48 protein-coding genes (1 of these 48 running past the window's edge) are annotated in these 57,671 nt (G+C 59.0%); 32 read left to right on the top strand and 16 right to left on the bottom strand.

Annotation, left to right across the window (positions count from 1 at the left end; genetic code table 11):
• From der to ACWKWM_RS12515, 5 genes are all read left to right on the top strand, one after another.
• Positions 1-931, top strand: partial view of a ribosome biogenesis GTPase Der gene (der, locus tag ACWKWM_RS12535; RefSeq protein ID WP_483846444.1) — the 3' portion only. It extends 536 nt beyond the left edge of the window; the window shows 931 of its 1,467 coding nt (coding positions 537-1,467); its start codon lies off the left edge, out of view; it ends in the stop codon at positions 929-931.
• A 119-nt stretch (positions 932-1,050) separates the two neighbouring features.
• Positions 1,051-2,199: a pyridoxal phosphate-dependent aminotransferase gene (locus tag ACWKWM_RS12530; protein ID WP_483846443.1), complete on the top strand. Its 1,149-nt coding sequence runs from the start codon at positions 1,051-1,053 to the stop codon at positions 2,197-2,199.
• The gene (locus tag ACWKWM_RS12525) at positions 2,187-2,978 is read left to right on the top strand and encodes an amidohydrolase (protein ID WP_483846442.1); all 792 of its coding nucleotides are present in this window, start codon (positions 2,187-2,189) and stop codon (positions 2,976-2,978) included. The genes ACWKWM_RS12530 and ACWKWM_RS12525 overlap by 13 nt, the downstream gene beginning before the upstream one ends.
• Before the next feature lie 59 nt (positions 2,979-3,037).
• Positions 3,038-3,475: a hypothetical protein gene (locus ACWKWM_RS12520; RefSeq protein WP_483846441.1), complete on the top strand. Its 438-nt coding sequence runs from the start codon at positions 3,038-3,040 to the stop codon at positions 3,473-3,475.
• A 128-nt stretch (positions 3,476-3,603) separates the two neighbouring features.
• A complete protein-coding gene (locus ACWKWM_RS12515; protein ID WP_483846440.1) occupies positions 3,604-4,011 on the top strand; it encodes a hypothetical protein in 408 nt (135 codons plus the stop codon).
• Between the two features lie 181 nt (positions 4,012-4,192).
• Here the strand turns inward: ACWKWM_RS12515 and leuA are convergent, their stop codons facing one another.
• The 3 genes from leuA to xseA form a co-directional block, all read right to left on the bottom strand.
• Positions 4,193-5,872, bottom strand: a complete 1,680-nt coding sequence (gene leuA / locus ACWKWM_RS12510) for a 2-isopropylmalate synthase (protein WP_483846439.1) — start codon at positions 5,870-5,872, stop codon at positions 4,193-4,195.
• 413 nt (positions 5,873-6,285) lie between these two features.
• Positions 6,286-7,137, bottom strand: coding sequence for a peptidoglycan DD-metalloendopeptidase family protein (locus ACWKWM_RS12505; protein WP_483846438.1), 852 nt, complete (start codon positions 7,135-7,137; stop codon positions 6,286-6,288).
• A gap of 15 nt (positions 7,138-7,152) precedes the next feature.
• Positions 7,153-8,532 carry an exodeoxyribonuclease VII large subunit gene (gene xseA / locus ACWKWM_RS12500; protein ID WP_483846499.1) on the bottom strand — a complete coding sequence of 460 codons (1,380 nt, stop codon included), beginning with the start codon at positions 8,530-8,532 and terminating at the stop codon, positions 7,153-7,155.
• Between the two features lie 301 nt (positions 8,533-8,833).
• On the opposite strand from xseA, the gene ACWKWM_RS12495 reads away from it, so the two are divergent.
• From ACWKWM_RS12495 to tadA, 6 genes are all read left to right on the top strand, one after another.
• The gene (locus tag ACWKWM_RS12495) at positions 8,834-9,562 is read left to right on the top strand and encodes a sulfite exporter TauE/SafE family protein (RefSeq protein ID WP_483846498.1); all 729 of its coding nucleotides are present in this window, start codon (positions 8,834-8,836) and stop codon (positions 9,560-9,562) included.
• 72 nt (positions 9,563-9,634) lie between these two features.
• On the top strand, positions 9,635-10,183 hold the full coding sequence (locus tag ACWKWM_RS12490; RefSeq protein WP_483846437.1) for a sugar ABC transporter ATPase: 549 nt from the start codon (positions 9,635-9,637) through the stop codon (positions 10,181-10,183).
• 138 nt (positions 10,184-10,321) lie between these two features.
• Entirely contained in the window at positions 10,322-11,791 is a 1,470-nt protein-coding gene (gene guaB / locus ACWKWM_RS12485) for an IMP dehydrogenase (RefSeq protein ID WP_483846436.1), read from the top strand.
• 104 nt (positions 11,792-11,895) lie between these two features.
• Positions 11,896-13,473 (top strand): glutamine-hydrolyzing GMP synthase, encoded by a 1,578-nt coding sequence (gene guaA / locus ACWKWM_RS12480; RefSeq protein ID WP_483846435.1) that lies wholly within the window; start codon positions 11,896-11,898, stop codon positions 13,471-13,473.
• A gap of 165 nt (positions 13,474-13,638) precedes the next feature.
• Positions 13,639-15,012, top strand: coding sequence for a multicopper oxidase family protein (locus ACWKWM_RS12475; RefSeq protein ID WP_483846434.1), 1,374 nt, complete (start codon positions 13,639-13,641; stop codon positions 15,010-15,012).
• A complete protein-coding gene (gene tadA, locus ACWKWM_RS12470) occupies positions 15,012-15,494 on the top strand; it encodes a tRNA adenosine(34) deaminase TadA (RefSeq protein ID WP_483846433.1) in 483 nt (160 codons plus the stop codon). The genes ACWKWM_RS12475 and tadA overlap by 1 nt, the downstream gene beginning before the upstream one ends.
• Positions 15,495-15,496: 2 nt before the next feature.
• Here the strand turns inward: tadA and mltF are convergent, their stop codons facing one another.
• The gene (gene mltF, locus ACWKWM_RS12465) at positions 15,497-16,957 is read right to left on the bottom strand and encodes a membrane-bound lytic murein transglycosylase MltF (protein ID WP_483846432.1); all 1,461 of its coding nucleotides are present in this window, start codon (positions 16,955-16,957) and stop codon (positions 15,497-15,499) included.
• A gap of 213 nt (positions 16,958-17,170) precedes the next feature.
• Here mltF and purL point away from each other — a divergent pair, with 213 nt between their 5' ends.
• Positions 17,171-21,070, top strand: a complete 3,900-nt coding sequence (purL, locus tag ACWKWM_RS12460; protein ID WP_483846497.1) for a phosphoribosylformylglycinamidine synthase — start codon at positions 17,171-17,173, stop codon at positions 21,068-21,070.
• Between the two features lie 6 nt (positions 21,071-21,076).
• A complete protein-coding gene (locus ACWKWM_RS12455; protein WP_483846431.1) occupies positions 21,077-21,388 on the top strand; it encodes an NGG1p interacting factor NIF3 in 312 nt (103 codons plus the stop codon).
• Between the two features lie 109 nt (positions 21,389-21,497).
• Here ACWKWM_RS12455 and nagE read toward each other — a convergent pair whose 3' ends face one another.
• From nagE to ACWKWM_RS12420, 7 genes are all read right to left on the bottom strand, one after another.
• Positions 21,498-23,183, bottom strand: a complete 1,686-nt coding sequence (gene nagE, locus ACWKWM_RS12450) for an N-acetylglucosamine-specific PTS transporter subunit IIBC (RefSeq protein WP_483846430.1) — start codon at positions 23,181-23,183, stop codon at positions 21,498-21,500.
• 15 nt (positions 23,184-23,198) lie between these two features.
• Complete coding sequence (gene ptsP / locus ACWKWM_RS12445; RefSeq protein WP_483846429.1) at positions 23,199-25,766, bottom strand: phosphoenolpyruvate--protein phosphotransferase; 2,568 nt, start codon at positions 25,764-25,766, stop codon at positions 23,199-23,201.
• A gap of 27 nt (positions 25,767-25,793) precedes the next feature.
• Positions 25,794-26,804, bottom strand: a complete 1,011-nt coding sequence (locus tag ACWKWM_RS12440; protein WP_483846496.1) for an SIS domain-containing protein — start codon at positions 26,802-26,804, stop codon at positions 25,794-25,796.
• Positions 26,797-27,903 carry an N-acetylglucosamine-6-phosphate deacetylase gene (gene nagA / locus ACWKWM_RS12435; RefSeq protein ID WP_483846428.1) on the bottom strand — a complete coding sequence of 369 codons (1,107 nt, stop codon included), beginning with the start codon at positions 27,901-27,903 and terminating at the stop codon, positions 26,797-26,799. Before nagA ends, ACWKWM_RS12440 begins: the two co-directional genes overlap by 8 nt.
• A 27-nt stretch (positions 27,904-27,930) precedes the next feature.
• Positions 27,931-28,662 (bottom strand): GntR family transcriptional regulator, encoded by a 732-nt coding sequence (locus tag ACWKWM_RS12430; RefSeq protein WP_483846427.1) that lies wholly within the window; start codon positions 28,660-28,662, stop codon positions 27,931-27,933.
• 158 nt (positions 28,663-28,820) lie between these two features.
• Complete coding sequence (locus tag ACWKWM_RS12425; protein WP_483846426.1) at positions 28,821-29,384, bottom strand: L,D-transpeptidase family protein; 564 nt, start codon at positions 29,382-29,384, stop codon at positions 28,821-28,823.
• Positions 29,385-29,433: 49 nt separating this feature from the next.
• On the bottom strand, positions 29,434-29,985 hold the full coding sequence (locus tag ACWKWM_RS12420) for an NUDIX hydrolase (protein WP_483846425.1): 552 nt from the start codon (positions 29,983-29,985) through the stop codon (positions 29,434-29,436).
• Between the two features lie 158 nt (positions 29,986-30,143).
• On the opposite strand from ACWKWM_RS12420, the gene ACWKWM_RS12415 reads away from it, so the two are divergent.
• From ACWKWM_RS12415 to purT, 4 genes are all read left to right on the top strand, one after another.
• A complete protein-coding gene (locus ACWKWM_RS12415) occupies positions 30,144-30,755 on the top strand; it encodes a CoA pyrophosphatase (protein WP_483846424.1) in 612 nt (203 codons plus the stop codon).
• A 66-nt stretch (positions 30,756-30,821) separates the two neighbouring features.
• Positions 30,822-31,349, top strand: coding sequence for a gamma carbonic anhydrase family protein (locus tag ACWKWM_RS12410; protein ID WP_483846423.1), 528 nt, complete (start codon positions 30,822-30,824; stop codon positions 31,347-31,349).
• Positions 31,346-31,555 carry a DUF1289 domain-containing protein gene (locus tag ACWKWM_RS12405; protein ID WP_483846422.1) on the top strand — a complete coding sequence of 70 codons (210 nt, stop codon included), beginning with the start codon at positions 31,346-31,348 and terminating at the stop codon, positions 31,553-31,555. Before ACWKWM_RS12410 ends, ACWKWM_RS12405 begins: the two co-directional genes overlap by 4 nt.
• 273 nt (positions 31,556-31,828) lie before the next feature.
• Positions 31,829-33,010, top strand: coding sequence for a formate-dependent phosphoribosylglycinamide formyltransferase (gene purT, locus ACWKWM_RS12400; RefSeq protein ID WP_483846421.1), 1,182 nt, complete (start codon positions 31,829-31,831; stop codon positions 33,008-33,010).
• Between the two features lie 169 nt (positions 33,011-33,179).
• On the opposite strand, the gene ACWKWM_RS12395 is transcribed toward purT, so the two are convergent.
• The 3 genes from ACWKWM_RS12395 to ACWKWM_RS12385 all read right to left on the bottom strand — a co-directional run bounded on the left by ACWKWM_RS12395 (position 33,180) and on the right by ACWKWM_RS12385 (position 36,971).
• On the bottom strand, positions 33,180-34,502 hold the full coding sequence (locus ACWKWM_RS12395; RefSeq protein WP_483846420.1) for an MFS transporter: 1,323 nt from the start codon (positions 34,500-34,502) through the stop codon (positions 33,180-33,182).
• Between the two features lie 399 nt (positions 34,503-34,901).
• The gene (locus ACWKWM_RS12390) at positions 34,902-36,146 is read right to left on the bottom strand and encodes a transporter associated domain-containing protein (protein WP_483846419.1); all 1,245 of its coding nucleotides are present in this window, start codon (positions 36,144-36,146) and stop codon (positions 34,902-34,904) included.
• A 12-nt stretch (positions 36,147-36,158) separates the two neighbouring features.
• Positions 36,159-36,971, bottom strand: a complete 813-nt coding sequence (locus tag ACWKWM_RS12385) for a cytochrome C assembly family protein (RefSeq protein WP_483846418.1) — start codon at positions 36,969-36,971, stop codon at positions 36,159-36,161.
• Between the two features lie 262 nt (positions 36,972-37,233).
• Here ACWKWM_RS12385 and ffh point away from each other — a divergent pair, with 262 nt between their 5' ends.
• The 11 genes from ffh (at position 37,234) to ACWKWM_RS12330 (ending at position 50,870) form a co-directional block, all read left to right on the top strand.
• Positions 37,234-38,610, top strand: a complete 1,377-nt coding sequence (gene ffh / locus ACWKWM_RS12380; protein WP_483838829.1) for a signal recognition particle protein — start codon at positions 37,234-37,236, stop codon at positions 38,608-38,610.
• Between the two features lie 247 nt (positions 38,611-38,857).
• Positions 38,858-39,109 carry a 30S ribosomal protein S16 gene (gene rpsP / locus ACWKWM_RS12375; protein ID WP_081565778.1) on the top strand — a complete coding sequence of 84 codons (252 nt, stop codon included), beginning with the start codon at positions 38,858-38,860 and terminating at the stop codon, positions 39,107-39,109.
• Positions 39,110-39,114: 5 nt separating this feature from the next.
• Positions 39,115-39,651 carry a ribosome maturation factor RimM gene (gene rimM, locus ACWKWM_RS12370; RefSeq protein ID WP_483846417.1) on the top strand — a complete coding sequence of 179 codons (537 nt, stop codon included), beginning with the start codon at positions 39,115-39,117 and terminating at the stop codon, positions 39,649-39,651.
• Between the two features lie 3 nt (positions 39,652-39,654).
• Positions 39,655-40,407 (top strand): tRNA (guanosine(37)-N1)-methyltransferase TrmD, encoded by a 753-nt coding sequence (gene trmD, locus ACWKWM_RS12365; RefSeq protein ID WP_483846416.1) that lies wholly within the window; start codon positions 39,655-39,657, stop codon positions 40,405-40,407.
• Positions 40,408-40,450: 43 nt separating this feature from the next.
• Complete coding sequence (gene rplS, locus ACWKWM_RS12360; RefSeq protein ID WP_003175895.1) at positions 40,451-40,801, top strand: 50S ribosomal protein L19; 351 nt, start codon at positions 40,451-40,453, stop codon at positions 40,799-40,801.
• A 229-nt stretch (positions 40,802-41,030) separates the two neighbouring features.
• On the top strand, positions 41,031-41,927 hold the full coding sequence (gene xerD, locus ACWKWM_RS12355; RefSeq protein WP_483846415.1) for a site-specific tyrosine recombinase XerD: 897 nt from the start codon (positions 41,031-41,033) through the stop codon (positions 41,925-41,927).
• Positions 41,928-42,094: 167 nt separating this feature from the next.
• Entirely contained in the window at positions 42,095-42,835 is a 741-nt protein-coding gene (locus ACWKWM_RS12350; RefSeq protein ID WP_483838825.1) for a thioredoxin fold domain-containing protein, read from the top strand.
• A gap of 134 nt (positions 42,836-42,969) precedes the next feature.
• Positions 42,970-44,274 carry a homoserine dehydrogenase gene (locus ACWKWM_RS12345; protein WP_483846414.1) on the top strand — a complete coding sequence of 435 codons (1,305 nt, stop codon included), beginning with the start codon at positions 42,970-42,972 and terminating at the stop codon, positions 44,272-44,274.
• 105 nt (positions 44,275-44,379) lie between these two features.
• Positions 44,380-45,789, top strand: a complete 1,410-nt coding sequence (gene thrC, locus ACWKWM_RS12340; RefSeq protein WP_483846413.1) for a threonine synthase — start codon at positions 44,380-44,382, stop codon at positions 45,787-45,789.
• Positions 45,790-46,004: 215 nt separating this feature from the next.
• On the top strand, positions 46,005-49,532 hold the full coding sequence (locus ACWKWM_RS12335; RefSeq protein WP_483846495.1) for a transporter substrate-binding domain-containing protein: 3,528 nt from the start codon (positions 46,005-46,007) through the stop codon (positions 49,530-49,532).
• An 84-nt stretch (positions 49,533-49,616) separates the two neighbouring features.
• Entirely contained in the window at positions 49,617-50,870 is a 1,254-nt protein-coding gene (locus tag ACWKWM_RS12330; RefSeq protein WP_483846412.1) for an EAL domain-containing response regulator, read from the top strand.
• On the opposite strand, the gene ACWKWM_RS12325 is transcribed toward ACWKWM_RS12330, so the two are convergent.
• Positions 50,863-51,522 (bottom strand): response regulator, encoded by a 660-nt coding sequence (locus ACWKWM_RS12325; RefSeq protein WP_483846411.1) that lies wholly within the window; start codon positions 51,520-51,522, stop codon positions 50,863-50,865. The genes ACWKWM_RS12330 and ACWKWM_RS12325 overlap by 8 nt on opposite strands.
• A 448-nt stretch (positions 51,523-51,970) precedes the next feature.
• Between ACWKWM_RS12325 and ACWKWM_RS12320 the strand changes: the two genes are divergently transcribed.
• On the top strand, positions 51,971-52,267 hold the full coding sequence (locus ACWKWM_RS12320) for a DUF3509 domain-containing protein (protein WP_483846410.1): 297 nt from the start codon (positions 51,971-51,973) through the stop codon (positions 52,265-52,267).
• Positions 52,268-52,542: 275 nt separating this feature from the next.
• On the opposite strand, the gene ACWKWM_RS12315 is transcribed toward ACWKWM_RS12320, so the two are convergent.
• On the bottom strand, positions 52,543-53,379 hold the full coding sequence (locus tag ACWKWM_RS12315) for a TIGR02285 family protein (RefSeq protein WP_483846494.1): 837 nt from the start codon (positions 53,377-53,379) through the stop codon (positions 52,543-52,545).
• Between the two features lie 360 nt (positions 53,380-53,739).
• On the opposite strand from ACWKWM_RS12315, the gene ACWKWM_RS12310 reads away from it, so the two are divergent.
• The 3 genes from ACWKWM_RS12310 (at position 53,740) to ACWKWM_RS12300 (ending at position 57,279) form a co-directional block, all read left to right on the top strand.
• Positions 53,740-54,282 carry a YaeQ family protein gene (locus ACWKWM_RS12310; RefSeq protein WP_483837743.1) on the top strand — a complete coding sequence of 181 codons (543 nt, stop codon included), beginning with the start codon at positions 53,740-53,742 and terminating at the stop codon, positions 54,280-54,282.
• 60 nt (positions 54,283-54,342) lie between these two features.
• The gene (gene recJ, locus ACWKWM_RS12305; RefSeq protein ID WP_483846409.1) at positions 54,343-56,058 is read left to right on the top strand and encodes a single-stranded-DNA-specific exonuclease RecJ; all 1,716 of its coding nucleotides are present in this window, start codon (positions 54,343-54,345) and stop codon (positions 56,056-56,058) included.
• Positions 56,059-56,172: 114 nt separating this feature from the next.
• Positions 56,173-57,279 carry an NADH:flavin oxidoreductase/NADH oxidase gene (locus ACWKWM_RS12300; RefSeq protein WP_483846408.1) on the top strand — a complete coding sequence of 369 codons (1,107 nt, stop codon included), beginning with the start codon at positions 56,173-56,175 and terminating at the stop codon, positions 57,277-57,279.
• Positions 57,280-57,671 lie beyond the last annotated feature (392 nt).

Genomic DNA, 57,671 nt, shown 5'->3' with positions numbered 1-57,671 from the left:
CGAAGAAGCCAAGCGCATTCCTGGCCCGAGCGAAAAAGACGGCATCAAGATCGCCATCATCGGTCGTCCAAACGTGGGTAAATCGACGTTGGTCAACCGCATGCTGGGTGAAGACCGGGTCATCGTCTATGACGAGCCGGGCACTACGCGCGACAGTATCTACATCCCGTTTACGCGCAACGACGAGAAGTACACGCTGATCGACACGGCCGGTGTGCGCAAGCGCGGCAAGATCCACGAGGAAGTCGAAAAGTTCTCGGTGGTCAAAACCCTGCAGGCGATCAAAGACGCCAACGTGGTGATCTTCGTGATGGACGCCCGCGAAGGCGTCGTCGACCACGATTTGAACCTGCTGGGCTTTGCGCTGGAAGCGGGCCGTGCACTTGTTATCGCACTGAACAAGTGGGATGGCATGGTGCCGAGCGAGCGCGACTACGTGAAGACCGAGCTTGAACGCCGGTTGTTCTTCGTCGACTTCGCTGACATTCACTTCATCTCAGCGCTGCACGGCACGGGCGTGGGTAACCTGTACCAATCGGTGCAGAACTCGTTCAAGTCCGCGGTCACCCGCTGGCCAACCAGCCGCCTGACTCAGATCCTTGAAGATGCGGTCGGCGAGCACGCGCCACCGATGGTCGGTAGCCGACGCATTAAGCTGCGTTACGCTCACTTGGGTGGCGCCAATCCGCCACTGATCGTGATCCACGGCAACCAGGTCGACAAGGTTCCCAAGTCCTATGTCCGCTACTTGGAAAACACCTATCGCCGCGTCTTGAAGCTGGTCGGTACGCCGATCCGCATCGAATTCAAAGGCGGCGAGAACCCGTACGAAGGCAACAAGAACACGCTGACTGACCGTCAGGTCAACAAGAAGCGTCGGATGATGTCGCACCACAAGAAAGCCGACAAGAAGCGCCGCGACAAGCGCTGATCGTGTAACAGGCTTTCTCCGAAAAGGCGCCAATGGCGCCTTTTTTTGTGCGCGCACAATGGGCTATCCTGCGGGTCCCCGTGCCGTCCAGGAGCCGGGTGTGGAGCAGGAATCCCCTCATGATCACCAGCAAATTGCCGAACGTTGGCACCACCATTTTTACCGTGATGTCCCAGCTTGCAGCCGAAACCGGCGCGATCAACCTTTCTCAAGGATTCCCCGACTTCGACGGCCCGGACGCGCTGCGCGAAGCACTCTGTCGCCACACCATGGACGGCCACAACCAATACGCCCCAATGACCGGTTTACCCGCGCTGCGTGAGCAGGTCGCTGCCAAGATCGCTCGTTCCTACGGCCGTCAGGTCAATGTCGACACCGAAGTGACCATTACACCCGGCGCGACTCACGGGATTTTTTGCGCAATCCAGACCGTGGTTCAGGCCGGAGACGAAGTTATCGTCTTCGATCCAAGCTACGACAGTTATGAACCCTCGGTTGAGCTGGCGGGCGGGCGCTGCGTGCATGTGCAGCTCAAGGGAGATGATTTTTCGATTGACTGGGAACAACTCAGCGCCGCCCTGAGCCCACGCACGCGCATGATCATCATCAACTCGCCGCACAACCCCAGCGGTGCACTGATCACCCGCAGCGAACTGGACCAGTTGGCGGCGTTGATTCGGGATCGCGATATCTATCTGGTCAGCGACGAAGTCTATGAACACCTAGTGTTCGACGGCGTGAAACACGCCAGCGTTCTGGCCCATGAAGAGCTGTATCAGCGGGCGTTTGTGGTCAGCTCGTTCGGCAAGACTTATCACGTGACTGGCTGGAAGACTGGCTATGTCGTGGCCCCGCCGGCGTTGACCGCAGAGATGCGCAAGATCCACCAGTTTGTCGGTTTCTGTGGCGTCACCCCATTGCAGTGGGCATTGGCTGACTTCATGGCGCAGCACCCCGAGCACGTCGAGGAGCTGCCGGCGTTCTATCAAGCCAAACGCGATTTCTTCTGCAATCAACTAGAGTCATCGCGCTTTGTCTTCACGCGGGCTCAAGGCACCTATTTCCAACTTGTCGATTATTCGAACATTCGACCGGACCTGAACGACGTCGACATGTCGTTGTGGATGACCCGTGAACATGGCGTCGCCAGCATCCCCATTTCCGTGTTCTACCAAAAGCCGCCTGAGGGCCAACGCTTGATCCGTTTGTGTTTTCCCAAGCGTGAAGAGACGTTGCGCCAGGCTGCGGAGAAGTTATGCGCGATCTGACTTTGCTGCCTGATCTCAATCTGGCGTTGGTGCAAACCACGCTTGTCTGGCATGACTGCCCGGCTAATCACGCGCACTTCGATGAGTTGTTGAGTGAAGTGCGTGACGTCGATCTGGTGATCCTGCCGGAGATGTTCACTACCGGTTTTTCGATGGAGTCCGAGCTGCTGTCCGAACCTGCTCAGGGTGTCACGTCGGCCTGGATGCTCGCGCACGCCAAGCGCTTGAACGCCGTCGTGACCGGCAGCGTGATTGTGCGTGCCGAAGACGGCAGCCATCGCAACCGCCTGCTGTGGGCGCGCCCCGACGGCGAGTTGCTGCATTACGACAAGCGTCACTTGTTCCGTATGGCGGGCGAACATGAGCATTACAGCCCTGGCGAGCGTCAGGTGCAATTCGAGCTCAAAGGCTGGCGGATTCGACCGCTGATTTGCTACGACCTGCGTTTTCCGGTCTGGAGTCGCGACGCTCACAATACGGACCTGTTGCTCTACACCGCCAATTGGCCAGGCGCTAGAAGACTGCACTGGAACCGTTTGCTGCCAGCTCGGGCGATTGAAAACCTGTGCTACGTGGCGGCGGTCAACCGTGTTGGTACCGATGGCAAAGGGTTTGCGTATACCGGCGACAGTCAGGTGCTGGACTTTCAGGGTGAGAGCCTGCTCAACGTCGGGGCTGCGGACGGGGTGTTTCTGGTCAGCCTTTCGGCCGAAAGCCTGAGCGCCTATCGGAGCAAATTCCCGGCATGTCTCGACGCTGATACATTCGAGATACAGTAATGCTATGAAGTTGGAGCGTTGACGGTCGATAGCGGTAGTACCAAAACCGGAGTTCAGTCATGACCACGATCAACGCCTCTTCCCTCACTACCGCCAGCTCCTTCAACGTCACTGTGAAGAAAGACGTTGCCACCACTGCGGACGCCGATGCCGCTACCACCACTTCAGCAACAGCAAGCGACTCTACCGGTGCTACCGGGAAAACTGGTGCACCCAGCGGGGCAGCAGGGGCGGGTGGCAGTTCCAGTTCCTCGAGCAGCACCAGCGAAGCGGCGATCGAGAAGCTGGAACAGCAGATCAAAGAAACCGAAAAGCGCCTGCAGGAACAGCAGGAGCAACTGGCCGCTGTTCAAGCGAGCAAAGGTCCTGAGGAGGAAAAGTCCCAGCGGTTGATGGCTATTCAGGCTCAGGTTGCGAGCACCAGTGCATCGCTCGCCACTCAGCAAGGGGCACTTCTGCAACTGCAGCAGTCAGGCAGTATCAATACCACTGCTTGATCCGTAGATACGGTCGCCTTTCTGGGTAGAAAGGCCGTCGATCGGCAACAGGAAAAAACACCCCGTCGGCGCACTTCAGATTGACGTGGGATGGCCGATATCGCCTGTAATAAAACAGGAGTTCAGCCATGACCATCATTAACACGAGTTCTTTGGGGTCGTATTCCAGCGTGTTCGCTGCCGGTGTTAAAACGGATAAATCTGAACCCAGCGATGCCACCACTGTGAGCGTCGATTTGCGTGGCACCGTGATGAAACCTTCCGGGTCCGCCGGCAAGGCAGAGTCCTCCGAAAGTCTCACGCCGTCCCAGCAGGCGATCAAGCAGTTGCAGGAGCAGATCAAGGAGACTCAGAAACGTTTGCTGGAGCAGCAACAACAGTTGGCGGTTGCACAGAACAGTAAGTTGCCTGAGCCGGAAAGAGGCCAGCAGGTGATGGCAATCCAGCAACAGGTTTCGGGCACCATGGCCCAACTGGCGGCGCAGCAGGCTGCTTTGCTGGAATTGATGAAGGGCAGCGTCAGCACGACCGCTTGATTGCCATGCTTAACGAAAAGGCCCCGAAGTCTGCACTTCGGGGCCTTTTTATTTAATAGGGTAAACCCCGTATGCGTTGACCATAAAAGCGTCTGTAGGAGCAAACTTGTTCGCGAGAGATCTTGGCCGACAGACCGCGTCGGATACCTCGCCAACAAGTTGGCTCCTACAGATTTAGGGCTTATGCGGCTTTGGCTTCAGCCTGAACCAGCGAACGATTCAAAGCACTGAACAGCGCGCGGAAGCTGGCGGTGGTGATGTTCTCGTCGATACCCACACCATGGACCGCACGATCACCGTTCACCCGCAGTTCGATATACGCCGCGGCTTTGGCCGTCGTACCCGCACCGATGGCGTGTTCGTTGTAATCCATGATTTCAACGCCCACCGGCAGACTTGACACCAACGCCTCCAGCGCACCATTGCCTTTGCCTTTCCAGTGCAGATTGGTCTCGCCGTCACCTTTGGCGGAAACCTCGACTTCTACGGCGCTGTGGCCGTTCTCTTCCTGAAGGCGGTGGCTGACCAGCGCGTAAGGTTTGTTGGCTTGCAGGTATTCCTGCTTGAACAGCGCGTAAATCTGTTGCGCACTCATCTCCAGACCCAAACGATCGGTCTCGCCCTGAACCACCTGGCTGAACTCGATCTGCATGCGGCGGGGCAGGGAGATGCCGTATTCCTGCTCCAGCAGATAGGCGATACCGCCCTTGCCCGACTGGCTGTTGACGCGGATCACTGCTTCGTAGCTGCGGCCGATATCAGCCGGGTCAATCGGCAGGTAAGGCACTTCCCAAACAGCGTCGGGTTTCTGTTGCGAGAAGCCCTTACGGATGGCGTCCTGGTGAGAGCCGGAGAACGCAGTGTGTACCAGGTCGCCGACGTACGGGTGACGAGGGTGAACCGGGATCTGGTTGCATTCTTCGACGACTTTGCGCACGCCGTCGATATCCGAGAAGTCCAATTGCGGGTTCAGACCTTGGGTGTACATGTTCAGTGCCACAGTCACCAGATCAACGTTGCCGGTGCGCTCGCCGTTGCCGAACAGACAACCCTCGACACGGTCTGCGCCTGCCATCAGGCCCAGTTCGGTTGCCGCAACGCCAGTGCCACGGTCGTTGTGGGTGTGCAGGCTAATGATCACACTGTCGCGACGGGTGATGTTGCGGCTGAACCACTCGATCTGGTCGGCGTAGATGTTTGGCGTGGCTACTTCAACAGTCGCGGGCAGGTTGAGGATGACCTTGTTCTGCGGCGTTGCGTTCCAGACTTCGATCACGGCGTCGCAGACTTCCTTGGCGAACTCCAGCTCAGTGGCGCTGAAAGTCTCAGGGGAGTACTCGAACTGCCATTGTGTTTCTGGCTGTTGAGCGGCGTATCTGACGAACAGCTTGGCGGCGCTGACCGCGATCTCCTTCACGCCCGCCTTGTCTTGATTGAAGACAATGCGACGGAAAGAAGGGGAGGTGGCGTTGTACAGGTGAACGATAGCTTTCTTGGCCCCCTTGAGGGATTCAAAGGTCCGCGCGATCAAGTCTTCACGGCCTTGAGTGAGCACCTGAATCGTGGTGTCGTCCGGGATATGTCCGTCTTCGATCAGGGTACGCACGAAGTCGAAGTCGGTTTGGGAGGCTGCCGGAAACGATGCTTCGATTTCCTTTACGCCAACCTGAACCAGGGTTTTCCAGAAGCGCAGCTTCTTGACCGCATCCATTGGCTCGATCAGCGACTGGTTGCCGTCACGCAAGTCAGAACTGCACCAGATCGGCACCTCGGTAATGGTCTTGGAAGGCCAGGTGCGGTCGGGCAGATCAATGACCGGGAACGCGCGGTACTTGGTTGAGGGGTCTTTGAGCATCGTCATGTAAGCAGTCCTTTAAATACTGAGGGCCGAGAAAAGGCGGCCAGCCGGTTCAAACGTAGACAGGGATCGAGGCACCGCAACTAGCTTTGCAGTCGTGCACTGACCAGGCTGAGGCAGCGATGCTGACGCAGCAAAATGAGGGTGTGAGAGGTTTTCATAACGGCCACCGTAACCAATGGGGTGAAAGCTGGCAAGCTCTTGGGGAAAATTGGTAGAAGTCGTCAGTTAAAACAACTAGCCGAGATAAACGTGCACTGATTCCCTGCTCTCCGGGATTTTATTGCTGCGTATCTCTGGCCGGCGCCATCCAGCCGTTGTAGGAGCGGGCTTGCTCGAGATGCGTTCTTTTCGGCCGCCCAAGATGTGAACGACAAATCCCAATCGCAAGCAAGCTCACTCCTACAGGTTGGGTGCTATGGCTGGAAGGCTCCGATAAATATAGCCGGGTCCACCCGCGCATCATTCAAGCTGATGTTCCAGTGCATGTGCGGCCCGGTCGCCCGACCTGTTGACCCGACACGGCCAACAACTCCGCCGCGCGGCACGGCATCACCGACCTTCACGTCGATCTTCGACATATGGCAGAACATGCTGATAAAACCTTGACCGTGATCCACAAAAACAGTGTTGCCGTTGAAGAAGTAATTACCGATCAGAATCACCTTGCCCGCCGCTGGGGATTTGATCGGCGTACCAGCCGGCACCGCGAAGTCCAGCCCCGCGTGAGGGTTGCGCTCTTCGCCGTTAAAAAATCTACGTACACCAAACTTGCTCGACAGCGGCCCATCCACCGGTTTGTCCAGGATCAGGTTGCTTGGCGTGCCTGGGCTGAAACTGCGATAAGCCTGAACCTGCACCGCCAACTCACCTTCGATCCGTTTCAGGTCATCTGGGTTGGGATTGACCTGTCGCTGGTTCTTCAAAGTGATGCGCTGCTCGGGGTAGTTTTTGTTACCCACAACGAATGACAGGTTGCGGCTGCCGCTCCCGTCTTTGGCTACCAATTGCTGAGTACCGGGTTTGACCGTCAAGGGGACGCCGATGATCGCCAGCCAGCGGTTGCCTTGCTCCTTGACCACCATGACGGGTTTGCCCTGATAAGAGGCTTTTGGCGCTTCTATTCCCGTCCCCAGGTCTACCACTGCGACGCCGCCGGGTACCGGCTTGTGCAAGGCGCGGGTGATGAAGCTGTCAGCAGGTGCTGCAGCAAACGCGGGTACGATCAGGCAAGTAGTCAGCGCGACAGTTGTCAAAAAACGAGTCATACCGAGCATCGATAATCAATCCAGTAAAGAGAGGGTAACGGGCGTCAGGTGGTTGTCCTCAACGCGCACAAGCAACTCGCCTTCGCCCAGTTTCGCCGTCAGGCGCTGACCGGTTTTGGTCTGCTCGGCATTGCGAATGGCGTGCCCCTTATCGTCCAGCAGAATGCTGTAACCGCGACCCAGGGTTGCGAGGGGGCTGACAACGTTGAGCGTCTGCACCTGATTTTGCAGCTGCAGACGGCGGGTTTTCAGATTATCCCTGATGGCTTTAGGCAGACGCTCGGCCAATACGTCCAGGCGTTGGCGCAGGAAGGCCAGCGTACGGCCGGGATGTTGCGCCGCGAGCCTGCTTTGCAAATGACTCATGCGCACCTGACGCTTGTGCATCTGTTGCTCGAAGGCGCGGCGCATGCGCATGTCCAGATCATCCAGACGTTGGGCCCGTTGGCGCAGACGCTCACCAGGATGTCGCAAGCGGCGGGAAATACCGTCCAGTCGCAATTGCTCGCGCATCAAGCGGTCTTGCATACGGCTGATCAAACGACGTTGCAGGCTATCCACCCTGCGATGCAAGTCGCTGGAGTCAGGTGCCAGCAGTTCGGCGGCAGCGGAAGGGGTAGGGGCGCGGACGTCTGCGACGAAATCGCTGATCGACACATCCGTTTCATGCCCGACAGCGCTGACAATCGGCGTCACGCAGGCGTCGATGGCCCGTGCCACTGCTTCTTCGTTGAAACACCACAAGTCTTCAAGGGAGCCGCCGCCGCGCGCGAGGATTAGCGCATCAAATCCACGACCGTCCGCCAGTTTCAGCGCACGCACGATTTGCCCAATAGCTTCGCGGCCCTGCACGGCGGTGGGGATGAGGGTCAGTTCAACCTGCGGCGCGCGACGACGAAAGACGCTGATGATGTCGCGAATCACCGCCCCGGTTGGCGAGCTGATGATCCCGATGCGCCGCGGATGCAAAGGCAGCGCAACCTTGCGTTCAGCGCTGAACAACCCTTCGGCGCTGAGTTTCTCTTTCAGCGCATCGAACGCCAGGCGCAGTGCACCATCGCCTGCGGGCTCAACGGTATCGAGAATCAGCTGATAATCGCCGCGCCCTTCAAACAGCGAGACCTTGCCCCGCACCTTCACGGCCAGGCCATCTTTCAACGCCTGGCGCACCCGCGCAGCGTTCTGCCGGAACAGCGCGCAACGCACTTGAGCGCCGGTGTCCTTGAGCGTGAAATACACGTGGCCGGAAGCGGGCCGGGAGAGATTGGAGATTTCGCCCTCCACCCAGATGTTGGAGAACACATCCTCCAGCAGCACGCGAGCGCGGCCGTTGAGCTGGCTGACGGTGAGGACTTCCCGGTCGAGGCCGAGTCTTGCGAAGGGGTCTTTGATCATGGCGGGCATGATAAAGGCAATAGGGCGATCGTCACCACAGGAGATCAACGCCGCGCGCTGCCAGACTCACGCTGAATTTCTGTAGGCGCCAACTCGTTGGCGAGAAGGCGGCTCGGTCACTCAGATAAATCGTCTCGCGAACAAGTTCGCTCCTACAGAACGTGTTCGGCAGTTCTTCTATATATGTTGCGATGGACTGGTTAAAGTCTGCGCCCATCATTTCCGTCAATCTGTTCAGAAAGGAGGCGCTGTGACCGTTGCCGGGTTGTTGGCCGAGTTCAGTCAGCTGGGGTTTACTCCAATGGATTGGCTGATCATCGAGTTGGGCGTCATCGCCGCCTATCTGGTATTTGCCATTGCAGGCTTCGGCACTGCACTTGTGGCAGGTCCTGTTTTGATTCACTTCATGCCCCTTTCGCGAATCATCCCGCTGCTGGTGATGCTCGACTTTCTCGCCGCCTTCAGCCACTTGCTGCCCTCGCGGCAACAGGTGGTCAAGTCCGAGCTATTGAGGATGGTGCCGTGCATGGCCGTAGGCTGCACGCTGGGTGTAATGTTCCTGCTCAATCTCAAGTCCGACCTGCTGCTGTTGCTTATGGGTATATTCCTGATTGCCTACTCGGTTTACAGCCTGGCGATCAAGGTTCGTCCGACCCAGCTGTCTGCAGGATGGGCGATCCCGATGGGCACGGTCGGCGGATTGTTTGGTGCGTTGTTCGGCAGTGGCGGCTTTCTCTATGCGATCTACTTGAATGGCCGACTGACCGATAAAACTCAGGCGCGCGCCACGCAGAATGCACTGATCAGTTGCAGCACCATCGTGCGCTTGAGCCTGTTCGTGATCACCGGGGTGTACGCGCAGATTTCCCTGCTGTTGCTGGCTGTGTGCATTCTTCCGGCAATGATCATTGGCTCCTGGATCGGGCGCCATCTGGTTACGAAGCTATCGCGGGAAATGTTCGTGCGACTGGTCACCTGGCTGGTGCTGCTCAGCGGGGTCACGCTCATTGGCCGCTATCTGACTGGCTGATGGCTGACTTGACCTCAGCGACGACCGCATTAAGCTGCCGCACTCAGTTGATCGTCAGTGACAGGCCAGTCCATGAACACCCAAAGCATCATCGCCCCGCAAATTTCCAGCTTTCCGGCCCGCGAAGCCAAGGCCCGCGCGATCTTGCGCTGGCTGGTCAAACTGGATGTGGTCGAAGAAGCCCTGAGCACCTGCGGCCGTAGCTATAACAAGATGGCCTACGCAATTGCGCCCGGCGCCAGGCGCTTCGTCGAAAATCCCGACGCGCTGCCTTACGGCAAAGAGGTCAATGGGTTGGAGATTGTGCTCAAGCGCTGCATCTATACGCCGCAGCAGGGGTTCGTCGAAGAGGCGGGCTGTCCCGAATGTCGCCGGGAGATCGGCGAAGCGCTGTTCGACAGTCTTGAGGAATGGATGCCGGGGCATACCGATAATTTTATCTGCCCGGAATGCCGGCACGAAGATGACATCAACGGTTTTATGTTTCTTGATCCCTGCGGCTTCTCCAATTTGGGGTTCATCTTCAATGACTGGCTCGACGCCGGCTTCAAACAGAGTTTTCTAGATGATTTTGCAGAGCGGCTGGACCGTCCGGTGTCTTTTGTTAAAGTTCGGCTCTAAGGCATGCGGTAAGGGGGAAATTGATGATAGAGCGCGTCGATCACGGTGATTCTTAAATAGACTGATCTTTACATTGAGCACAGGTACCTCTCTGGGTATAATGGCGCGCTTCCAATTTCCCGCTCGGGAGCCCCCGCGATGCTGCGTATCAGCCAAGAAGCTCTTACATTCGACGACATTCTCCTAGTGCCCGGTTATTCCGAGGTGCTTCCCAACGAAGTCAGTCTGAAAACCCGTTTGACCCGTGGCATCGAACTGAATATCCCCCTCGTTTCTGCTGCAATGGATACCGTCACTGAAGCCCGTCTGGCAATTGCCATGGCTCAGGAAGGCGGCATCGGGATCATTCACAAGAACATGACCATCGAGCAGCAAGCTGCCGAAGTCCGCAAGGTCAAGAAGTTCGAAGCCGGCGTAGTCAAGGACCCGATCACCATCGAGGCCGACGCTACGGTTCGTGACCTCTTCGAACTCACCCGCCAACACAACATTTCCGGTGTACCGGTCCTGCATGACGGCGAACTCGTCGGCATCGTGACCTCGCGCGATGTGCGCTTTGAGACCCGTCTGGAAGCCACCGTTCGTGAAGTGATGACGCCCAAAGAGCGTCTCGTCACAGTCCGTGAAGGCGCCGACAAGTACGAAGTGCGCGATCTGCTGCACAAGCACCGTCTGGAAAAAGTCCTGATCGTCGACGCCAAGTTCGCGCTCAAGGGCATGATGACCGTCAAGGACATCGAAAAATCCAAAGCCTATCCACTCGCCAGCAAGGACGACCAAGGTCGTTTGCGTGTTGGCGCAGCAGTCGGTACCGGTAAAGACACGGGCGAGCGCGTCAGCGCACTGGTGTCCGCCGGTGTAGACGTCATTGTCGTCGACACTGCGCACGGCCATTCCAAAGGTGTGATCGACCGCGTTCGCTGGGTCAAGCAAAACTTCCCTGACGTGCAGGTGATTGGCGGCAACATCGCCACCGCCGCCGCAGCCATCGCACTGGTCGAGGCGGGCGCTGATGGCGTCAAGGTCGGCATCGGTCCTGGCTCCATTTGCACCACGCGCATCGTTGCCGGTGTCGGCGTTCCGCAGATCAGTGCAATCGCCAACGTGGCGGAAGCGCTGAAAGGCACTGACGTTACTCTGATCGCTGACGGCGGCATCCGCTTCTCCGGCGACCTGTCCAAAGCCATCGTTGCCGGTGCGAACTGCGTGATGATGGGTTCGATGTTCGCCGGTACTGAAGAAGCGCCAGGCGAAATCGAACTGTTCCAGGGTCGTTCGTACAAAGCTTATCGCGGCATGGGTTCGCTGGGTGCGATGTCTCAGACCCAAGGCTCTTCGGACCGCTACTTCCAGGACTCGTCCGATGGCGCCGAGAAGCTGGTGCCTGAAGGTATCGAAGGCCGTGTGGCCTACAAGGGTTCGCTGACCGCCATCGTTCATCAGTTGATGGGCGGCCTGCGCTCTTCCATGGGCTATACCGGCAGCGCCAACATCGATGAGATGCGCACCAAGCCTGAATTTGTGCGCATTACGGGTGCCGGCATGGCGGAGTCTCACGTCCACGACGTGCAGATCACCAAGGAAGCGCCGAACTATCGCGTAGGTTGACCCGAAATGCATTCGGTCACACCGGATGCGTTTCCATATTGTGTAGCGGGGCTGTTCATTGCAGCCCCGTGTCGTTTCTGAATTTAGCTCATCGAGAATGACTCATGGCCCTCGACATTCACGCCCACCGTATCCTTATCCTCGACTTCGGTTCCCAGTACACCCAACTGATCGCCCGCCGCGTGCGTGAGATCGGTGTGTACTGCGAACTGCATCCGTTCGACATGGACGATGAAGCTATTCGCGAATTCGCACCGCGCGGGATCATCCTCGCTGGCGGTCCGGAGTCTGTGCATATCGCTGACAGCCCGCGCGCACCACAGGCAGTGTTCGACCTCGGTGTTCCGGTCTTTGGCATTTGCTACGGCATGCAGACCATGGCCGAGCAGTTGGGCGGTCGCGTTGAAGGCTCTGAGATGCGCGAGTTCGGCTACGCCCGTGTCGACGTCGTCGGCAAGAGTCGCGTACTCGATGGCATCGAAGATCATGTCGATGCCGACGGTGTTTTCGGCCTCGATGTGTGGATGAGCCACGGCGACAAAGTCACTCAGATCCCCGAAGGCTTCCACCTGTTGGCCAGCACTCCTAGCTGCCCAATCGCCGGTATGGCCGATGACACTCGCGGCTACTACGGCGTGCAATTCCACCCTGAAGTGACCCACACCAAGCAGGGCGGTCGCATCCTCTCGCGCTTCATCCTCGACATCTGCGGCTGTGAAGCACTGTGGACCCCGTCGAAGATTGCCGAAGACGCCATCGCTCAAGTCCGCGCTCAGGTTGGTACTGACAATGTGCTGTTGGGCCTGTCTGGCGGCGTCGATTCTTCAGTGGTTGCCGCGCTGCTGCACAAGGCGATCGGCGATCAACTGACGTGCGTCTTCGTCGATAATGGTCTGCTGCGCTTGCACGAAGGCGAGCAAGTGATGGCCATGTTCGCCGAGAACATGGGCGTCAAAGTGATCCGTGCCAATGCTCAGGACCAGTTTCTCAACAACCTGGCAGGCGAAAGCGATCCGGAGAAGAAGCGCAAGATCATCGGTCGCACCTTCATCGACGTCTTCGATGCCGAGTCCTGCAAACTGGACAACATCAAGTTCCTGGCCCAAGGCACGATCTATCCGGACGTGATCGAGTCGGCTGGCGCCAAGAGCGGCAAGGCGCACGTGATCAAGTCCCACCACAACGTGGGCGGTCTGCCGGAAGAGATGAACCTGAAACTGGTCGAGCCCCTGCGCGAACTGTTCAAGGACGAAGTGCGTCGTCTGGGGCTGGAACTCGGTCTGCCGTACGACATGGTCTATCGCCATCCATTCCCGGGCCCGGGTCTGGGCGTTCGTATCCTGGGTGAAGTGAAAAAGGAATACGCCGACCTGCTGCGTCGCGCTGACCACATCTTCATTGAAGAGCTGCGCAAGGCCGACTGGTACCACAAGGTCAGTCAGGCGTTCGTAGTGTTCCAGCCAGTGAAGTCCGTTGGCGTTGTAGGCGATGGCCGTCGTTACGCGTGGGTTGTTGCACTTCGCGCCGTTGAAACCATCGACTTCATGACCGCGCGTTGGGCTCACCTGCCTTACGAGCTGCTGGAAACCGTCAGCGGTCGCATCATCAATGAAATCGAAGGCATCTCCCGCGTGACTTACGACGTGTCGAGCAAGCCGCCGGCGACGATTGAGTGGGAATAACCACCCACCGCCGAACCCATTTCGGCGCTGAAACGTTTTGACCCATAAGGGCAGCCCAGGCTGCCCTTATGTTATTCCAAATGCGGGTGTATCGTATTTGCCCCTCGGGCGGTTGCCCGCCAGCGCTTCACCCCCCCCCTGTATTTCTCAAGGTGCCCCTCATCCATGTCTTTTACCCGTCGACAAATACTCGGAGGTCTGGCCGGTCTTGCCGTCGTTGGGTTGGGCGCGGGAGGGGCTTCGCGGTATTGGTTGGGGCGGGCCGGTCCGGGCGAGGGGCACGATTACGAACTGATCGCCGCGCCCTTGGACGTCGAATTGGTCGCGGGCCATCAGACTCCGGCCTGGGCCTTTGGCGGTTCGGTGCCGGGTACTGAGTTGCGGGTCAGGCAGGGCGAGTGGCTTCGGGTGCGTTTCATCAACCAGCTGGAAGTCGAGACCACAATTCACTGGCACGGTATTCGTCTGCCGCTGGAAATGGACGGCGTACCTTACGTGTCGCAGCTTCCGGTCAAGCCGGGTGAGTATTTCGATTACAAGTTCCGTGTGCCGGATGCCGGCAGCTATTGGTATCACCCCCACGTCAGCAGCAGCGAAGAGCTCGGGCGCGGGCTTGTCGGGCCGCTGATCGTCGAGGAGCGAGAGCCCACCGGTTTTGCCCATGAGCGCACGGTCAGCCTCAAGAGCTGGCATGTGGACGAAGAGGGCGCCTTCACGCCCTTCAGCATCATCCGCGAGGCCGCGCGGGAAGGCACGGCGGGGCGGCTTTCGAGCATCAACGGCATTCCTCAGGGCGTCATCGATTTGCCAGCCGGGCAGATCGTACGGGTGCGCATCCTCAATCTCGACAACACCGTGACCTACCGTTTGAATCTGCCGGGCGCCGACGCGCAGATTTACGCGCTCGATGGCAATCCCGTAGCGCCGCGCCCGCTGGGCAAGGATTACTGGCTGGGGCCGGGCATGCGCATCTGTCTGGCGATCAAAGCGCCGGCCGCAGGTGAAGAAATTCCTTTGCGCAACGGCCCAGTGCGATTGGGGACGTTTCGTTCAGTCGCCAGCAGCGACAAGCCCGGCGAATGGCCTGCGCAGCTGCCAGCCAATCCCGTTGCCGAGCCGGATCTGGAAACAGCAGAAAAGCTTAACTTCAATATCGAGTGGGCCGGGGCGGTGTCGGTCAATGTCGATAACGGCAAGCCGCCGAGCCTTTGGCAAATCAACGGTCAGGCGTGGGACATTACCGACAAGACCTGTGCGGATCGTCCGATTGCCAAGCTGGAAAAGGGCAAGAGCTACATTTTCGAATTGAAGAACATGACCCAGTATCAGCATCCGATTCACCTGCACGGCATGAGCTTCAAAGTCATCGCCTCGGATCGCAGGAAGATCATTCCGTATTTCACCGACACCTTTCTGCTGGGCAGAAACGAGCGCGCACGTGTTGCGCTGGTGGCGGATAATCCCGGCGTGTGGATGTTCCACTGCCATGTGATCGATCACATGGAAACAGGTCTGATGGCAGCTATCGAGGTTTCGTAATGCGCCAGCCGCAAATCATCGATCGCAGCCGCGATCAACATTTCATGCGTGAAGCGCTGGCTCTCGCATCGCAGGGCGCTCTGCTGGGCGAAGTCCCGGTGGGCGCCGTTGTGGTCCAGGACGGAGAGATCGTCGGTCGCGGTTTCAACTGCCCTATCAGTGGCAGCGACCCCAGCGCTCATGCCGAGATGGTCGCTATCCGCAACGCCGCCCAAGCCTTCAGCAATTACCGGTTACCCGGCAGCACGCTGTACGTGACCCTCGAGCCGTGCAGCATGTGCGCAGGTTTGATCGTCCATTCGAGAATCAATCGTGTGGTTTTTGGTGCGTTGGAGCCAAAGGCAGGGATCGTCCAGAGCCAGGGCCAGTTTTTCACCCAGTCCTTTCTCAATCATCGGGTGCTGTTCGAGGGCGGCGTGCTGGGCGAGGAGTGCGGGACGATGTTGAGCGAGTTTTTCAGGATGAGAAGAGCGAAGGGTTGAGCCTACAGCGGCGCTTTCTCTTCCGGCGGTTTGGTCTTGTCGACGCCGGGCACATGCAGATTGCTCTCGGCGACCTGGCTGCCTTCCAGCTGCGGCTGAGTCACCCAAGTGAGGATGTCGTAATAGCGACGGATGTTGGCAACGAAGCTGACCGGCTCTCCGCCTCGGGCGTACCCGTAACGGGTTTTGCTATACCACTGTTTCTGCGCCAGACGCGGCAACATTTTTTTCACGTCGAGCCATTTATTTGGATTCAGTCCCTCGTTTTCCGCCAATTTGCGCGCATCGTCGAGATGACCGCCACCAATGTTGTAGGAAGCGAGAGCGAGCCACGTACGATCAGGCTCTTGAATTTTGTCATCTAGCTGATCCTTTACATAGGCAAGATACTTTGCCCCGCCTTTGATGCTTTGTTTGGCGTCCAGCCGGTTGGAAACGCCCATCGCCTGAGCAGTACTTTGAGTCAGCATCATCAGCCCCCGAACACCGGTTTTCGAGGTCACGCCGGGTTGCCATAAGGATTCCTGATAGCCGATGGCTGCCAGCAGTCGCCAATCCACCTGTTCTTCCTTGGCGGAGGACTGGAAGCTCTTTTCGTACTTGGGCAGGCGCTCTTGCAGATGCTGGGCGAAGGTGTAGGCGCCAACGTAACCCAAGACGTCCACATGGCCGTAATAGCGGTCTTTTAACCGCTGCAGCATGCCGTTCTTCTGCGCCTTGTCGAGGAACGCGTTGATCTCGTTAAGCAGACTGTTGTCGTCGCCCAGCGCAACGGCCCAGCGTTGATTGCGCCCATCGCCCAAGTCAAAAGCTACCCGCACGTTTGGGAAATACACCTGATTCATCGCCAGTTCGTTGGAGTCGACCAGCGTCAGGTCAATCTGGCCCTCATCGACCATGCGCAACAGATCGACGACTTCAACCTGATCGGATTCTTCGTACTGTAATTGCGGGTATTGGACTTTCAGCGCCGCCAGTTGCTCGGCGTGGCTGCTGCCTTTGAGCACCAGGATGCGTTTGCCCACCAGATCGCCGGGATCAGTGGGGCGATTTTGCCCGTTGCGATAGATAACTTGAGGGGTGACTTCGAGGTACTGATGGGAGAAACGCACCTGCTTGGCGCGTTGCTCGGTGCTGACCAGCCCTGCGGCAGCGAGGACTGGCCCACCGGGTTTATTCATCTTGTCGAACAGGTCGTCAATGTTGTCAGCCGTCTCGATCTTCAGCTCCACGCCGAGATCGTCGGCGAAACGCTTGACCAGTTCGTATTCGAATCCGGTCTCACCGCTGCGATCCTGGAAATAGGTCGCCGGACTGTTACGGGTGACGACGCGCAGCACGCCATCCTCCTTGACTCGTTCAAGTGTGTTGGGTTTCTCAACACACGCACCGAGCAGCAGGAAGATTCCGGTAGCGATGAGCCACTTGGCGCAGCGTGGGCGGAAATCTGATTGGGAAAACATCGGTGCAGTATACGCAAAGGAGCCTGACCGCCATATCTCGACAGCGAAGGTTGGGTCTGATAGAGCAGCGACTTCTCGACGCGTTTGCCAGTCGCGCATTGCCGTGCCGACGTTCGGGTGCGTTGTAAGCAGTCGTTTCGGGTGCCGAAAGTGGAGCTTTACGCTAGAATGCACGGCCTCAAAGCACACCCCTTCCCCGAGGCTGTCCCGACGATGTTGATCCTGCGTGGTGCTCCCGCCCTTTCCGCTTTCCGCCACAAGAAATTACTTGCGCAGCTGAACGAGAAAGTTCCGGCTGTCAGTGGCCTGTATGCTGAATTCGCCCACTTCGCTGAGGTCGCCGGTGTTCTGACCGACGAAGAGCAGCAGGTCCTCGCCCGTCTCCTGAAATACGGCCCGAGCGTGCCGGTTCAAGAGCCACGCGGCCGCCTGTTTCTGGTCCTCCCGCGTTTCGGCACGATCTCTCCGTGGTCCAGCAAGGCCACCGATATCGCCCATAATTGCAGCCTGAGCAAAATCCAGCGCCTTGAGCGCGGCATTGCCTTTTATGTAGAAGGCCAGTTCAGCGACGCCGACGCGCAGTTGATCTCCGACATCCTCCATGACCGCATGACGCAGCTGGTACTGGGCACACTTGAGCAGGCCGCCGGCTTGTTCAGCCATGCCGAGCCCAAGCCTTTGACCGCCGTTGACGTGCTGGGTGGTGGTCGCGCCGCGCTGGAAAAAGCCAACGTCGAGCTGGGCCTTGCTCTGGCCGAAGACGAAATCGATTACCTGGTCACCAGCTTCATTGGTCTCAAGCGTAACCCCCACGACATCGAGCTGATGATGTTCGCCCAGGCGAACTCCGAGCACTGCCGTCACAAGATCTTCAACGCCAGTTGGGACATCGACGGTCAGAGCCAGGAAAAAAGCCTGTTCGGCATGATCAAGAACACTTACGTCCTGCACAGTGAGGGCGTGCTGTCGGCTTATAAGGACAACGCTTCGGTCATCGTCGGCAGTGTCGCCGGGCGTTTCTTCCCGAACCCTGACACCCGTGAATACGGCGCTGTTCAGGAGCCGGTGCACATCCTGATGAAGGTCGAGACCCACAACCACCCAACCGCCATCGCGCCGTTTCCGGGTGCAGCGACCGGGTCCGGCGGTGAGATCCGCGACGAAGGCGCAACCGGTCGTGGCGCCAAGCCTAAGGCAGGTCTGACCGGGTTTACGGTGTCCAACCTGAATATTCCGGGCTTCGTTCAGCCTTGGGAAAAGCCCTACGGCAAACCTGAGCGCATCGTTACCCCGCTCGACATCATGATTGAAGGCCCGCTCGGTGGCGCGGCGTTCAACAACGAATTCGGGCGTCCGGCACTGACCGGTTACTTCCGTACGTTCGAGCAATCCATCAGCACCCCCCACGGCGACGAAGTGCGCGGCTATCACAAGCCGATCATGCTCGCTGGCGGCATGGGCAACATCCGCGAAGGCCACGTCCAGAAGGCTGAAATCAAGGTTGGCGCCAAGCTGATCGTGCTCGGCGGTCCGGCGATGTTGATCGGTCTGGGCGGCGGCGCGGCTTCCTCCATGGCCACCGGCACCAGCTCGGCAGATTTGGATTTCGCTTCGGTTCAGCGTGAAAACCCTGAAATGGAGCGTCGTTGCCAAGAAGTGATCGACCGTTGCTGGCAGCTGGGCGAGCAAAACCCGATTGCTTTCATCCACGACGTGGGCGCGGGCGGTCTGTCCAACGCCTTCCCGGAACTGGTCAACGATGGCGGTCGCGGCGGGCGCTTCGAACTGCGCAACGTGCCCAACGACGAGCCGGGCATGGCGCCGCTGGAAATCTGGAGCAACGAGTCCCAGGAACGCTACGTCATGGCGGTCAGCGCCGAGAACTTCGAGCGCTTCAAGGCGATCTGCGAACGTGAGCGTTGCCCGTTTGCAGTGGTCGGCGAGGCCACTGAAGAGCCGCAACTGACCGTTACCGACAGCCATTTCGGCAACAACCCGGTGGACATGCCGCTCGAAGTGCTGCTGGGCAAAGCCCCGCGCATGCACCGTTCGGCCGTGCGTGAAACCGAGCTGGGCGATGACTTCGACCCAAGCACGCTGGACATCGAAGAGAGCGTACAGCGCGTATTGCGTCACCCGGCCGTGGCCAGCAAAAGTTTCCTGATCACCATCGGCGACCGCAGCATCACAGGTCTCGTCAATCGCGATCAAATGGTCGGTCCATGGCAAGTGCCGGTGGCTGACGTTGCCGTTACCGCCACCAGTTTTGACGTCTACACCGGTGAAGCGATGGCCATGGGCGAGCGCACGCCGCTGGCTTTGCTGAACGCTCCGGCGTCCGGGCGTATGGCGATCGGCGAAACGCTGACCAACATCGCGGCCTCGCGAATCGGCAAGATTTCCGACATCAAATTGTCGGCCAACTGGATGTCCGCCGCCGGCCACCCCGGTGAAGACGCGCGTTTGTACGACACCGTGAAAGCAGTCGGCATGGAGCTTTGCCCCGAGTTGGGCATTACCATTCCGGTGGGCAAGGACTCGATGTCCATGAAAACCCGCTGGAGCGACGAAGGCGCAGAAAAAACCGTGACCTCGCCGCTGTCGCTGATCGTGACCGGCTTTGCCCCCGTCACCGATATTCGCGGCACGCTGACCCCACAACTGCGCATGGACAAGGGCGTTACCGACCTGATCCTCATCGATCTGGGCCGCGGTCAAAACCGTATGGGCGCCTCGATCCTCGCGCAGACTCACGGCAAGTTGGGCAAGATCGCCCCGGACGTCGATGATGCCGAAGACCTTAAGGCGTTCTTCGCCGTGATCCAGGGCCTCAATGCCGACGGCCATTTACTGGCCTACCACGACCGCTCTGATGGCGGGTTGCTGGTATCGGTATTGGAAATGGCCTTCGCCGGTCATTGCGGGCTGAACCTGCAACTCGATGGCCTGGCTGAAAGCAAAGCCGCCATTGCTGCGATCCTGTTCAACGAAGAGCTGGGCGCCGTAATTCAGGTGCGTCAGGACGCAACGCCGGACGTGCTGGCACAGTTCAGCGCAGCGGGCCTGGGCGGGGATTGCGTTGCAGTCATCGGCCAACCGGTCAACAACGATGAAGTGCACGTCCGCTACAACGGCGAATCTGTATTCACCGGTCAGCGTCGTCTGTTGCACCGTCAATGGGCTGAAACCAGCTACCAGATCCAACGCCTGCGCGATAACGCGGAGTGCGCCGATCAGGAATTCGATGCGCTGCTGGAAGAAGACAACCCAGGCCTGAGCGTCAAGCTCGGTTACGACGTCAACGACAACATCGCAGCGCCTTACATCAAGAAGGGCGTTCGCCCACAAGTGGCGGTACTGCGTGAGCAGGGCGTCAACGGCCAGGTGGAAATGGCTGCGGCGTTCGACCGCGCCGGCTTCGCTTCGGTTGATGTGCACATGAGCGACATCCTCGCCGGTCGCGTCGACCTGAACGAGTTCAAAGGTCTGGTCGCCTGCGGCGGTTTCTCTTACGGCGACGTATTAGGGGCGGGCGAAGGCTGGGCCAAGTCAGCACTCTTCAACACCCGTGCGCGTGACGCGTTCCAGGCGTTCTTCGAACGTCAGGACAGCTTTGCGCTGGGCGTGTGCAACGGTTGCCAGATGATGTCCAACCTCAGCGAACTGATCCCAGGCAGCGAGTTCTGGCCGCATTTCGTACGCAACCGTTCCGAGCAGTTCGAAGGGCGGGTCGCGATGGTCCAGATCCAGGAATCGGCATCGATCTTCCTGCAAGGCATGGCCGGTTCACGCATGCCTGTTGCCATCGCGCACGGCGAGGGTCATGCGGAATTCAAGAGCCCTGAGTCGCTGCTGGAAAGCGATCTGTCGGGCACGGTTGCGATGCGTTTCGTCGACAACCACGGCAAGGTCACCGAGAACTACCCGGCCAACCCGAACGGCTCGCCGCGTGGCATCACCGGCCTGACCACTCGCGACGGTCGCGTCACCATCATGATGCCGCACCCTGAGCGTGTGTTCCGTGCCGTCAACAACTCGTGGCGCCCGGAAGAGTGGAACGAAGACGGCGCGTGGATGCGGATGTTCAGAAACGCCCGCGTCTGGGTGAACTGATAGCTGATGTACAAGCTCGCATTCTTCGTGCCGCCGAGCCATGTCGAGCAGGTCAAAAGCGCTCTATTCGCCGCCGGTGCGGGGCGAATCGGAGCTTATGATTGCTGCGCCTGGCAGGTGCTGGGTCAAGGGCAGTTTCGGCCATTGGACGGCAGCCAGCCGTTCATTGGGCAGACTGGCCAGATCGAGCGAGTCGAGGAGTGGAAGGTTGAGCTGGTTGTCGCCGATGACCGGATTCAGAAAGCGGTGGCCGCGCTCAAGCATAGCCACCCTTATGAGACGCCAGCATACGAAGTGTGGAAGCTGGCTGATTTCTAATGCGCGCCGCAAGTCCCTGTAGGAGCCAACTTGTTGGCGAGAGATTGACGCGGTGTATTCAGGCACACCCCTTCGCGAACAAGTTCGCTCCTACAGTTCACCCGCCAGTTCACCGTCTCGCCATCAACACCCGCAACGCCTCGCTCAATCCCTGCGCCTGTTGCCCCACCAACACGTGCCACACGCCGTTGCCGACATTTCTCACGCCCTGACATCCCAATGCATCCAGTTGGCTGGCGGCGATGTGCTGTCCATCCTTGAGCTGCACCCGCAGCCGGGTCAGCGCAACGCATTCCACCTCTGTCACGCCTTTGCCACCCAGCGCCTTGAGCCATTGAGCTGCCTGGCCGGGATCGACCGTCGGAATACTCACAGGCAAAACCACTGTCTGCTGCGGCAAATCACTGGTCGCGTGTGGCAATGCATTGCGTAACTCATCGGCAATCCCATCCGCCATCGGACCAACCACCACCTGCAAGCTTCCCGCGTTGCCCGGGCGCACCACGGCCATTGCGCCCAGCGCCTTGAGTTCCGCGTCATTGGCCTTGCTGCGGTCAGCCAGTTGCAAACGCAAACGCGTGGTACAGGCATCAATGCTCAGCAGATTGTTGGCGCCACCGAGGGCCGAGATATAAGCCCCGGCGCGGTCACTGTTGGAGACCTGCGCAGTCGAGGCCACCACCTGCTCACGCCCCGGCGTTTTCAGGTTCAGGCGCCGAATGCATTGATCGAACACCACGTAATACACCGCAAAATACACAAGCCCCACAGGGAAGATCATCCAGCCGTTGGTGGACTTGCCCCAGCCCAGCGCCATGTCGATAGCGCCACCGGAAAAGGTGAAACCCAGCCGAATATTGAGCAGATCGGTCAATGCCATGGACAACCCGGTTAGCAGCGCGTGAATGACGTACAACAGTGGCGCCAGGAACATGAAGGCGAACTCGATAGGTTCGGTCACACCGGTCAGGAACGAGGTCAGCGCCATTGACAGCAACACGCCGCCGATCAACTTGCGCTGGCCCGGCAGCGCGTTGCGATACATCGCCAGACACGCCGCTGGCAAGCCGAACAACATCACCGGGAACATGCCCGTCATGAACTGCCCGGCCTTGGGATCGCCCGCAAAGTAACGTGCCAGATCCCCGGTCACCACGCGCCCGGTGTCCGGATCGGTGAAGGTGCCGAAGACAAACCACACCAGATTGTTCAGGATGTGATGCAGACCGGTGATGATCAAAATACGGTTCATCACGCCGAAGAAAAATGCCCCGATACTGCCGCTCTCCAGCATCAATTGGCCGAGGCCGTTAATACCTTGCTGGATCGGCGGCCAGATCAAACCGAAGATCAGCCCAAGCAACACGGCAGACAAACCGGTGACGATCGGCACAAAGCGTCGGCCGCCAAAGAACGCCAGATACGCCGGCAGTGCGATATCTTTGAAGCGGTTGTAAAGCCCGCCCGCCAGCAGACCGCTGATGATCCCCGCGAGCATGCCCATATCGATCTTCGGATCGAGCACCTTGAGCGTCGCCGTCATTACCAGATAGCCGATGGCGCCTGCCAAGCCCGCCGTGCCGTTGTTGTCACGAGCGAAGCCCACCGAAATGCCGATGGCAAAGATCAGTGCCAGATTGCTGAAAATCGCGTTACCCGCCGCGTGAATGATCGCGATGTCCAACAGGTCGGTGTCGCCCAGGCGCAGCAACAAACCGGCGATTGGCAGGATGGCGATGGGCAACATGAGCGCGCGGCCGAGCCGTTGCAGGCCTTCAATGAAGTGCTGATACATGGCGTCTCTCCTTGATTATTGTTTTGGGGAATTGCCCTGCCGGGCCAACGTCTGCTGTTGAAACGTAGCGCAGGCTTCGCGTACCGCAGCTGCATTGCTCAGGTTGAGAAGCCGTTGCGCAAGGCTTTCGCAGTCACGGGTATCAAGCTGGCGAACCAGCGCTTTGATCTCGGCCATTTGTGGCGGGCTGACTGACAACTCGCGCACCCCGAGCCCGATCAGTGCGGCGGTGGCCAAAGGCTCGGACGCTACAGCACCACAGACGCCCACCCAGCAGGATTTTCCCGACGTGCCCGCGTACGTCATGGCGATCAGCCGCAGCAGGGCGGGGTGCAGTGCATCAACTCGCCCTGCCAATCCAGCGTGATCCCGGTCCATCGCCAAGGTGTATTGCGACAAGTCGTTGGTGCCAATGGAGAGAAAATCTGCATGTGCTGCCAACTGTTCAGCCATCAGGGCGGCTGACGGTACTTCAATCATCACGCCCAATAGCGGACGCTCGGATAGGCCCATTTCCGACGCCAGTGCGTCCAGACGCTGACGCACCGCAAGCAGTTCGCTGACCTCGCTGATCATGGGCAGAAGAATCCGACAACGACTCAACGGCTTGACCCGCAGCAGTGCGCGCAGCTGTTGATCGAGCAACTCCGGTCGCGCTTGCCCCAATCGAATCCCGCGCAAGCCGAGCACCGGATTGGCCTCAAACGGCAGCGGCAGATACTCCAGCTGCTTATCGCCGCCGATGTCGATGGTGCGAATGATCACCGGTTTATCGCCCATCGCGTCGAGCACCGCTTGATAGGTCGCAAGCTGTTCATCCTCGCTCGGCGCGGTGCGGCGCTCGACAAACAGAAACTCGGTGCGCAGCAGACCAACCCCGTCGGCGCCGGCCGCAAACGCCAACTGCGCTTCGCTGTCCGAGGCGACGTTGGCGGCAATGTCGAGGGCCACACCGTCCAGCGTGATGGCGGGCAATCGCGCCTGTTGCTGGTATTGATGGCGTTGCTCAAGCTGCCGGGCCTGGAGCATCGCGACCTGTCGAAGGCGCGCCGAGTCAGGCGTCAATTCCAGCTGCCCATTGTCGGCGTCCAGCACCACTGTTTGCCCGGCCAATGCCTGGGTCGCGGGCAGCAACGTTGCACCAAGTGCTACCAGAAGCGGCAGCCCTTTGCCTCGGGCGAGAATCGCGACGTGAGAAGTCGCGCCCCCTTCGGCCATGCACACCCCGGCGATGTTGCGCTCACTCAACAGCATCAGGTCCGAGGGCGTCAGCTCTTGGGCAATGACGATGGCGTGGGGGGGAATGTCCAGCGATCGGTCCGCACCGAGCAGTTCGCGCAATACTCTCTGGCGCAGGTCCCGCAGATCGTTGGCGCGCTCGGCCAGCAAGGCGTTGTCCAGAGCCTTGAGTCTTTCGCATTGAGCGAGCAGCGACTGACTCCACGCATGGCTCGCCGAACGTCCCTGTTCAATCTCGGCATAGGCTGCGTCCAGCAGGGCTGGGTCTTCCAGCATTGCCAGGTGAGTCGCGAAAATCGCAGCGGCCTCGGGGTCAGCGGTAGGGTGAGATTGCTGGAGCGTGACGGCGATGTGGGTGCGCACCTGATCCAGAGCGCCGTCGAGCGCCTGCCGCTGCTCGCTGGCCGAATGATTGCCATGGTCTTCTTCCAGCTCAATGGAGGCCAGCCGGAACACCGGGCCGCTGGCCAGACCGGGTGATGCCGCGATGCCTGTCAGCACACCTTTTTCGATGTCAGCCGAGGGCAGGGATTGGCGTAAGGAAGAGGACGTTGGTGTGTAGGGCTTTTCATCGGCTGCAGGGGTCGACAAGGCTTTGAGCAGGGCTTGCAGCGCCACTTCGCTGTCGTGACCCAGGCAGATCACTTCGACTTCATCGTCCTCGGCAACGCCCAGGCCCATGATCGCCAATACGCTGTCGCTGGACGCACTGACCCCGGCAAAATGCAGTTCGGTCTGGCTCGTGAATTGTCGGGCGGTCTGGCGCACCAACGCAGCCGGTCTGGCATGCAGGCCGCCATGATGGGCAACTCGGACGACCCCGCGTGACGCTTGAGCGGGTGCGTCGTTGGGGATTTCACTCGCGGATGTCTGAGCCAGCCGCGCGATGCGCAACAACGGTTCGCCCACGTTCACCGACGTCAAACGGCTGATCGGCGTCAGTTCGAAACCGTCTCCATTGAGCAGGATCAATGCACTGATCAAACTCCGGCTGTGCACCGCCACCTTGTCCAGATCAAAACGCAGCAGCGGTTGCCCTTCGGCGACGCGCTGGCCGGCGGTGACCAGCGCTTTAAAACCATCGCCATTAAGCGTCACGCTGTCGATGCCGATGTGCATCAGCCATTCGGCGCCATTGTCCGCGCGCAAGGTGATGGCATGACCGGTGCGCGCAACATTGACGACCACCCCGGCACACGGCGCGTGCAGGCAATCGTCCAGCGGATCGATGGCCAGCCCGTCGCCCATGGTGCCGCTGGAAAACACCGGGTCCGGGATATCGGCCAGCGCGATCACTGGACCGCTGAGTGGGGCGCTGAGGGTCATTTCTTTATTGTTATTCATGACTTCGTCCTTGTGCCGCGTGGCGAATCAGTGGGTCCGGGTGACCTTGCTCAGATGGCGGGGCTGGTCCGGATTCAGGCCGCGTGCGTGTGCAAGCCCGGCAGCCATGACGTAAAAGCTTTGAATCGCGAGGATCGGGTCGAGCGCCGGATGATCGGCGCAGACCAGAGTCAGATCGCGCTCGGCGATGTCCGCAGGCGCCGCCAGCAACACCCGAGCGCCGCGCTCGCGCATGTCGGCTGCCAGCTGCAACAATCCCGCCTGTTCCGCGCCCCGCGGGGCGAACACCAGCATCGGATAGTGCTCGTCCACCAACGCCATGGGGCCATGGCGGACTTCTGCGCTGCTGAAGGCTTCGGCCTGAACGCCTGAGGTTTCCTTGAATTTCAGCGCCGCTTCTTGGGCAATGGCAAAGCCAAGGCCTCGGCCGATGACCATCAGCCGCTGGCAATCTTGCAGTCCGGTAATGGCCTCGGACCAATCCTGGCGCGCAGCCTCTCGCAGGCGCTCGGGCAGGGTTTGGCCGGCCGCCAGCAAGTCGGCGTCTTGTGCCCAATGCGCGACAACCCGGGCGCTGGCGCTCAAGGTCGCGATGAAGCTTTTGGTCGCGGCGACGCTGAGTTCCGCGCCTGCGTTCAGCGGCAAGCCGTACTCGCAGGCATGCTCCAGCGGCGAGCCTTTTGCGTTGACCATCGCGGCCGTCAAGGCTCCGGCTTCGCGCAGGTTCTTCAAGCTGTCGACCAGGTCCGGGCTTTGACCCGATTGGGAGAACGCTATGACTGGCTGACCGGTTACGCGCATCGGTGAGTGGTGCAGCGTGACCACCGACATCGGCAAGGACGCCACCGGGACGCCGGTCAACTGCATGGCCAGGTACGCAAAATAACTGGCGGCGTGATCCGAGCTGCCGCGGGCGACCGTCATCACGACGTGCGGCGCGGTCTGGCGCAGGCGCTGGGCCAGGGCAATCAGACAGGGCTCGCTCAGGTCCAGTTGAGCTTGCACCGCATCTCCGGAAGCCAGGGCTTCATCAAGCATTTTTGAGTTCAATGGTTTCTCCTTCAACCATAACGGCGTTGAGTCTCAGCTCGCGATCAAGGAACACCGCATCGGCCCAACTGCCGGTTTGCAGACGTCCACGATCAGAAATACCCAGGTAATCCGCTGGAAACTGCGACAGGCGTTGCGAGGCTTCGGCCAGAGGCACTCCGATTTTCACCAGATTGCGCAGCGCCTGATCCATGGTCAGCGTGCTGCCGGCGAGCGTGCCGTCGGCCAGCCTTACACCGCCCAGACATTTGGTGACGGTGTGGCTGCCCAGCTTGTATTCGCCGTCCGGCATGCCGGTCGCGGCGGTAGAATCAGTGACGCAGTACAAGCAGGGGATCGAGCGCAGGGCGACGCGAATAGCACCGGCATGAACATGCAGCAGGTCGGGAATCAGTTCTGCGTATTGCGCGTGGGCCAGTGCCGCGCCGACGATGCCGGGTTCACGGTGATGCAGCGGGCTCATGGCGTTGTACAGATGAGTGAAACTGCTGGCGCCGGCTTCGAGCGCCTTCACGCCTTCTTCGTAGCTGCCCAGGGTGTGGCCAATTTGCAAGCGCACGCCCTGTTCGGACAACGCGCGAATCAGCTCAAAATGCCCGGCGATTTCTGGGGCGATGGTGATGACCTTGATCGGCGCCAGGCGCAAGTAGCGCTCGACTTCACTCATTAGTGCGGTGTGCGCATGGTTGGGTTGCGCGCCGAGTTTTCCCGGATTGATGTAGGGACCTTCGAGGTGCACGCCAAGAAAGCGGGCCGTCTCAGGGGCGCGATGCTCGCAGTAGTCACCGAGCTTGGCGAGCACCCGTTCGATCTCCTGGGGCGGCGCAGTCATGGTCGTCGCCAGCATTGAGGTCGTGCCAAAACGCAGATGGGTTCGGGCGATGGTCGCAAACCCTCCGGCGCCTTCCATGATGTCGCTGCCGCCGCCGCCATGGACATGCAGGTCGATGAAGCCGGGCAGCACGTAAGGCAGGTCATTTTGCTGCGGGTCGCAGGGTTCGCCGATGACGGCGGTCACGCGGCCATTGCGATGCTCAAGCTGGCCGCGAACCCAGCCGCTGACAGTGAGGATGTTGTGCTCGGACATACAGGCTCCGGTTTTCTAAGGCGCGACTTAGCGGCGCAGCTCGGCGACGAAATCGTAGTAATCGTCGCGGCAATAGGTGTCGGTCAGTTCGATGGGCGTGTTGTCGGTGAGAAAGCCGATCCGCGTCATCAGCAGCATCGCCGTGCCGGTTTCGATGCCGACCAGTTCAGCCATCTCGGCCGATGCATTGATCGCGCGGATATGCTGCAACGCACGCACCACCGGCCGGCCAATGGCGTCCAGATGGGCATACAGCGAATCGCCGATGGCCAATGGGTCAGGCAGTAAGGAAGCGGGCAGGGCGCTCATCTCGACCGCCATGACGATGCCATCGGCCTTGCGCAGCCGCTTGAGACGCGCGACGTTTTCCGTGGGCGACAGGCTCAGGCGAATCAGCTGTTCATGAGTGGGCAGGGCGATGTCGCGTTCCAGCCACTGGGAGCTGGGAGTAAACCCCTTGAGGCGGAGCATCTCGCTGAAGCTCGACAGCCGGGAAAGCGGTTGCTCGAGGCGAGGCGTGATATATGTGCCCGAGCCTTGGTTACGCCGAATCAGGCCTTGTTCGAAGAGGATTTCAAGCGCTTTGCGGGCGGTAACCCGAGAGATGTTCAGGGTTTCGCTGAGACTGCGCTCGGACGGCAGCGCTTGTTCGGCTTTCCACTGACCGGCATGAATTGCCGCTTCCAGATTGCGCGCCAGTTGCAGATAAAGCGGCGTGGGCTGGGTGTCGTCAGGTCGCAGGGACAGGATCGAATGCATGAGCGGTTTCCGAAGTGGTTTTATTTATTCTCGGACAATGCCCCGAAAACTAATACCACTTGAATACCACGTCAATGCCAACGGTCTGGTTTGTTGTCACCGTATGGTGACGTCGGCCAAGAATATTCTGGACGCTGAAAATCCTACAGAAAAATTACCTAAGGCCGGATCTCGATCATCGTCCCGTCTTTCACCAGATCCCACACTTCGCGGATATCGCTGTTCTTCATTGCGATACAACCGTTGGTCCAGTCCAGTGTCTGGAAATACCACTCGGGGTAATCCTCATCCACCGGCGTGCCGTGGATCATGATCATGCTGCCGGGATTGACGCCTTCGCGGCGGGCGCGGGCCGAGTCGGTGATGTTGGGGTAGGAGATGTGCAGCGAGAGGTTGTAGTTGTCACTGGTCTTGCGCCAATCCAGCCAGTAAAAACCTTCAGGGGTGCGTTGGTCGCCTTCCTGGAGTTTTGTGCCGATGGGCGCCTTGCCTAATGACACGCGATAGGTCTTGAGCGCCTCGCCGTTGCTCATCAGTTGCAACTGATGGGCCGACTTGAGCACCAGTATTTTGTCGATGGTGCGATCAGCGATGTTTTCGGTGTTGATGACTTTGTCGCCAATGAACTTCTGCTCACTGCCTTTGGGGACGATGGTCTGAGTGAACGACGCCTGCGACAGCGAAACGAACGACAGACAGAAAGCAGCGAGCAACCAACGCATCGAAACGGTATCCCTGAAGACAGCGCACATTCGCGCGTCGGTTATGTGATCAAGTGGTCATCGTGGGGCGCGACGCCGGGAGGCAATCGGTATGAACCGGGAAAACGCCCTTGCGCCGGTCGGCGAAGAAGCATTCTAAGGTACGTCTGACGGTGTGGAAAGCCAGCTCATCCCACGGGATATCGGCTTCGTCGAATAGTTGCACTTCTAGGCTTTCGACACCGGCGGCAAAGTCCGGCCTCAGCAGTTCGGCGCGGTAGAACACGTGAACCTGACTGATATGCGGCACGTCGATCAGCGTGTACAAATGCAGGTTGTGCAAGGTGGCGCAGGCCTCTTCGACGGTTTCGCGGCGCGCCGCCTGTTCAACGCTTTCGCCGTTCTCCATGAAGCCGGCCGGCAACGTCCAATACCCCAAACGTGGCTCGATGGCGCGGCGGCACAGCAGCACTTTGCCTTCCCAGACAGGGAGAGAGCCCGCGACGATGTTCGGGTTCTGATAATGGATGGTGTGGCAATGCTCACACACATAGCGCAAGCGGCTGTCGCCTTCAGGAATACGCTGGATGACCTGTTCGCCACACTGGCTGCAGAAATTCATGATCGAACCGGATGATTGAGTCAGCGGCTATCTTGGCGTGCCCTGTGGGTGATCGGCAAGCAGCGCTTTGAGTTCTGCCGGTAACTTGTCCTACAAGGACTTGGGCAGCTCGCCGCTTTGGTGCATGATGCCGGGTAGGCAACAGATCGAGATATCTCATGCTGGACGAGCTACTTCGCCGAATTGGCAGCCATACACCAGGCACGTTGCAGACTGACGCGCGTCTCCCCGAAGCCGCTGTGCTCTTGCCGATCACCCGAAGCGACGAACCGGAACTGGTGCTGACCCTGCGTGCCAGCGGTCTGTCGACCCACGGTGGCGAAGTGGCCTTTCCCGGCGGTCGTCGTGACCCCGAAGACCCCGATCTGATCTTCACCGCACTGCGAGAAGCTGAAGAGGAAATCGGCTTGCCCCCAGGGCTGGTAGAGGTGGTGGGGCCGCTCAGTCCGCTGATTTCCAAGCATGGAATCAAGGTGACGCCTTACGTCGGGATCATCCCCGATTTCGTTGAATACACGCCCAATGATGACGAGATCGCGGCGGTGTTCAGCGTGCCGCTGGAGTTTTTCCGCCAGGACGCTCGCGAACATACGCACCGCATCGATTACCAGGGCCGCAGTTGGTACGTACCCAGTTACCGCTTCGGCGAGTACAAGATCTGGGGGCTGACGGCCATCATGATCGTCGAACTGATGAACGTGCTGTACGACAGCAATATCAGCCTGAACACGCCGCCCAAGCGCTCCGCCATCGAAGTCCTGAAACCCTGATTCTTGCGTTCATCCATTCCAGAGCCACGCGCTCACCCGCGGCCGTAGCGCCATGAGGACAACAATATGAAATACCGCCTGGGGGATTCCCGTGTCCAAGCCCATCCACAAAGCTGGATCGCGCCGACGGCTACGCTGATTGGCAAGGTCAGGCTAGAGGCCAACGCCAGCGTATGGTTCGGCGCCGTGTTGCGCGGCGACAACGAGCTGATCCATATCGGCGAGAACAGTAACGTGCAGGATGGCACTGTGATGCACACCGACATGGGCTCGCCGCTGAACATCGGCAAGAACGTCACCATCGGCCACAACGTCATGCTCCATGGCTGTGACGTAGGTGATAACACCTTGATCGGCATCAATTCGGTGATCCTCAACGGCGCAAAAATCGGCAAGCACTGTCTTATCGGCGCCAACTCGCTGATTGGTGAAGGCAAGGTTATTCCCGACGGGTCGCTGGTCATGGGCTCGCCGGGCAAAGTGGTTCGCGAGCTGACCGACGTGCAGAAGACGATGCTTGAAGCCAGCGCCGCGCATTACGTGCTCAATGCCCAGCGCTACGCGCGCGAGCTGGCGCCGCAGGAAGAAGAATGACTGCAGGCACGCCCGTTCATGAAAAGCCCGTGCGCTCGCCCTGCGTCAACATTTGCGCGCTGGACGAGCAGGACGTGTGCACTGGTTGCCAGCGCACGGCGGCCGAAATTACTGGCTGGAGCCGCATGGACAGCGCGGCACGGCGCAAGGTACTGGGGTTGTGTCATGAGCGGGCGTTGGCCAGCGGCATGCTGTTCAACGTCTGAAACTGTAGGAGATCCCCGTCGTCGAGACGCCTTTCTGATGCGCAGCAGACACTGATCCTGTTGGAGCGAGGCTTGCCCGCGAAGCTAGCGACGTGGAGCGTCAGATAAACCGAGGCGTCAACTTCGCGGGCAAGCCTCGCTCCTACAATGCGCCGCGTCCATCTGTCCCTACACCCCATCCCCCGGCCTTCATGGTAAATTGCGCGCCATTATTCCCTGCGGTTGCTCGCCCATGGCGGGTTGCCCTCGATATCTGCTCCACGAGGACCTGAGATGACTCAAATCGGAACGCCACTGTCGCCGACCGCGACCCGTGTATTGCTCTGCGGTTGCGGCGAGCTTGGCAAGGAAGTGGTAATCGAACTACAGCGCCTGGGCGTTGAAGTGATCGCCGTCGACCGCTACGCCAACGCGCCGGCCATGCAGGTCGCCCACCGCAGTCATGTGATCAACATGCTCGACGGTGCAGCGCTGCGTGCAGTCATCGAAGCCGAAAAACCGCATTACATCGTTCCGGAAATCGAGGCGATTGCTACCTCCACGCTGGTGGAACTTGAGTCTGAAGGCTTCACCGTCATCCCAACCGCGCGCGCTGCGCAGCTGACCATGAACCGCGAAGGCATTCGTCGTCTGGCCGCTGAAGAGCTCGACCTGCCGACGTCGCCTTACCATTTCGCCGATACCTTTGAAGCCTACAAGCGCGCGGTCGAAGACCTGGGTTTTCCGTGCGTGGTCAAGCCGGTCATGAGTTCGTCGGGCAAAGGTCAGAGCCTGCTCAAGACCGATGCTGACGTCCAGAAAGCGTGGGACTACGCGCAGGAAGGCGGTCGCGCTGGCAAAGGCCGAGTGATCATCGAAGGGTTCATCGATTTCGATTACGAAATCACCCTGCTGACCGTGCGTCATGTCGGTGGCACCACGTTCTGCGCGCCGGTTGGTCATCGTCAGGAGAACGGCGATTATCAGGAATCCTGGCAGCCTCAAGCCATGAGTCCGGTCGCGCTGGCGGAATCTGAGCGTGTAGCCAAAGCCGTCACGGAGGCTTTGGGCGGTCGTGGGCTGTTCGGCGTTGAGTTGTTCATCAAGGGCGATCAGGTGTGGTTCAGCGAAGTCTCGCCGCGGCCCCATGACACCGGCTTGGTCACGCTGATCTCCCAGGACCTGTCGCAGTTCGCGTTGCATGCACGGGCGATTCTCGGCTTGCCGATTCCGTTGATTCGTCAGTTCGGGCCATCGGCCTCGGCGGTGATTCTGGTAGACGGCAAGTCGACCCAGACCGCGTTCGCCAATCTGGAACAAGCGTTGAGCGAGCCGGATACAGCGCTGCGTCTGTTCGGCAAACCGGAAGTCAACGGCCAGCGCCGCATGGGCGTGGCACTGGCTCGCGATGAGTCCGTTGAAACTGCCCGCGCCAAAGCGACCCGGGCTTCGCGTGCGGTGAAAGTGCAGCTGTAAGCGGCAACCACAACGAAAAACGGCGTCCCTCGGGACGCCGTTTTTGTCAGCAGAGTGCAATGCCCCTGTAGGAGCTGCCGAGGTTACGATGGCTGCGATGCGGTTTGTCTGACACTCCGCGATCGCGCCCGTCGTAACCTCCGAATGCTCCTACAGGTCATGTGTGAGCCTACGCAATCGTATCCAAATCCAGCTCCCGCGTTTCCTTCAAGCACAGCACGGCAATCAAACTGATTAACGCCGCCACGGACACATACCCGCCCACCCAGCTCAATCCGCCCATTTCCACCAGCTTTTGCGCAAAGAAAGGAGCCACCGACGCACCGACAATGCCGCCGATGTTGTAAGCCGCTGACGCACCGGTATATCGCACGCGTGTAGGAAACAGCTCCGGCAGCATCGCGCCCATGGGGGCGAAGGTCACGCCCATCAGGAACAGCTCAATCGACAGAAACAACGCCACCGCCCAAGTGGTGCCATGGGTCAGCAACGGCTCCATCAGAAAGCCCGAGGCAATCGCCAGCACGCCGCCGATAATCAGCACCGGCTTGCGCCCAAAACGGTCGCTCGCCCAGGCGGAAAGCGGGGTCGCCAACGCCATGAACAGCACGGCGAAGCACAGCAGGGCGAGGAAGGTTTCACGGGTATAGCCCAGCGTCTTCACCCCGTAGCTCAGGGAAAACACCGTCGAGATGTAAAACAGCGCGTAGCACACCACCATCGATGCCGCGCCCAGCAGCATCGGCGCCCAATACTGCGAAAACAGCTCGGTGATCGGCATTTTCACTCGTTCGTGACGCGCCATCGCCTTGGCGAACACCGGCGTTTCTTCGAGTTTCAAACGCACGTACAGACCGATGATCACCAGTACCGCGCTGAGCAGGAACGGCACGCGCCAGCCCCAGGCACGAAACTGCTCGTCGTCCAGCGTCATCGCCAGTGTCAGAAACAGCCCGTTTGCAGCGAGAAAGCCAATCGATGGGCCCAGCTGCGGAAACATGCCGAACCAGGCACGCTTGCCTTTGGGGGCGTTCTCCGTGGCGAGCAATGCCGCGCCGCCCCATTCACCGCCCAGTCCGAGGCCCTGACCGAAACGCAGAACACACAACAGGATCGGCGCCCATGAGCCGATGACGTCGTAACCCGGCAAGACGCCAATCAGCGTGGTGCACACGCCCATCAGCAGCAGCGAGGCAACCAGCGTTGATTTGCGGCCGATCCGATCACCGAAGTGCCCGAACAGCAAGGAGCCCAATGGGCGTGCGAGAAATGCGATGCCGAACGTCAGAAACGCAGACAGCATCTGTGCGGTGCTGGAGGTCTGCGGAAAGAACACCGGCCCGATCACCAGCGCAGCCGCAGTGGCGTAGACGTAAAAGTCGTAGAACTCGATGGCAGTACCGATGAAGCTGGCCGTCGCGACGCGAGTGGCGGAATTGGCAGGCCGAACCTCGGTGTCGTCGCTCGTTTGATAGGCGGATGTTGTGGTCATGCGGGTATCCCTGGGCAGTCATCTTGCCTGTCAGGCGCTGTCGAAAAATCGTACGCGCGCTGGGGCAAACGTTAATTATTTTGGGTACAGCGCTGAACAGACTAGCCCGGATCAGGGCAGGGGGCATTGGCACTGCTCGGGATGGGAGCGGGCGCCACGGTGATGCGGAACACGTCAGGCTGAGTGACTGGCCGGATCGCGCAATGTGCGGGTAGCACACGGATCGGCGGGGCTGGGTAAGCGGATCGATTATAGAAAGCTGAATCGTTTGGAAACAAGTGTTTCAAGACACCGATATCTGTAGGAGCGAACTTGTTCGCGAGGCGTCAGATGAATCAATGCATTTTCATCGTCTGACATGTCCTCTCGCCAACAAGTTGGCTCCTACAGGTCAGGTCTTCAATGCACAGATTTGGTAGCAGTGTTCTGCCACATCATGACGCGCTTGACCCGGTTGTCCTCGGTTTCGAGGGTTTCCAACCTGTATGGCCCGATCTTCAGGCATACCGCGCTTTCGGGAATGCTTTCCAGCGCTTCGGTGATCAAGCCGTTGACGGTTTTCGGCCCGTCGGAAGGTAAATGCCAGCCAAGGCTCTTGTTGAGATCACGAATCGATGCCGCGCCATCCACCACCAGGCGACCATCCGGCTGTGGGTGAATATGCGGGTTGCTCATGGATTGTTCGCTTTCGAATTCGCCGACGATCTCCTCCAGAATGTCTTCCAGGCTAACGATCCCAAGCACTTCGCCGTATTCGTCGACGACCACGCCCATGCGCCGCTGTTGCTTGTGGAAGTTAAGCAATTGCAGTTGGAGCGGTGTACTTTCCGGCACGAAGTACGGCTCGTAACAGGCGGCCATCAGCTCTTCTTTGGTGAGCTGGCCACGAGGCAGCAAGTGGCTGATCATTCGCGTGTTGAGAACGCCTTCTACCTGATTGATGTCGTTGTGATAGACCGGCAGGCGAGTGTGCCGCGAGATGATCAGTTGCTCGATGATGTGCTCGATGCTCTCGTCCAGATTGACCCCGTCGACCTCGCTGCGCGGCACCAGGATGTCATTCACGGTCATGCTGTCCAGTGCGTAGATGCCCGAAATGACCTGAGCCCGGCCCGATTGTGGCGCGGTGTGATCCTGATAAATCGTCGGTCCCAGGTCATCGTCGTCATCGTCATGGGACGCCGTGTGACGCTTGGACAGAAAAGGCCGCAGCAGCAATTTCGCAATGTTTTTGTATAGCCAGGTCAGCGGCTTGAGCAATTGCATGGGCGCGCGAAGCAGAGTGTTGCCCAGCATCAGTATGGATTCAGGGCGACGTGAGGCCAGTTTGCGCGGGATGAATTCAGCAATGATCAGCAGAACGCTGGTGACCAGCAGCCAGGCAATCGTTGGCCCGTTGAAGTACCAGGTGTTGAGGGCGATGAGGGTAGCGACGACCGTGATCAGCGTTCGGATCAGGGTGTTGGCCAGAATCAGGCTGTTGAGGTTAAACGTCAGCGTTGGCTTGGGTGGATCGCTCGAACGGGTCTTTGGGTGATGAGCCCGCAGTTGATGATGGGCGGCCTCTACTGCCGTCAGCAGTCCCGACCACAGCGTCAGCAACGTCAGAACCGCGAGCATCGTGCCCAGGGGCAGGTTATCCATTATCAGCGCCCGTCAGATGTGCAGAATGTATTCGCGTACCAGCTTGCTGCCGAAATAGGCCAGCATCAACAGGCAAAAACCACCCAAGGTCCAGCGAATCGCCTTGTGCCCGCGCCAGCCGAGCCGGTTACGGCCCCACAACAGCACGCTGAATACGATCCATGCGAGGATCGACAGCAACGTCTTGTGCACCAGATGCTGCGCGAACAGGTTCTCGACGAACAGCCAGCCCGAGATCAGCGACATCGACAGCAGCGTCCAGCCGGCCCACAGGAAACCAAACAGCAGGCTTTCCATGGTCTGCAGCGGCGGGAAGTTTTTGATCAGGCCCGAAGGGTGTTTGTTTTTCAGCTGGCGATCCTGAACCAGCAGCAACAGCGCCTGGAACATCGCGATGGTGAACATGCCGTAAGCGAGGATCGAAAGCAGAATATGGCCGATGAGGCCATGTTCCGCATCGATCGGCTGAAGCGTACCCGCCGGCGCGAACTGCGCCATCAGGGTGGTCAGCAGGCCGAGGGGGAAGAGCAGGATCAGCAGGTTTTCGACCGGTATGCGGATGCAGGCGAGCAGGGTGACAACGATGACTGCGACGGCAATCAGGCTGGCGGCGCTGAAGAAGTCCAGTCCCAGGCCGATAGGGCGCACCAGTTGGCCAAACAGCGCGCTCGCCTGGCAGGCGACGGCGAGTGTGCCAATCAGGCACAACAGCCATTTGTCGACCTTGGTGCCCTGGCGCAGGCGTAGGCCCTGATAAAGAGTCGCAGCGGCATAAAGGACGGCGGCGGCGATGCTGGGAAGCAAGCTGGGTGACAAGGGGAACATAGATCCTGGTGGGCGTGCCCGAAAGGCGCTGAGTTTGGCATAGAACCGACCCTTCACAAAAGGGCACGCACGAAAGACCACATAAGCAGGCTACCTGTGGTGTCCGTGAAGCAGACTCTTCGCTATAATCCGCGACCTGCTCAAGCCACAGGCTCGCCGAGCGCTGTCATTCGCACTGTGTTCAACCGGTGCTTTATATAACAGGGTCGATACGGGCCGGGCCGCACAACCGGGGTTCGCCGCGAACCTAAAGGATCACGCAATGTTTGAAAATCTGACAGATCGTCTCTCGCAGACGCTGCGCCAGGTCACTGGCAAGGCCAAGCTGACCGAAGACAACATCAAGGACACTCTGCGTGAAGTCCGTATGGCTTTGCTCGAAGCCGACGTCGCCTTGCCGGTGGTCAAAGACTTCGTCAACAAGATCAAGGACCGTGCTGTCGGTACCGAGGTATCGCGCAGCCTGACCCCGGGTCAGGCGTTCGTGAAGATCGTCCAGGCTGAACTCGAAGAGATGATGGGGGCGGCCAACGAAGAGCTGACCCTCAACGTCACGCCGCCTGCGGTCATTCTCATGGCTGGCCTGCAGGGTGCGGGTAAGACCACCACCGCGGGCAAACTGGCGAAATTCCTTAAAGAGCGCAAAAAGAAAACCGTGATGCTGGTGTCAGCGGACGTTTACCGTCCTGCAGCCATCAAGCAGCTGGAAACCCTGGCCAACGACATCGGCGTGACGTTCTTCCCGTCCGACCTCAGTCAGAAGCCCGTGGACATTGCTGAAGCCGCTATTAAAGAAGCCAAGCTGAAGTTCATTGATGTCGTGATCCTCGACACCGCCGGCCGTCTGCACATCGACGCCGAAATGATGGGCGAGATCAAGGCGCTGCACGCAGCGGTCAAGCCAGCTGAAACGCTGTTCGTGGTTGACGCCATGACCGGCCAGGATGCCGCCAATACGGCCAAGGCCTTTGGCGATGCGTTGCCGCTGACCGGTGTGATCCTGACCAAGGTCGACGGCGATGCTCGTGGTGGTGCCGCCTTGTCGGTGCGTGCCATCACTGGCAAGCCGATCAAGTTCATCGGTATGGGCGAGAAGAGCGACGCGCTCGAGCCGTTCCACCCGGACCGTATCGCGTCGCGTATCCTTGGCATGGGCGACGTGCTCAGCCTGATCGAGCAGGCCGAACAGACCCTCGACAAGGACAAGGCCGACAAACTGGCCAAGAAGCTGAAGAAGGGCAAGGGCTTCGACCTCGAAGACTTCCGCGATCAGCTGCAGCAGATGAAGAACATGGGCGGCCTTGGCGGCCTGATGGACAAACTGCCTAATATGGGCGGTATGAACGTGGCGCAGATGGGCAACGCCCAGGGTGCGGCAGAAAAGCAGTTCAAGCAGATGGAAGCCATCATCAATTCGATGACGCCGGCCGAGCGCCGTGATCCGGACGTGATCAGCGGTTCGCGCAAGCGCCGCATTGCGATGGGGTCTGGCACTCAGGTGCAGGACATCGGGCGTCTGATCAAGCAGCACAAACAGATGCAAAAGATGATGAAGAAATTCTCCGCCAAAGGCGGAATGGCCAAAATGATGCGCGGAATGGGCTCAATGATGCCTCGCGGTGGCATGCCAAAAATGTAATTACGTTGCGCGGAAGTGACTTTCCGCGCACCCATTCTTTGGGAGGTCACTCCCATTGACCCGCATTTGCGGGGACTCGCCGGCCTTCCTGTAAGGCTGGCTCATGGCACATCTGGATGAAGCGGTTGCAGGCGACCCAAAAAGTCATTTGCAAAAGTGCGGATATTCCTTAGAATATGCGGCCTTTCGGGCACCCATGCCCGCTGTGCATCTTAGATTTGCAGCTCCGACTACAGGAAATTGTTCAATGCTAACAATCCGTCTTGCCCTTGGCGGCTCCAAGAAGCGCCCGTTCTACCACCTGACTGTAACCGACAGCCGTAACCCACGCGACGGTTCGCACAAGGAACAAATCGGTTTCTTCAACCCGGTTGCCCGTGGTCAGGAAATCCGTCTGTCCGTGAACCAAGAGCGTCTGGCCCACTGGCTGAGCGTTGGTGCACAACCTTCTGAGCGTGTTGCTTCGCTGTTGAAGGAATCTGCTAAGGCTGCGGCCTGAGCAATATGAACGCGACGCCAGCTGTTGCTGACGATTTGATCGTTGTTGGCAAAATTTATTCTGTTCATGGCGTTCGCGGCGAAGTGAAGGTGTATTCCTTTACTGATCCGACTGAAAACCTGTTGCAGTACAAAACTTGGACGCTCAAGCGCGAAGGCATTGTGAAACAGGTAGAGCTGGTCAGCGGACGCGGGAGCGATAAGTTCCTGGTCGCAAAGCTCAAGGGTCTTGATGATCGTGAGGAAGCTCGTCTTCTGGCCGGTTTTGAGATCTGCGTGCCGCGTAACCTGTTCCCTGATCTGACTGATGGCGAGTACTACTGGTACCAGCTTGTCGGTCTGAAGGTCATCGACCACCTCGGGCAATTGCTCGGGCAAATCGATCACCTGCTAGAAACTGGCTCGAACGATGTAATGGTGGTCAAACCCTGCGCTGGCAGTCTGGATGATCGTGAACGCTTGCTGCCCTATACGGAGCACTGTGTTCTATCGGTCGACCTGAATGCAGGCGAGATGAAGGTGGATTGGGACGCGGACTTCTAAGCAATGGCTAGCCTGCGCATAGAAGTGATCAGTTTGTTTCCCGAAATGTTTTCCGCCATCAGCGAATACGGCATTACCAGCCGTGCGGTGAAACAAGGGCTGTTGCAGCTCACTTGTTGGAATCCGCGGGATTACACCACTGATCGGCATCACACTGTGGACGATCGCCCGTTTGGCGGTGGTCCGGGCATGGTGATGAAGATCAAGCCTCTGGAAGATGCTCTGGTTCAGGCCAGGCAGGCAGCAGGGGAGAAGGCGAAGGTGATTTATCTGTCGCCCCAAGGCCGCAAGCTGGATCAGTCTGCGGTACGCGAACTGGCGCAGGAAGAAGCACTCATCCTGATCGCGGGTCGCTATGAAGGCATTGACGAGCGTTTTATTGATGCTCATGTCGATGAAGAGTGGTCAATTGGTGACTATGTACTGTCTGGCGGCGAGCTGCCGGCGATGGTCCTGATCGATGCGGTTACACGGCTGCTGCCTGGAGCTTTAGGGCATGCAGACTCCGCGGAGGAAGATTCCTTCACGGACGGTCTGCTGGATTGCCCGCACTACACCCGACCGGAGGTGTATGCGGATCAGCGTGTTCCCGACGTGTTGCTAAGTGGCAATCACGCACACATCCGGCGTTGGCGTTTACAGCAGTCCCTCGGGCGGACCTATGAACGACGCGCCGATCTTCTGGAAAGCCGCTCGCTTTCTGGAGAAGAGAAGAAGCTGCTGGCGGACTACCTCCGCGAGCGGAACGATAGTTAACGTATCGATGGTAAATCCTGATGATTTACCTTAGGAGCACAGCATGACTAACAAAATCATCCTTGCACTCGAAGCAGAGCAGATGACCAAAGAGATCCCTACCTTTGCCCCGGGCGACACTATTGTCGTTCAGGTGAAAGTGAAGGAAGGCGACCGCTCGCGTCTGCAAGCGTTCGAAGGCGTTGTAATTGCCAAGCGTAACCGTGGTGTGAACAGTGCTTTCACTGTTCGTAAAATCTCCAACGGTGTTGGCGTTGAGCGTACTTTCCAGACCTACAGCCCGCAAATCGACAGCATGGCTGTGAAACGTCGCGGTGACGTTCGCAAAGCCAAACTGTACTACCTGCGTGACCTGTCTGGTAAAGCAGCTCGCATCAAGGAAAAACTGGCTTAATCCCAGCGTTCCGATGCAAAAAAAGCAGCCCGCGGGCTGCTTTTTTGTTACCTGCAATTCAAGAATTTGTAGGAGCGCGCTTGCCCGCGATTGTTTTACGTCTGTGAAATCGATTTGACTGATCCGACGCTATCGCGGGCAAGCGCGCTCCTACAGTCAGACGCTTTTGTATCGGTGTCATGGATATGAAAGACTGCTGACCCTTCGTCTCCGCCAAGCCTGAACCCTGATGCCCGCCATAGACCACCCCATGATTGACCGTTTTCTCGACGCCTTATGGCTGGAGAAAGGTCTCTCTGATAACACCCGCGACGCTTACCGTAGCGACCTCACGTTGTTTAACGGCTGGCTGCAGGACAAAGGCATCGATCTGCTTGGCATCAATCGAGATGCGATTCTCGATCACTTGGCCTGGCGTGTGGACAACGCCTACAAGCCGCGTTCAACGGCACGTTTCCTGTCGGGCGCTCGTGGCTTCTATCGCTACCTTTTGCGCGAAAAGCTGATTGCGGTTGATCCGACCTTGCAGGTGGACATGCCGCAACTCGGCAAGCCCCTGCCAAAGTCTCTGTCAGAAGCCGACGTTGAGGCCTTGCTCGCGGCGCCTGACCTGAGCGAGGCCATCGGTCAGCGCGATCGCGCCATGCTCGAAGTGCTTTACGCCTGTGGTTTACGCGTGACCGAGTTGATCAGCCTTACACTGGAGCAGGTCAACCTGCGTCAGGGCGTACTGCGGGTCATGGGCAAGGGCAGCAAAGAGAGATTGGTGCCCATGGGGGAGGAGGCCATCGTCTGGCTCGAGCGCTACATGCGCGATGCGCGACATGAACTGCTCAACGGGCGCCCCAGCGACGTGATGTTTCCCAGCCTGCGCGGCGAGCAGATGACTCGTCAGACGTTCTGGCATCGCATCAAGCATCAGGCCAAAGTTGCGGGCATCAGCAAATCCCTGTCGCCGCACACGCTTCGCCATGCTTTTGCCACGCACTTGCTCAATCACGGTGCCGACCTTCGGGTTGTGCAAATGCTGCTGGGTCACAGCGATTTGTCGACGACGCAGATCTACACCCATGTTGCTCGCGCACGGTTGCAGGAAATTCACGCTAAACACCATCCCAGGGGTTAGTGCCCGGCGGGAATTTACGACGAGTCTTACATCACTCGGCGTCGGCCTTGAGAACCTTATGTGATAGGCTTTGCCGGTTTCGCGGACAGGAGCACCCGAAAACTTTCAGGGCCACTTTCGCCCTCCGTTTTCGATTTGCCCGTCTGCCCACCGCCCGAGGAGTTTTCATGCGCGTGACTCGTTTTATTGCCACCGCCGCTGTTGTGCTGGCAAGTACTTTCAGCCTGTTCGCCCAAGCCGACGAAGTCGCTGACAAAGCCATTCGAAAGACCCTGGAATCGCTCAATCTCGAATTGCCCGTCGAAAGTATTGGCAGCAGCCCGTTGAATGGTCTGTACGAAGTCAAACTCAAGGGCGGCCGAGTCTTGTACGCAAGCCCCGATGGTCAATTCGTGATGCAGGGCTACCTGTTTCAGATCCAGGATGGCAAGCCGGTCAACCTGACCGAGAAGACTGAGCGCCTGGCCATTTCGAAAACCATCAACGGCATCCCTGCCGGTGAAATGGTGGTTTACCCGGCCATCGGCGAAACCAAATCCCATATCACGGTCTTCACTGACACCACCTGCCCGTATTGTCACAAGCTGCATGCTGAAGTGCCAGCGCTGAACAAAATGGGTATCGAGGTGCGTTACGTCGCGTTCCCGCGCCAAGGCCTGGGCTCGCCGGGTGACGAGCAGTTGCAGGCCGTCTGGTGCTCCAAGGATCGGCGTGCTGCCATGGACCGCATGGTCGATGGCAAGAATATTCAGGCGCCAAAGTGCGCTAACCCGGTCACCAAGCAGTTCGAGATCGGTCAGTCCATTGGCGTGAACGGCACGCCGGCGATCGTCCTGGCTGACGGTCAGGTGATTCCGGGCTACCAACCCGCGCCGCAAGTGGCCAAACTGGCGCTTAGCGTCAAGTGAACCTGCTGGTTGCGGTGCGCCGTAACCAACATTGAACCGACGCACGTGCCGTCGCTTCATCAATAGTGAGCCGCTGATAACTGCGGCTGTTGCCACGGCCGGCCTCGAGTCGGCCGTTTTATGGGGAGTTCATAGTGAAACCGGTCAAAGTAGGCATCTGTGGGCTGGGTACTGTCGGTGGCGGTACCTTCAACGTACTAAAGCGTAACGCCGAGGAAATTGCCCGCCGCGCCGGGCGTGGAATTGAAGTGGCACAAATTGCCATGCGTACGCCAAACCCCAACTGCCAGATTACCGGTACTCCTACCACGACCGACGTCTTCGCCGTGGCAACCAACCCTGAAATCGACATCGTCATCGAGCTGATCGGTGGCTACACCATCGCCCGCGAACTGGTACTCAAAGCCATTGAAAACGGCAAGCACGTCGTCACCGCCAACAAAGCGCTGATCGCCGTGCACGGCAACGAAATCTTCGCCAAGGCGCGTGAGAAAGGCGTGATCGTTGCGTTCGAAGCGGCCGTTGCAGGCGGCATTCCGGTGATCAAGGCCATTCGTGAAGGCCTATCTGCCAACCGCATCAATTGGGTGGCGGGCATCATCAATGGTACCGGCAACTTCATCCTTACCGAAATGCGTGAGAAAGGCCGTACCTTTCCCGACGTGCTGGCCGAAGCGCAGGCGCTGGGCTACGCCGAAGCCGACCCGACGTTCGATGTCGAAGGCATCGACGCTGCGCACAAGCTGACGATTCTGGCATCCATCGCTTTCGGCATTCCGCTGCAGTTCGACAAGGCCTACACCGAAGGCATCACCAAACTCACCACGGCGGACGTGAACTACGCCGAAGCGCTGGGCTACCGCATCAAGCACCTGGGCGTCGCCCGCAGCACGCCGGCAGGTATCGAGTTGCGTGTGCACCCGACATTGATTCCTGCCGACCGACTGATTGCCAACGTCAATGGCGTCATGAACGCAGTGATGGTCAACGGTGACGCCGCCGGTTCGACGCTGTTCTACGGCGCCGGTGCAGGCATGGAACCGACGGCTTCCTCGGTGGTGGCTGACCTGGTGGACGTTGTTCGCGCGCTGACCACCGATCCTGAGAATCGTGTTCCTCACCTGGCTTTCCAGCCTGATTCGTTGTCGGCGCATCCAATCCTGCCGATCGAGGCCTGCGAGAGCGCCTACTACCTGCGCATTCAGGCCAAGGATCATCCTGGCGTGCTGGCACAAGTGGCGAGCATCCTGTCGGAGCGCGGCATCAATATCGAATCCATCATGCAGAAAGAAGTCGAAGAACATGACGGCCTGGTGCCGATGATTCTGCTGACTCACCGTGTGGTCGAGCAACGCATGAACGATGCAATTGCGGCGCTGGAAGCCGTGCAGGACGTGGTCGGGCCGGTCATGCGTATCCGCGTCGAACATCTTAATTAACAGCAGCTGCAAGCTGTAAGCTACAAGCCACAAGCGAGAGCAGACACAAACTCAGCTTGTAGCTTGCCACTTGCGGCTTGCAGCTCAGACCAAAGGTTTGAAGACATGCGCTACATCAGTACCCGTGGCCAGGCACCGGCCCTGAATTTCGAAGACGTGTTGCTTGCAGGGCTCGCCAGCGACGGCGGCCTTTATGTACCGGAAAACCTGCCGCGCTTCACTCAGGAAGAGATCGCTTCCTGGGCGGGCTTGCCTTATCACGAGCTGGCGTTTCGGGTCATGCGCCCGTTTGTGACCGGCAGCATCCCGGACGCCGATTTCAAGAAAATCCTCGAAGAAACCTACGACGTGTTCGCTCACAGCGCTGTCGCGCCATTGCGTCAGTTGAATGGCAATGAGTGGGTGCTCGAGCTGTTCCACGGCCCGACCCTTGCGTTCAAGGATTTCGCTCTGCAGCTACTGGGTCGCTTGCTCGATTACGTATTGGCCAAGCGCAACGAGCGCGTGGTGATCATCGGGGCGACTTCCGGGGATACCGGATCTGCAGCGATTGAAGGCTGCCGCCGCTGCGACAACGTCGACATCTTCATCCTGCACCCCAACAATCGTGTTTCGGATGTCCAGCGTCGCCAGATGACAACCATCTTTGGCGACAACATCCACAACATCGCCATCGAAGGCAACTTCGATGACTGCCAGGAAATGGTCAAGAACAGCTTCGCTGATCAGGGCTTCCTCAAAGGCACGCGTCTGGTGGCGGTAAACTCGATCAACTGGGCACGGATCATGGCCCAGATCGTTTACTACTTTCACGCATCGCTGCAGTTGGGTGGGCCAGCGCGCTCGGTGGCTTTCTCGGTGCCAACGGGCAACTTCGGCGACATCTTTGCCGGTTACCTGGCACGCAACATGGGTCTGCCGATCAACCAGTTGATCGTCGCCACCAACCGCAACGACATCCTGCATCGCTTCATGAGCGGCAATCAGTACGTCAAGGAAACCCTGCACGCCACGCTGTCGCCGTCGATGGACATCATGGTCTCGTCAAACTTCGAGCGGCTGCTGTTCGACATGCACGGACGTAATGGCGCAGCCATTGCCGGGCTGATGGAGAATTTCAAGCAGGGCGGCGGCTTCAGCGTCGATGAAGAGCGCTGGACTGAAACCCGCAAGCTGTTTGATTCGCTGGCTGTCACCGACGAGCAGACCTGCGAGACCATTGCAGAAGTGTTTGCCAGCACCGGTGAGTTGCTCGATCCGCACACCGCGATCGGCGTGAAAGCGGCGCGTGACTGCCGTCGCAGCCTGGACACACCTATGGTGATCCTCGGTACGGCGCATCCGGTGAAATTTCCGGAAGCAGTGCTGAAGGCCGGTGTAGGAAAAGCGCTCGAGTTGCCTGCACATCTTTCTGATTTGTTTGAGCGAGACGAGCGCTGCACCGTGCTGCCAAATGAGCTGAAAGCCATGCAGGCCTTCGTCAGCCAGCACGGTAACCGCGGCAAACCACTGTAACGGTATAGTCGTGTAACAACTTGAGGCCCGCCAATGCGCGGGCCTTATCATTGGGGCGTGCCACACTTCGGGAGATGAGAAATCTTACGGATGAGTTATTGGCAGTGAATCAATCAAGGATGTACGCCTCAGAGGCGTTCATGAACAACACATGGATTACTCGCGTGTTGGCGACAGCGCTCCTGCTGCTGTGCAGCGCGCAGAGCCAGATCAGCATGGCAGCGCAAAGTTTGCCGTTTACGCTCGTTACGCCCTTTCTCACATTGCAACCGTTGCTGCTCGATGGTACGGATCGTCGATGGTTGAGTGAGCGCGGACCGCTTAGGGTGGGCATTGCGATTGCCGACTACGAGCCGGTCGACATCACCAGTGACCGCAACCGGTACCAAGGCATCAGCGCCGACTATCTGAGTCTGGTCAGCGCCAAGTTGTCGGTTCCAGTGCAGGTCGTCGGGTTTGCCAAGCGCGAGCAGGCAGTTGCAGCGTTGCTCGATGGCTCCCTCGATATTTTGACCAGCGCCAATGGCTACGAGCGAGGCTTGAAGGGACTGGCGTTCACCCAAGAGTACATGCCGGACAGAGCCGTGGTGGTGGGGCGGGGCGACGATTCGAGTCTGTCGCCATCCCTCAAAGGCAAGCGCGTGGTAGTGCTCGATGGCTACGCCGACGCCGACTCGTTGCACAAGGCCTACCCGCAGAGCACGATCATCCTCGCACCGACCCTATACAGCGCTCTTGAGGCGCTGAGTCAAGGCGATGTCGACGCGTTCATCGGTAACGAAGTGATCGTGCGCTCATACAATTCCCTGCGGCCTTATCTGGGTTTGCAGATCAAATTCGACGGCTCGCTTGCCCCCGTGGGGTTCGCGTTTGCCACTCGCCACAGCGATGCGCGTCTGCTCACGCTCATGAATCGCGCGCTGACAAGTCTTGATGAGTCAGTTGCGCGTGAGGTTTTGGGGCGCTGGACGATAGGCTTGGGCGCCGATCTGTTGCGTCAGCGCATCAGCTTCAGCGCCATCGAGCAACGCTGGATTCGTCGCCACCCGCAGGTCATCGTCGCCACCAGCCAGCAGCCGCCTTACGTCTATCAGGACGTCAATGGAAGCTGGGTCGGACTGAATGTCGATGTGCTGAACCGGATTTCCCGGATGAGTGGATTGCAGTTCGTTTACAAACCCATGGCATCGACGCGGGAGACCCTCGACACGCTGCGCAGCGGTGGGGCTGACATGAACACCACCCTTGCCGAAAACTCCGAGCGCAAGCAATTGCTCGATTTTACCTACGCGTTTGGTGGCAATAGTTGGGTATTCGTTGTGCCTGAAGACGACTCCCAGAACATCACTCTTCAGGCGCTGTCCGGGAAAGTGTTGGCGTTGCCCGCGCGGCACGCCCTTGAAGACAGCATTCGCGCTGAGTACCCGCAAATCACAATACGGTCCGTCAAGACCTACGATGATGCCAGGCGCTTGGTCGAATCCGGCGAGGCCGCAGCCACTATCCAGAGCCAGGCAGCGGCCTGGCTCTATCCCCCCGGCAAACTTAAAGTCGCCCGCAGCGTGGAAGGGCGTTGGACACCGGATCGTTTCTCGGTGGTCAACACCCAGCCTGAACTGCTCGGCATTTTGAACAAAGCGCTGGAAGAGTTTCCAGTCGCAGAAATGCGCGCGATCCGAATGAAGTGGCTGGGCGCGACAATTGCTCAGCCCTCCATCTGGCAACGCATACCGCCGTGGGTCTACTGGGCGATTGCAGTGGCGTTGCTTCTGGCGTTGGTGTCGTTTGCCTGGAGCAGCCGCCTGAAATACCAGATTCGTCAGCGTTTGCGGGCCGAAGAACAGCTCAATGACCAATTGGCTTTCAAGCGGGCACTGCTGGACGGGATTCCTAACCCCATTTACGTGCGGGACCTGCAAGGCCGCCTGATCTCCTGCAATCGCAGCTACGAAGACAGCTTCGGGATCAGCTTTGAGCAAATGAACGGCCGACGGCTGATCGATGTGGAACTGATTCCCAAGGCAAGCGCCGAACAATTGCACGGTGACTATCTGAAGTTGCTGCAGACCCAGCAGCCGGTGTTTGCCGACCGCAGCATGGAGCTGTTCTGCAAGCCCATTGAGGCCTATCAGTGGACGGTGCCGTTTTATCGCGCAGACGGTCAGTTGCAAGGATTGCTCGGCGGCTGGATCGATATCACCGAACGCAAGCAGCTTGAAGAGCAGCTCAAGAAGGCTCAACAGCGCGCTGACAGTGCGAACCAGGCCAAGACGATGTTTCTGTCCAACATGAGCCATGACATCCGCACGCCGATGAGCGCGATCATTGGTCTGCTGGAACTGGAGCGCGAGCAGGCAATACGGCGCGGCGAGCGACCTTCGCAGGGTCTGGAACTAGCCCGTCGTGCTGCCAGTGATCTGGTCGCCCTGATTGGTGAAAGCCTGGACCTGGCCAAAATCGAAGCGGGCAGCCTGCAGCTTTCACCGGTAGCCACGTCGCTGCGGGCTTTCTTTCAGCAAACCTGCCAGCTCTTCGAGGCTCAAGCCTGCGCCGCAGGGACCACGCTCACGCTCGAAATAGCCGAGCAGGTTCAGGATGCTTACGCGCTCGATCCGCAACGGTTGCGGCAAGTGCTGCACAATCTGATCGGCAATGCCTTGAAGTTTACGGTGGGCGGCAAGGTGTCGGTCAGGGTGACACTCAACACGGTCGAAACAAACCCGCCAGGGCTGAGCATCTGCGTTGAGGACACAGGTACCGGGATGAGCGCCGAGCAACAACGCGGGTTGTTTCAGCGTTTCGCCCAGGCCGATGTCGCGACGGCAGCCACCTTTGGCGGCAGCGGGCTGGGCTTGAGCATCTGTAAGCAACTGGTGGAATTGATGGGCGGGCACATCGGTCTTGTCAGCGAGCTCGGGCAGGGCACGCGTGTCACCGTCGACATCCCACTGATCGCCGTTGCTGCGCCGATAGCAGAAACGGTTGAGCCATTGTCACCGGGCATCGCCGAGCACCCCATGCGGGTGCTGGTTGTGGATGATGTGGCAGCCAATCGAATGGTGCTTACCCAACAACTCGAGTTTCTCGGGCATACGGTGGAGTCCGCCGAGAGCGGTGAACAGGCGCTCGCGTTGTGGCGTGCCGCAGACTTTGCGGCGGTCTTCACCGACTGCAACATGCCCGGCATGACTGGCCATGCCTTGGCCCAAGCGATTCGTGAGGCTGAAGCCTGCGAGCAGCGGCATCCAGGCCTGATCATCGGCTGCACCGCCAACGCCATGCTCGACGAAGGTACACGCTGTCAGCAGGCGGGCATGGACGGTCTGTTGGTCAAACCGGTATCGCTGGCGCAGTTGGCTGTAACGCTTGAAGGCGTTAAAGAACGGCCCGTCGTTGATGCGGATTTTGATATCCAGGCGCTGTACCGCATGACTCAGGCCAACGAAGAGCAACTTCAGCGCATGCTCGTCGCGTTGAGAGAAAACCTGCTCGACGAGCACCGCGGCATTGACGCTGCGGTCAGCGCGCAGGACTGGAAAGCATTGGCCGCAAGCATCCACCGCCTTAAAGGCGTTGCATGTCTGATCGATGCAGTACCGCTGGCCAAAGCCTGCAACCGGCTCGAAAGCAGCGTGCGCCAGCAGAACAGTGAATCGCTGGCGCAGGCATGGGCGCAGTTGGATGCGTCTATTCAGTCCTTGTGCGCCCAGCTTGAGCCGTACCTGACGAATCCCGCACTTTAAGACGCGTCCTATTCGGTGCAGTTTTCAGCCGCTTTAAAGTACAGGTTCTCTGGCTGAAGACTGCCCGACCCAAGAGGTTCACGCGTGCGTTCGCTCAAAGTTCTGATTCTTGAAGACAATCCCTTTCAATTGATGGCGCTGCACCAAATGCTCAACGCCAATCAGGTGTTCGATGTCCTGACGGCAGACAGCGTCGACGCTGCGCAGCGCTCGCTGAACAATCGTGGCGGGGTGGACATTGCCATCTGCGATCTGCAAATGGATGGCCCGGATGGCTTGTCCCTGATCCGCCATCTGGCTGAAACCGGCCAGGCCCGCTCGCTGATCATTCTCAGCAGCGCCGAGCAGTCGGTCCTGGACGGTGTGGCCCAGTTGGCGCGCCAGCAGGGCATGGACGTGCTGGGCTGTCTGCAAAAGCCTGCGTCGGTCGCAACGCTGGGCGAGTTGCTGGGCCGTTGGCAGCGTCCGCTGGAAAACGTCGGAGCGCCTGCGGCATCCCCCGCCGATGCAGGATTTTCAGACCAGGAACTGCATCAGTTTCAGGCCGGGCAGTACGATGAAGAAGGTCCAAGATACCCACAATGGGTCGCGCACTTTCAACCCAAGGTCTCGCTGGATGGCCAGTTGCTGGGCGTAGAATTGCTGGCCCGATGGCAGCACCCAACGCGTGGTTTGTTGGCTCCGGGCCAGTTTCTTGGCGCACTGGAAAAAGCCGGATTGACTGACGCATTGACCTGGCGAATGCTCGAACTGGGCCTGGCGTTGTCCACGCAGCGCCTGCACAGCACAGGTCGTGCTCTGCCGGTCGCCGTGAACATCCCGCCCGCCATGCTGGATCAGACGGATTTCGTACCCAATCTCATGGCGCTGATGGCGCGTTTTCCGGTGCGTCCACAGATGCTGACCCTCGAAGTCGTCGAGCAGTCTGCGCGGCAAATGGCCGTAGTCCAGTTTGAAAACCTGTTGCGGTTGCGCATGACCGGTTGCCGGCTGTCCATCGATGACTTCGGTACCGGCGCTTCGAACATTCAGCGGTTGCTGGAAATGCCGTTCAACGAATTGAAAATCCCCGCTGAATTCGTGCGGGGCATGGCTGATGACCGACGCAAGTCGGCGGTAGTCGCTGGCGCGATGTACATGGCGCAGAAGATGGCGTTGGACGTAGTCATCGAGGGTGTAGAAACAGCAGACGACTTCCAGGCGCTGCTGCAACTGGGCAAACCCGCCATCCAGGGTTATTTCATTGCCAGGCCCATGGGTGAGGCAGATCTGAAGCGGTGGATCGAAAGTTATCGGGGCAGTCCTCCACTGGCGAACCCGGCGCTAGGTGCTAGGTGAGACCGTGTTCCTGCAAATAGATGAACAGTGCCGCGTCATTGGCCAGCCCCAGTCTGCGCATGGCACTGACTTTTTGAGCGCTGACCGTCTGTTTGCTGCGACTGAGCTGGGCGGCGATGGCGCCTACGGAGTGACCTGCGGCAAGCAAACGGATGACTTCCAGCTCTCTGGGCGACAGGTCCTCAGGGGCGACCAGGGTGTCGGAGCCGTAATCACCAGCGACAAGCAACGTGCGCTTGACCGAATCTGCGACGAACGTGTTGCCGCTGCGCACGCTTTTGATTGCAGCAGGTAGCTCTGCGGCGACGCTGCCCTTGCTCAGCAACCCCCGAACGCCGAGGGCGAGCATGGCCCGAAACAGACCGGCGTTGTTGAGCATGGTCACGACGATGACCGGCAGGGTGGAGTGGTCACGCCGGATTCTCTCGAGCAAACGCAGACCGTCGTTTTGATCTTCCACCGGCATCATGAAGTCAGTCACCAGCAAGTCGCAGCGGTGAGTTTTCAAAACCTGCAGCAGGGCATCAGGCGAGCTGGCTTGTGCGACAACCTGCGCCCGCTCTCCCTGCTCGATGACGACCTTTAGCCCGATCAGGAATATCGGGTGATCGTCCGCAAGAATGACCTGCAAGGGTAGAGCTTCACTGACCATGACGGCTCCATGAGTTGAGTTTCGGACACGTCCTAAGGCCATTCAAACCACCGCCCTTCAGACTGACAGCTCACTTACCTGAAAGGAATCACGCATGAGACCTCACAAGGAACATACGGTGTGTGCCACGTCTTCGTCAGCGCTCCCGGTCATAGATGTGGCCCGCGTCACGCCTTGTCGTTATTCGACGCGCAAGGCGATTCGTCGCTATCGCTGCATCCAAAGCCAGGAGACCATCGAGGCTCTTGCCTCACAGTTTCAAGCGTTTGGCTGATCAAGACCACTGCAGTGCGAGGCGCTTGCGGCAAATTTTATCTGTCACATTCGGCAGGCATGCTCGAATGCCAGGTTGCAGCAATGACCTTGAGTACGACGTAAAGAACTTTCCGGCTACGTCGATGGTCATTGATTAGCACCTTTGCATTCAAACGGTTGAGTGGTGATCCAGATGGAAAATATCAGCTTGTTACTCAGTGAAGCACTGGCACCTTATCAAGCACGTTTAGGTCCTGTCGGCGCGCGGGGCGAGCGGTTGGTTACTCTGCACAATGCAGCCGGTGCGACAGTCATCGAACGTGTCTTTTCTGCGGCGCAGCTGTGCGACAGACGCCAGCTCACCGATGTCGTAGACGGTTTGCACCGTGACCTGATGGTCGCTGAAGGCCGTATCGAACCGTGCGTCATTGCTGCTATGAAAAATGCGACGCAGGTCGCAGCTTTCGCATCCGCCCGGGCATTTGTTTAGTTGAAAGGGAACCTTGGGCTGCAATGGGGCTCCTATCCAGTACGGCAGGTTCAAACATTGTGCTCCGGTGATTGATATCTGTCGTACGGGCCCCACATGGGCCGCGGTTTACCCCGAGTAGTCTCCCCGCTGCTCGGGGTTTCTTTTTGCCTGCGAATTAACGAACGGTTTATCGTCAGACGCCCGTTTCTGTAGGAGCCAACTTGTTGGCGAGGGATCTGGCGGCGTGTCTGGTCCAAAGCCTCGCGAACAAGTTCGCTCCTACAGAAGCGGGCTCACTGATCCGCAAAAAACGTCTTCGCGTCCTGTAGATATTCCTCGCGCTTGGCCATCCACTCCGCGTAGAAACCGATCAGCTTAGTGGTACGCAAAACGCGCATTTCCCGGTTGATGATGTCCATCGCCTGATGACCTTTCACGCTGTTGGAACAGCCGATGTGGGCAAACTGGTATTTGGGTGCGTCCTTGACCGGGAAGAATTCCAGCTCATCGAGTGGGACGCCTTGTTGTTGGGCGTGAAAGCGCGCTTCCGGCCAGTAACTGATCAGCGCTTGAAAACGCCCCTGTCGCTCCATCTGCAACATGCTGCCAACCGCTGCATTGCCGTAATGCAGCACCAGATTGTCTTGCGTCGCCTGGTGCAACACGTTGTCAATGATCGGCCCGTAGCTGCGTTCGGCAACAACGCCGACTTTCACGGTGTTGCTGCTCATTACCGCCGCCAGATCAATGTGCCCGTCTTCGGTCACGAAAGGCGCGAACAACGCATGGTCTCTGCGCTCGGTGATCAGGCCATTGCCAGGCGTCGCGTAGGTCGGGATGGAGAACAGAATGGTTTTCGCCCGCTCGGCAGTCCACAGAAGCGTCGGATCACAGGCGAAGATTTCCGGATCCTGAAGTATCTGAGTCCCGCGAGCGCGGTTGACGTGCATGATTTGATGATCATATTCGGGCATCCGTGCGATCAGTTCGGGCATCAATTTGTCGATAGCCCCCTGACCCTGCAACGGCCCGGTAAAAATATTCAGCGGTGGGAAATCACGCAGAATCCAGATCAATGTGTCCTTGGCCTGGCTCTCACGAGGCAACCCTGCGAAGAGTGTTGTCATGATCAGTAAGGCAAATAGACAAAGCCGGGCAGGCCGCCAGGATCGATAGACCATCCGGTGCTGTAGTCCTTGAGAAAATGAGCTGAAATCAATTGGCACAACGCGATGGCCGATTCCTGGCGATCGATTACTGACGAGATGGCCAGACCAGTGCTGAGACGTCATGACACAGGATCTCGCTAAAGGGTATCGGCGATGTGGATCATTTGTTTAACAGTTGTGACCTTGCGCTGAGTAAAGCATCGCTCGAAGGACCAGGCACGCTCTATTTATGCCAGCCGGTCGCCCGATCTGCGAGTTCGGTCGTTCAATGGGGGCGCATCGGTTAGACTTGCCGCCTTTCCTGTCTTCAGAAGCCCGTTCATGGCCCAGCCGTCCACGACCTACAAGTTTGAATTGAATCTCACTGACCTTGATCGCTCGGTCTACGAGAGCGTCAAACAGACCATCGCCCGGCACCCGTCGGAAACCGAAGAACGCATGACCGTACGCCTGCTGGCCTATGCCTTCTGGTACAACGAACACCTGTCTTTTGGCCGTGGTCTGTCAGACGTAGACGAGCCGGCATTGTGGGAAAAGAGCCTGGATGACCGGGTTCTGCACTGGATCGAAGTCGGTCAGCCAGACGCCGATCGCCTGACCTGGTGTTCGCGTCGCACTGAGCGCACCAGCCTGCTCGCGTACGGCAGTCTGCGTGTCTGGGAAGGCAAAGTGATCCCGGCGATCAAGACGTTAAAGAACGTCAACATCGCCTCGGTCCCGCAAGAAGTGCTCGAAACCCTTGCCAAGGACATGCCTCGGGTTATCAAGTGGGACGTGATGATCAGCGAAGGCACCATCTTCGTGACCGACGATCGCGGCCAACACGAAGTGCAGTTGCAGTGGCTGGCTGGCGAGCGCGGTTGATCGTCTCCGCACATTGTCTTTACACCGAAATGTGTACCTGAAAAACCTAGCGGAACCCGAATGCGCATCGAATCTCGCCTGTTGCCCGACACCTTGCCTTTTCTCGGCGATCTGCCGCCTTTGCTGACGCGCCTGTATGCCGCCCGAGGCGTGCTGTCCCAGGACGAACTGGATAAGGGTCTGGCGCGGCTGATTCCGTACCAGCAGCTCAAGGGCATCGACGCCGCAGTGGATTTGTTGGTGATCGCGCTGCAACAGCGTCAGCGCATCCTTATCGTCGGTGACTTCGATGCCGATGGCGCCACGGCCAGCACGGTTGGCGTACTCGGTTTGCGCTTGCTGGGTGCCGCTCATGTCGATTATCTGGTGCCTAACCGCTTCGAGTTCGGCTACGGCCTGACTCCGGAAATCGTCGAGGTCGCGCTGCAGCGCACGCCTGACCTTCTGATGACCGTGGACAACGGTATTTCCAGCGTCGAAGGCGTGGCGGCGGCAAAAGCGGCGGGGCTTCAAGTCCTGGTCACCGATCACCACTTGCCGGGCCATGAACTGCCCGCCGCCGATGCCATCGTTAATCCGAATCAGCCCGGATGCACATTTCCGAGTAAAGCCCTGGCAGGCGTCGGCGTGATTTTCTATGTGCTCATGGCCCTGCGCGCGCGTTTGCGGGACATTGGCTGGTTTCAGGCCAACGGGCAGGCGCAACCCAATCTGGGTGAGCTGCTGGATCTGGTCGCTCTGGGCAGCGTCGCCGACGTCGTCCCGCTGGACGCCAACAATCGCATCCTCGTGCATCAAGGCCTGATGCGCATCCGCGCCGGTCGCGCGCGGCCTGGGCTGCGAGCGATTCTGGAGGTTGCCAAGCGTGAAGCTTCGCGCATCACCTCAACCGATCTGGGCTTCATTATCGGGCCTCGGTTGAACGCTGCCGGTCGTCTGGACGACATGAGCCTGGGCATCGAATGCCTGCTGTGTGACGACGATATCCAGGCGCGGGAAATGGCCGTGAAGCTGGACGAGTTGAACCAGGACCGCAAATCCATCGAGCAGGGCATGCAGCGCGAAGCGTTGGCCCAGCTCAAGGATTTGCCGATCGAGTCGATGCCGTTCGGTCTGTGTCTGTACGAGGCCGAGTGGCATCAAGGCGTCATCGGCATCCTCGCTTCGCGCATGAAAGAGCGCTATCACCGCCCGACCATTGCCTTCGCCAGCGCGGGCGAGGGCGTGCTCAAAGGGTCGGCGCGTTCGGTGCCCGGTTTTCATATTCGCGATGCGCTGGACGCTGTGGCAGCAAAGCACCCCGAGTTGATCAGCAAGTTTGGCGGGCACGCGATGGCGGCCGGGCTGTCGTTGCCGGCGGAGAATTTCCCGGCGTTCGCCGAGGCATTCGATACTGAAGTTCGGCGTCAGCTTAACGAAGAAGACCTCACTGGTAGGTTGTTGTCTGACGGCACGCTGGCGGTCGAAGAGTTTCATCTGGAACTGGCGCGCGCCCTGCGCAATGCCGGGCCGTGGGGGCAGCACTTTCCGGAGCCGCTGTTTCACGGCGTCTTCCAGCTGGTCGAGCAGCGCATCGTGGGCGAACGGCATCTGAAAATGGTGCTCAAGACTGAATGCGGCACCGTTAAGCTCGATGGCATCGCGTTCAGTGTGGATCGCGAAGTGTGGCCCAACCCGACCATTCGCTGGGTTGAACTGGCTTACAAGCTGGACCTCAACGAGTTCCGGGGCAATGAAACGGTTCAGCTGCTGGTGGCGCATCTCTCACCACGTTGATCCTGGCAGTGCGACATGGGCTTGAACCCTCTCTTCTCCAGCGTTGTCGACTAGGCTCAATGTTCTGAAAAGACTATGTGCCTGGAAGCCGATTCTTCCCCTTGAGAGGTCCCCATGAGCCTGCTGCTAGAACCCTATACCATTCGCCAACTGACCCTGCTCAATCGCATTGCCGTGTCCCCGATGTGTCAGTACTGCTGCGTCGATGGCCTGGCCAATGACTGGCATCTGGTGCACTTGGGCAGCCGAGCCGTCGGTGGCGCTGGCCTGATTTTTACTGAAGCCACCGCTGTGACGCGGGACGGTCGCATCACCCCCGAAGACCTTGGGCTGTGGAACGACGAACAGATCGAACCTCTGCAGCGCATCACCCGGTTCATCACCGCGCAAGGCGCCGTGGCGGGTATCCAGTTGGGCCATGCCGGTCGCAAGGCCAGCACGTGGCGGCCATGGCTGGGCAAGCAGGGCAGCGTGCCGCTTGATCAGGGCGGCTGGCAGTCGTGGGGCGCATCGGCTATCGCTTTCGATCCAAACCACCGCGCTCCTACCCCACTGAACGAAGTGCAGATCAAGGAAGTGATTCAAGCGTTCGTCGATTCGGCCAAGCGCGCTCTGACGGCCGGTTTTAAAGTCGTGGAAGTCCACGCGGCCCATGGTTATCTGCTGCACCAGTTCCTGTCGCCCCTGAGCAACCAGCGCCTCGATCAATACGGCGGCTCATTCGATAACCGCATTCGCCTGACCCTCGAAGTCACCGAAGCGATCCGTGCGGTATGGCCTGAGGAATTGCCGGTGTTCGTGCGCGTGTCGGCTACCGATTGGGTAGAAGATGGCTGGAATCCAGATGAAACCGTGGAACTCGCTCGCCGTCTGAAAGCCTTGGGCGTGGACCTGATCGACGTGTCCTCAGGCGGCACGGCAGCCAACGCAGAAATCCCTGTCGGGCCAGGCTATCAGACCCAATTCGCCGAGCGCGTGAAGAAAGAGGCCGGTATTGCCAGCGGTACAGTGGGCATGATCACCGAGCCTGCGCAGGCTGATCATATTTTGCGCACCGGTCAGGCTGATTTGATCCTGCTGGCTCGCGAGTTGCTGCGTGACCCGTACTGGCCGCTGCACGCCGATGATGACCTTGGCGGGCGCAAAGCCATCTGGCCCGCGCAGTACCAACGGGCAACCCATCGCGATCAACCGATCCATGAGTCCGATTTGCGCGATTAAGAACTAGCTGTCTGTAGGAGCCAACTTGTTGGCGAGGAGATCTGGCGGGGTGTCATGTCCAAAGCCTCGCGAACAAGTTCGCTCCTACCGGATCGAGGTGCATCAGCTAGCACGGCTCTGTAGGAGCCAACTTGTTGGCGAGGCGATCTGGCGGGGTGTCATGTCCAAAGCCTCGCGAACAAGTTCGCTCCTACCGGATCGAGGTGCATCAGCTAGCACGGCTCTGTAGGAGCCAACTTGTTGGCGAGGCGATCTGGCGGGGTGTCATGTCCAAAGCCTCGCGAACAAGTTCGCTCCTACCGGATCGAGGTGCATCAGCTAGCACGGCTCTGTAGGAGCCAACTTGTTGGCGAGGCGATCTGGCGGGGTGTCATGTCCAAAGCCTCGCGAAC

The organism is Pseudomonas rosaeacicularis (genome assembly GCF_057128745.1).
This window is presented reverse-complemented; position numbering and strand designations above follow the sequence as displayed.

Coding starts and splice junctions, on each gene's coding strand:
- ACWKWM_RS12530 (WP_483846443.1), top strand. CDS start 1,051: ATGATCACCAGCAAATTGCCGAACGTTGGCACCACCATTTTTACCGTG.
- ACWKWM_RS12525 (WP_483846442.1), top strand. CDS start 2,187: ATGCGCGATCTGACTTTGCTGCCTGATCTCAATCTGGCGTTGGTGCAA.
- ACWKWM_RS12520 (WP_483846441.1), top strand. CDS start 3,038: ATGACCACGATCAACGCCTCTTCCCTCACTACCGCCAGCTCCTTCAAC.
- ACWKWM_RS12515 (WP_483846440.1), top strand. CDS start 3,604: ATGACCATCATTAACACGAGTTCTTTGGGGTCGTATTCCAGCGTGTTC.
- leuA (WP_483846439.1), bottom strand. CDS start 5,872: ATGACGATGCTCAAAGACCCCTCAACCAAGTACCGCGCGTTCCCGGTC.
- ACWKWM_RS12505 (WP_483846438.1), bottom strand. CDS start 7,137: ATGACTCGTTTTTTGACAACTGTCGCGCTGACTACTTGCCTGATCGTA.
- xseA (WP_483846499.1), bottom strand. CDS start 8,532: ATGATCAAAGACCCCTTCGCAAGACTCGGCCTCGACCGGGAAGTCCTC.
- ACWKWM_RS12495 (WP_483846498.1), top strand. CDS start 8,834: ATGGATTGGCTGATCATCGAGTTGGGCGTCATCGCCGCCTATCTGGTA.
- ACWKWM_RS12490 (WP_483846437.1), top strand. CDS start 9,635: ATGAACACCCAAAGCATCATCGCCCCGCAAATTTCCAGCTTTCCGGCC.
- guaB (WP_483846436.1), top strand. CDS start 10,322: ATGCTGCGTATCAGCCAAGAAGCTCTTACATTCGACGACATTCTCCTA.
- guaA (WP_483846435.1), top strand. CDS start 11,896: ATGGCCCTCGACATTCACGCCCACCGTATCCTTATCCTCGACTTCGGT.
- ACWKWM_RS12475 (WP_483846434.1), top strand. CDS start 13,639: ATGTCTTTTACCCGTCGACAAATACTCGGAGGTCTGGCCGGTCTTGCC.
- tadA (WP_483846433.1), top strand. CDS start 15,012: ATGCGCCAGCCGCAAATCATCGATCGCAGCCGCGATCAACATTTCATG.
- mltF (WP_483846432.1), bottom strand. CDS start 16,957: ATGTTTTCCCAATCAGATTTCCGCCCACGCTGCGCCAAGTGGCTCATC.
- purL (WP_483846497.1), top strand. CDS start 17,171: ATGTTGATCCTGCGTGGTGCTCCCGCCCTTTCCGCTTTCCGCCACAAG.
- ACWKWM_RS12455 (WP_483846431.1), top strand. CDS start 21,077: ATGTACAAGCTCGCATTCTTCGTGCCGCCGAGCCATGTCGAGCAGGTC.
- nagE (WP_483846430.1), bottom strand. CDS start 23,183: ATGTATCAGCACTTCATTGAAGGCCTGCAACGGCTCGGCCGCGCGCTC.
- ptsP (WP_483846429.1), bottom strand. CDS start 25,766: ATGAATAACAATAAAGAAATGACCCTCAGCGCCCCACTCAGCGGTCCA.
- ACWKWM_RS12440 (WP_483846496.1), bottom strand. CDS start 26,804: ATGCTTGATGAAGCCCTGGCTTCCGGAGATGCGGTGCAAGCTCAACTG.
- nagA (WP_483846428.1), bottom strand. CDS start 27,903: ATGTCCGAGCACAACATCCTCACTGTCAGCGGCTGGGTTCGCGGCCAG.
- ACWKWM_RS12430 (WP_483846427.1), bottom strand. CDS start 28,662: ATGCATTCGATCCTGTCCCTGCGACCTGACGACACCCAGCCCACGCCG.
- ACWKWM_RS12425 (WP_483846426.1), bottom strand. CDS start 29,384: ATGCGTTGGTTGCTCGCTGCTTTCTGTCTGTCGTTCGTTTCGCTGTCG.
- ACWKWM_RS12420 (WP_483846425.1), bottom strand. CDS start 29,985: ATGAATTTCTGCAGCCAGTGTGGCGAACAGGTCATCCAGCGTATTCCT.
- ACWKWM_RS12415 (WP_483846424.1), top strand. CDS start 30,144: ATGCTGGACGAGCTACTTCGCCGAATTGGCAGCCATACACCAGGCACG.
- ACWKWM_RS12410 (WP_483846423.1), top strand. CDS start 30,822: ATGAAATACCGCCTGGGGGATTCCCGTGTCCAAGCCCATCCACAAAGC.
- ACWKWM_RS12405 (WP_483846422.1), top strand. CDS start 31,346: ATGACTGCAGGCACGCCCGTTCATGAAAAGCCCGTGCGCTCGCCCTGC.
- purT (WP_483846421.1), top strand. CDS start 31,829: ATGACTCAAATCGGAACGCCACTGTCGCCGACCGCGACCCGTGTATTG.
- ACWKWM_RS12395 (WP_483846420.1), bottom strand. CDS start 34,502: ATGACCACAACATCCGCCTATCAAACGAGCGACGACACCGAGGTTCGG.
- ACWKWM_RS12390 (WP_483846419.1), bottom strand. CDS start 36,146: ATGGATAACCTGCCCCTGGGCACGATGCTCGCGGTTCTGACGTTGCTG.
- ACWKWM_RS12385 (WP_483846418.1), bottom strand. CDS start 36,971: ATGTTCCCCTTGTCACCCAGCTTGCTTCCCAGCATCGCCGCCGCCGTC.
- ffh (WP_483838829.1), top strand. CDS start 37,234: ATGTTTGAAAATCTGACAGATCGTCTCTCGCAGACGCTGCGCCAGGTC.
- rpsP (WP_081565778.1), top strand. CDS start 38,858: ATGCTAACAATCCGTCTTGCCCTTGGCGGCTCCAAGAAGCGCCCGTTC.
- rimM (WP_483846417.1), top strand. CDS start 39,115: ATGAACGCGACGCCAGCTGTTGCTGACGATTTGATCGTTGTTGGCAAA.
- trmD (WP_483846416.1), top strand. CDS start 39,655: ATGGCTAGCCTGCGCATAGAAGTGATCAGTTTGTTTCCCGAAATGTTT.
- rplS (WP_003175895.1), top strand. CDS start 40,451: ATGACTAACAAAATCATCCTTGCACTCGAAGCAGAGCAGATGACCAAA.
- xerD (WP_483846415.1), top strand. CDS start 41,031: ATGCCCGCCATAGACCACCCCATGATTGACCGTTTTCTCGACGCCTTA.
- ACWKWM_RS12350 (WP_483838825.1), top strand. CDS start 42,095: ATGCGCGTGACTCGTTTTATTGCCACCGCCGCTGTTGTGCTGGCAAGT.
- thrC (WP_483846413.1), top strand. CDS start 44,380: ATGCGCTACATCAGTACCCGTGGCCAGGCACCGGCCCTGAATTTCGAA.
- ACWKWM_RS12335 (WP_483846495.1), top strand. CDS start 46,005: ATGGCAGCGCAAAGTTTGCCGTTTACGCTCGTTACGCCCTTTCTCACA.
- ACWKWM_RS12325 (WP_483846411.1), bottom strand. CDS start 51,522: ATGGTCAGTGAAGCTCTACCCTTGCAGGTCATTCTTGCGGACGATCAC.
- ACWKWM_RS12320 (WP_483846410.1), top strand. CDS start 51,971: ATGGAAAATATCAGCTTGTTACTCAGTGAAGCACTGGCACCTTATCAA.
- ACWKWM_RS12310 (WP_483837743.1), top strand. CDS start 53,740: ATGGCCCAGCCGTCCACGACCTACAAGTTTGAATTGAATCTCACTGAC.
- recJ (WP_483846409.1), top strand. CDS start 54,343: ATGCGCATCGAATCTCGCCTGTTGCCCGACACCTTGCCTTTTCTCGGC.
- ACWKWM_RS12300 (WP_483846408.1), top strand. CDS start 56,173: ATGAGCCTGCTGCTAGAACCCTATACCATTCGCCAACTGACCCTGCTC.